General features: G+C 59.2%; 51 protein-coding genes (2 of these 51 cut by a window edge). 29 read left to right on the top strand and 22 right to left on the bottom strand.

From position 1 onward, the window contains the following. A protein-coding gene (locus Q1A91_RS11460; protein WP_299876988.1) for a YihY/virulence factor BrkB family protein crosses the window boundary here: on the top strand, positions 1–301 show its 3' end. Its footprint begins 575 nt before the window's first position; the window shows 301 of its 876 coding nt (coding positions 576–876); its start codon lies off the left edge, out of view; the stop codon is at positions 299–301. A gap of 52 nt (positions 302–353) precedes the next feature. Here Q1A91_RS11460 and Q1A91_RS11455 read toward each other — a convergent pair whose 3' ends face one another. After that, positions 354–1,163, bottom strand: coding sequence for a response regulator (locus tag Q1A91_RS11455; RefSeq protein WP_299876985.1), 810 nt, complete (start codon positions 1,161–1,163; stop codon positions 354–356). Between the two features lie 79 nt (positions 1,164–1,242). Here Q1A91_RS11455 and Q1A91_RS11450 point away from each other — a divergent pair, with 79 nt between their 5' ends. From Q1A91_RS11450 to Q1A91_RS11440, 3 genes are read left to right on the top strand one after another with little or no spacing between them, the layout of a single operon-like run. Continuing rightward, on the top strand, positions 1,243–1,431 hold the full coding sequence (locus Q1A91_RS11450; RefSeq protein WP_367278669.1) for a NepR family anti-sigma factor: 189 nt from the start codon (positions 1,243–1,245) through the stop codon (positions 1,429–1,431). Further along, complete coding sequence (locus tag Q1A91_RS11445; protein ID WP_299876982.1) at positions 1,428–1,985, top strand: RNA polymerase sigma factor; 558 nt, start codon at positions 1,428–1,430, stop codon at positions 1,983–1,985. Before Q1A91_RS11450 ends, Q1A91_RS11445 begins: the two co-directional genes overlap by 4 nt. Positions 1,986–1,988: 3 nt before the next feature. Continuing rightward, positions 1,989–3,710 (top strand): sensor histidine kinase, encoded by a 1,722-nt coding sequence (locus Q1A91_RS11440; RefSeq protein WP_299876979.1) that lies wholly within the window; start codon positions 1,989–1,991, stop codon positions 3,708–3,710. A 323-nt stretch (positions 3,711–4,033) separates the two neighbouring features. Here Q1A91_RS11440 and Q1A91_RS11435 read toward each other — a convergent pair whose 3' ends face one another. Continuing rightward, the gene (locus Q1A91_RS11435; RefSeq protein ID WP_299876976.1) at positions 4,034–4,585 is read right to left on the bottom strand and encodes a cupin domain-containing protein; all 552 of its coding nucleotides are present in this window, start codon (positions 4,583–4,585) and stop codon (positions 4,034–4,036) included. Between the two features lie 196 nt (positions 4,586–4,781). Here Q1A91_RS11435 and gabT point away from each other — a divergent pair, with 196 nt between their 5' ends. Then, positions 4,782–6,185: a 4-aminobutyrate--2-oxoglutarate transaminase gene (gene gabT, locus Q1A91_RS11430; RefSeq protein ID WP_299876973.1), complete on the top strand. Its 1,404-nt coding sequence runs from the start codon at positions 4,782–4,784 to the stop codon at positions 6,183–6,185. Positions 6,186–6,297: 112 nt separating this feature from the next. Here gabT and Q1A91_RS11425 read toward each other — a convergent pair whose 3' ends face one another. After that, complete coding sequence (locus tag Q1A91_RS11425; protein ID WP_299876970.1) at positions 6,298–7,914, bottom strand: FMN-binding glutamate synthase family protein; 1,617 nt, start codon at positions 7,912–7,914, stop codon at positions 6,298–6,300. A 403-nt stretch (positions 7,915–8,317) separates the two neighbouring features. On the opposite strand from Q1A91_RS11425, the gene Q1A91_RS11420 reads away from it, so the two are divergent. The 11 genes from Q1A91_RS11420 (at position 8,318) to Q1A91_RS11370 (ending at position 23,743) form a co-directional block, all read left to right on the top strand. Continuing rightward, the gene (locus Q1A91_RS11420; RefSeq protein ID WP_299876967.1) at positions 8,318–9,277 is read left to right on the top strand and encodes a TAXI family TRAP transporter solute-binding subunit; all 960 of its coding nucleotides are present in this window, start codon (positions 8,318–8,320) and stop codon (positions 9,275–9,277) included. Positions 9,278–9,391: 114 nt separating this feature from the next. After that, the gene (locus Q1A91_RS11415) at positions 9,392–12,142 is read left to right on the top strand and encodes a TRAP transporter permease (RefSeq protein ID WP_299876964.1); all 2,751 of its coding nucleotides are present in this window, start codon (positions 9,392–9,394) and stop codon (positions 12,140–12,142) included. Positions 12,143–12,287: 145 nt separating this feature from the next. Continuing rightward, positions 12,288–13,364, top strand: a complete 1,077-nt coding sequence (locus tag Q1A91_RS11410) for a carbon-nitrogen hydrolase family protein (RefSeq protein WP_299876961.1) — start codon at positions 12,288–12,290, stop codon at positions 13,362–13,364. Positions 13,365–13,439: 75 nt separating this feature from the next. Then, positions 13,440–16,169, top strand: a complete 2,730-nt coding sequence (locus Q1A91_RS11405; protein ID WP_299876958.1) for an aminotransferase class I/II-fold pyridoxal phosphate-dependent enzyme — start codon at positions 13,440–13,442, stop codon at positions 16,167–16,169. Positions 16,170–16,186: 17 nt separating this feature from the next. Continuing rightward, positions 16,187–17,644: a biotin carboxylase gene (locus Q1A91_RS11400; protein WP_299876955.1), complete on the top strand. Its 1,458-nt coding sequence runs from the start codon at positions 16,187–16,189 to the stop codon at positions 17,642–17,644. 61 nt (positions 17,645–17,705) lie between these two features. Then, positions 17,706–18,677 carry a C45 family peptidase gene (locus tag Q1A91_RS11395; protein WP_299876952.1) on the top strand — a complete coding sequence of 324 codons (972 nt, stop codon included), beginning with the start codon at positions 17,706–17,708 and terminating at the stop codon, positions 18,675–18,677. After that, positions 18,674–19,780 (top strand): CaiB/BaiF CoA-transferase family protein, encoded by a 1,107-nt coding sequence (locus Q1A91_RS11390; RefSeq protein WP_299876949.1) that lies wholly within the window; start codon positions 18,674–18,676, stop codon positions 19,778–19,780. The genes Q1A91_RS11395 and Q1A91_RS11390 overlap by 4 nt, the downstream gene beginning before the upstream one ends. A 56-nt stretch (positions 19,781–19,836) precedes the next feature. Beyond that, a complete protein-coding gene (locus Q1A91_RS11385; RefSeq protein ID WP_299876946.1) occupies positions 19,837–20,484 on the top strand; it encodes a paraquat-inducible protein A in 648 nt (215 codons plus the stop codon). Beyond that, positions 20,442–21,095 carry a paraquat-inducible protein A gene (locus Q1A91_RS11380; protein ID WP_299876942.1) on the top strand — a complete coding sequence of 218 codons (654 nt, stop codon included), beginning with the start codon at positions 20,442–20,444 and terminating at the stop codon, positions 21,093–21,095. The genes Q1A91_RS11385 and Q1A91_RS11380 overlap by 43 nt, the downstream gene beginning before the upstream one ends. After that, a complete protein-coding gene (locus Q1A91_RS11375; RefSeq protein ID WP_299876939.1) occupies positions 21,092–23,176 on the top strand; it encodes an MlaD family protein in 2,085 nt (694 codons plus the stop codon). The genes Q1A91_RS11380 and Q1A91_RS11375 overlap by 4 nt, the downstream gene beginning before the upstream one ends. After that, entirely contained in the window at positions 23,177–23,743 is a 567-nt protein-coding gene (locus Q1A91_RS11370) for a membrane integrity-associated transporter subunit PqiC (protein ID WP_299876936.1), read from the top strand. It begins immediately after the preceding gene. A 51-nt stretch (positions 23,744–23,794) separates the two neighbouring features. On the opposite strand, the gene gyrB is transcribed toward Q1A91_RS11370, so the two are convergent. The 6 genes from gyrB to Q1A91_RS11340 form a co-directional block, all read right to left on the bottom strand. After that, positions 23,795–26,209 (bottom strand): DNA topoisomerase (ATP-hydrolyzing) subunit B, encoded by a 2,415-nt coding sequence (gene gyrB, locus Q1A91_RS11365; RefSeq protein WP_299876933.1) that lies wholly within the window; start codon positions 26,207–26,209, stop codon positions 23,795–23,797. 93 nt (positions 26,210–26,302) lie between these two features. Next, on the bottom strand, positions 26,303–27,400 hold the full coding sequence (gene recF, locus Q1A91_RS11360; protein WP_299876930.1) for a DNA replication/repair protein RecF: 1,098 nt from the start codon (positions 27,398–27,400) through the stop codon (positions 26,303–26,305). Between the two features lie 147 nt (positions 27,401–27,547). Further along, on the bottom strand, positions 27,548–28,666 hold the full coding sequence (gene dnaN / locus Q1A91_RS11355; RefSeq protein WP_299876927.1) for a DNA polymerase III subunit beta: 1,119 nt from the start codon (positions 28,664–28,666) through the stop codon (positions 27,548–27,550). Between the two features lie 167 nt (positions 28,667–28,833). Next, positions 28,834–30,219, bottom strand: coding sequence for a chromosomal replication initiator protein DnaA (gene dnaA, locus Q1A91_RS11350; protein WP_299876924.1), 1,386 nt, complete (start codon positions 30,217–30,219; stop codon positions 28,834–28,836). Between the two features lie 517 nt (positions 30,220–30,736). Next, positions 30,737–31,000 carry a 30S ribosomal protein S20 gene (gene rpsT / locus Q1A91_RS11345; RefSeq protein WP_299876922.1) on the bottom strand — a complete coding sequence of 88 codons (264 nt, stop codon included), beginning with the start codon at positions 30,998–31,000 and terminating at the stop codon, positions 30,737–30,739. A gap of 353 nt (positions 31,001–31,353) precedes the next feature. Beyond that, on the bottom strand, positions 31,354–32,238 hold the full coding sequence (locus tag Q1A91_RS11340) for a LysR substrate-binding domain-containing protein (protein ID WP_299876919.1): 885 nt from the start codon (positions 32,236–32,238) through the stop codon (positions 31,354–31,356). Between the two features lie 215 nt (positions 32,239–32,453). On the opposite strand from Q1A91_RS11340, the gene Q1A91_RS11335 reads away from it, so the two are divergent. Genes Q1A91_RS11335 through Q1A91_RS11325 form a run of 3 tightly spaced genes read left to right on the top strand, consistent with a single transcriptional unit; the run spans position 32,454 to position 34,588 of the window. Continuing rightward, positions 32,454–33,536 carry a hypothetical protein gene (locus Q1A91_RS11335; protein ID WP_299876917.1) on the top strand — a complete coding sequence of 361 codons (1,083 nt, stop codon included), beginning with the start codon at positions 32,454–32,456 and terminating at the stop codon, positions 33,534–33,536. Next, positions 33,524–34,114 carry an HAD-IA family hydrolase gene (locus Q1A91_RS11330; RefSeq protein ID WP_299876914.1) on the top strand — a complete coding sequence of 197 codons (591 nt, stop codon included), beginning with the start codon at positions 33,524–33,526 and terminating at the stop codon, positions 34,112–34,114. Before Q1A91_RS11335 ends, Q1A91_RS11330 begins: the two co-directional genes overlap by 13 nt. A 36-nt stretch (positions 34,115–34,150) precedes the next feature. Beyond that, positions 34,151–34,588 (top strand): PaaI family thioesterase, encoded by a 438-nt coding sequence (locus Q1A91_RS11325; protein WP_299876911.1) that lies wholly within the window; start codon positions 34,151–34,153, stop codon positions 34,586–34,588. A 179-nt stretch (positions 34,589–34,767) separates the two neighbouring features. Here the strand turns inward: Q1A91_RS11325 and Q1A91_RS11320 are convergent, their stop codons facing one another. The 5 genes from Q1A91_RS11320 to Q1A91_RS11300 form a co-directional block, all read right to left on the bottom strand. Continuing rightward, positions 34,768–36,393, bottom strand: coding sequence for a hypothetical protein (locus Q1A91_RS11320; RefSeq protein ID WP_299876908.1), 1,626 nt, complete (start codon positions 36,391–36,393; stop codon positions 34,768–34,770). Between the two features lie 12 nt (positions 36,394–36,405). After that, positions 36,406–37,287 carry an isocitrate lyase/PEP mutase family protein gene (locus Q1A91_RS11315; RefSeq protein WP_299876905.1) on the bottom strand — a complete coding sequence of 294 codons (882 nt, stop codon included), beginning with the start codon at positions 37,285–37,287 and terminating at the stop codon, positions 36,406–36,408. Next, positions 37,284–37,805 carry a hypothetical protein gene (locus Q1A91_RS11310; protein ID WP_299876902.1) on the bottom strand — a complete coding sequence of 174 codons (522 nt, stop codon included), beginning with the start codon at positions 37,803–37,805 and terminating at the stop codon, positions 37,284–37,286. The genes Q1A91_RS11315 and Q1A91_RS11310 overlap by 4 nt, the downstream gene beginning before the upstream one ends. A 3-nt stretch (positions 37,806–37,808) precedes the next feature. After that, on the bottom strand, positions 37,809–39,071 hold the full coding sequence (locus Q1A91_RS11305; protein ID WP_299876899.1) for an aconitase family protein: 1,263 nt from the start codon (positions 39,069–39,071) through the stop codon (positions 37,809–37,811). 87 nt (positions 39,072–39,158) lie between these two features. Continuing rightward, positions 39,159–39,959 (bottom strand): IclR family transcriptional regulator, encoded by an 801-nt coding sequence (locus tag Q1A91_RS11300; RefSeq protein WP_299876896.1) that lies wholly within the window; start codon positions 39,957–39,959, stop codon positions 39,159–39,161. 101 nt (positions 39,960–40,060) lie between these two features. On the opposite strand from Q1A91_RS11300, the gene dctP reads away from it, so the two are divergent. From dctP to Q1A91_RS11280, 4 genes are all read left to right on the top strand, one after another. Further along, positions 40,061–41,140, top strand: a complete 1,080-nt coding sequence (gene dctP, locus Q1A91_RS11295) for a TRAP transporter substrate-binding protein DctP (RefSeq protein WP_299876893.1) — start codon at positions 40,061–40,063, stop codon at positions 41,138–41,140. Between the two features lie 74 nt (positions 41,141–41,214). Next, on the top strand, positions 41,215–41,709 hold the full coding sequence (locus Q1A91_RS11290) for a TRAP transporter small permease (protein WP_299876890.1): 495 nt from the start codon (positions 41,215–41,217) through the stop codon (positions 41,707–41,709). Between the two features lie 3 nt (positions 41,710–41,712). After that, on the top strand, positions 41,713–43,053 hold the full coding sequence (locus Q1A91_RS11285; RefSeq protein WP_299876887.1) for a TRAP transporter large permease: 1,341 nt from the start codon (positions 41,713–41,715) through the stop codon (positions 43,051–43,053). A 138-nt stretch (positions 43,054–43,191) separates the two neighbouring features. Beyond that, positions 43,192–43,353, top strand: coding sequence for a hypothetical protein (locus Q1A91_RS11280; protein WP_299876884.1), 162 nt, complete (start codon positions 43,192–43,194; stop codon positions 43,351–43,353). Positions 43,354–43,617: 264 nt separating this feature from the next. On the opposite strand, the gene Q1A91_RS11275 is transcribed toward Q1A91_RS11280, so the two are convergent. The 3 genes from Q1A91_RS11275 to Q1A91_RS11265 form a co-directional block, all read right to left on the bottom strand. Next, positions 43,618–44,394, bottom strand: a complete 777-nt coding sequence (locus tag Q1A91_RS11275; protein WP_299876881.1) for an enoyl-CoA hydratase — start codon at positions 44,392–44,394, stop codon at positions 43,618–43,620. Positions 44,395–44,457: 63 nt separating this feature from the next. After that, positions 44,458–45,309 (bottom strand): bifunctional DNA-formamidopyrimidine glycosylase/DNA-(apurinic or apyrimidinic site) lyase, encoded by an 852-nt coding sequence (mutM, locus tag Q1A91_RS11270; RefSeq protein ID WP_299876878.1) that lies wholly within the window; start codon positions 45,307–45,309, stop codon positions 44,458–44,460. Beyond that, on the bottom strand, positions 45,309–46,034 hold the full coding sequence (locus Q1A91_RS11265; RefSeq protein WP_299876875.1) for a hypothetical protein: 726 nt from the start codon (positions 46,032–46,034) through the stop codon (positions 45,309–45,311). The genes mutM and Q1A91_RS11265 overlap by 1 nt, the downstream gene beginning before the upstream one ends. A 41-nt stretch (positions 46,035–46,075) precedes the next feature. Here Q1A91_RS11265 and ubiE point away from each other — a divergent pair, with 41 nt between their 5' ends. Continuing rightward, positions 46,076–46,819, top strand: a complete 744-nt coding sequence (gene ubiE, locus Q1A91_RS11260) for a bifunctional demethylmenaquinone methyltransferase/2-methoxy-6-polyprenyl-1,4-benzoquinol methylase UbiE (protein WP_299876872.1) — start codon at positions 46,076–46,078, stop codon at positions 46,817–46,819. 64 nt (positions 46,820–46,883) lie between these two features. Beyond that, positions 46,884–48,413, top strand: coding sequence for a 2-polyprenylphenol 6-hydroxylase (gene ubiB / locus Q1A91_RS11255; RefSeq protein ID WP_299876869.1), 1,530 nt, complete (start codon positions 46,884–46,886; stop codon positions 48,411–48,413). A 91-nt stretch (positions 48,414–48,504) separates the two neighbouring features. On the opposite strand, the gene Q1A91_RS11250 is transcribed toward ubiB, so the two are convergent. The 3 genes from Q1A91_RS11250 to Q1A91_RS11240 all read right to left on the bottom strand — a co-directional run bounded on the left by Q1A91_RS11250 (position 48,505) and on the right by Q1A91_RS11240 (position 52,119). Then, complete coding sequence (locus Q1A91_RS11250) at positions 48,505–49,233, bottom strand: metallophosphoesterase family protein (RefSeq protein ID WP_299876866.1); 729 nt, start codon at positions 49,231–49,233, stop codon at positions 48,505–48,507. A 69-nt stretch (positions 49,234–49,302) separates the two neighbouring features. After that, entirely contained in the window at positions 49,303–50,898 is a 1,596-nt protein-coding gene (serA, locus tag Q1A91_RS11245; RefSeq protein WP_299876863.1) for a phosphoglycerate dehydrogenase, read from the bottom strand. An 81-nt stretch (positions 50,899–50,979) separates the two neighbouring features. After that, entirely contained in the window at positions 50,980–52,119 is a 1,140-nt protein-coding gene (locus Q1A91_RS11240; protein WP_299876860.1) for a phosphoserine transaminase, read from the bottom strand. A 168-nt stretch (positions 52,120–52,287) separates the two neighbouring features. Here Q1A91_RS11240 and serB point away from each other — a divergent pair, with 168 nt between their 5' ends. Continuing rightward, positions 52,288–53,166 carry a phosphoserine phosphatase SerB gene (gene serB, locus Q1A91_RS11235; protein WP_299876857.1) on the top strand — a complete coding sequence of 293 codons (879 nt, stop codon included), beginning with the start codon at positions 52,288–52,290 and terminating at the stop codon, positions 53,164–53,166. Between the two features lie 72 nt (positions 53,167–53,238). Beyond that, positions 53,239–53,553, top strand: a complete 315-nt coding sequence (locus tag Q1A91_RS11230; RefSeq protein WP_299876852.1) for a YciI family protein — start codon at positions 53,239–53,241, stop codon at positions 53,551–53,553. Position 53,554: 1 nt separating this feature from the next. Here Q1A91_RS11230 and Q1A91_RS11225 read toward each other — a convergent pair whose 3' ends face one another. Next, positions 53,555–54,535, bottom strand: a complete 981-nt coding sequence (locus tag Q1A91_RS11225) for an asparaginase (RefSeq protein ID WP_299876849.1) — start codon at positions 54,533–54,535, stop codon at positions 53,555–53,557. Between the two features lie 174 nt (positions 54,536–54,709). On the opposite strand from Q1A91_RS11225, the gene Q1A91_RS11220 reads away from it, so the two are divergent. Beyond that, on the top strand, positions 54,710–55,240 hold the full coding sequence (locus tag Q1A91_RS11220) for an invasion associated locus B family protein (protein WP_299876846.1): 531 nt from the start codon (positions 54,710–54,712) through the stop codon (positions 55,238–55,240). Positions 55,241–55,255: 15 nt separating this feature from the next. Here the strand turns inward: Q1A91_RS11220 and Q1A91_RS11215 are convergent, their stop codons facing one another. Then, positions 55,256–55,591 carry a hypothetical protein gene (locus Q1A91_RS11215; RefSeq protein WP_299876843.1) on the bottom strand — a complete coding sequence of 112 codons (336 nt, stop codon included), beginning with the start codon at positions 55,589–55,591 and terminating at the stop codon, positions 55,256–55,258. A gap of 239 nt (positions 55,592–55,830) precedes the next feature. On the opposite strand from Q1A91_RS11215, the gene rlmN reads away from it, so the two are divergent. Then, positions 55,831–56,843 carry the 5' portion of a 23S rRNA (adenine(2503)-C(2))-methyltransferase RlmN gene (gene rlmN, locus Q1A91_RS11210; RefSeq protein ID WP_299876839.1) on the top strand. It continues 175 nt past the right edge of the window, so the window shows 1,013 of its 1,188 coding nt (coding positions 1–1,013); its start codon is at positions 55,831–55,833; the stop codon falls past the right edge of the window.

Here is a 56,843-nt window from a genome sequence, read left to right as displayed (position 1 = left end):
GCTGGGCGCGACGGGGATGCTTTACCGCTACGGGGCGAACCGGCGGGGACAGGCGTTCCAATGGCTTTCGCCCGGTGCCCTTCTTGCGATTGGCCTTTGGGTCGTCGTCTCCATCGGGTTTTCTTATTACGTGGCCAACTTCGGCAATTACAACGAAGTCTATGGGTCCATCGGCGCAGTGATTGCGATGCTGATCTGGCTCTGGATCAGCAGCTTTCTCGTTCTGATCGGGGGGTCGCTGAACGCGCAGCTTGATCTGCAACGGTCAAAAGCGCGTTCTGCGCAAGACAATCAGCCATGAAATAGGGCTTCGGAAAATGCGCCGAAGCCCCTTGATAGAGCCTAAGTGAGTCTCAGGCGTTCAAGGTTTCGGTAGATGAAAAGAACATTGCCTGGGATACAGAGGACATCACCTGATCAACCGAATAGGGCTTGGAGATCAGGAATGCGGGTTCTGGTTTGTCCCCGGTCAGCAAACGTTCAGGGAAAGCGGTGATAAAGATCACGGGCCGCCCGCCGTGCTCTGACAGAATGTCGTTCACGGCATCAATGCCGGATGAATTGTCAGCCAGCTGAATGTCCGCCAGCACCAGATCCGGGACATCGGACCGCGCCAATTCGACCGCTTCTGCGCGGGTGCGCGCGACGCCGGTGATGCGATGACCCATCTCGGCCACGATGGATTCCAGATCCATTGCGATGATCGCTTCATCTTCGATGATAAGGACGGATCCGGCGGTGTTCTCGCTCATCTCGCGGCGGGCAACGGCCACCAGTTCTTCCGCTTCCGCTTGGGTGACGCCGATGATGGTTGCGATCTCGGTGAAGGAGAACCCTTCGACCGTGTGCAACAGCAGCGCTTCGCGGCTGTTGTTGGTCAGGCTCGCCAACCGACGCTGCGCTTTGGCGCGCGCGCCGCTTTCGCCCGCTTCAACAGGCGCACCGGCGCTCGCCCAGATCCCGTAGAGCACCTTGAAGAGCCCGGTTCGTGGATCAACCCCGTCCAGGACAGACCGATCCGCCAGGATCGCCTCAAGGGACGCCGCAGCGAAGGTGTCACCACTCTGCTGGCTTCCGGTCATTGCCCGCGCAAATCGGCGCAGATAGGGTATATTCTCTCCCAATGCGTCGCTGATATTATTGTGTTCAGAGCCGTCACTCATCAGAGGTGTCCTTTTTTTCTGATCTTGGGAACTAAACCCTGTGTGACAGCGTTTAGTTCCAAACCGTGCTCAATTATTTGTGCAGATCGACCTGACCTTAGAAGGTGAACTGGTGAAGAACGCAAACAAGATAAATCAGGATCGCGTGATCGAAGAGAACCTCAAGCGGGTCTTTGATGAAACGCTGGAAGAAGGCATTCCAGATCGGTTCAAGAGCCTTCTGAGCCAGCTCAAGCAACAGGATGCTGAGCAAGGCTCCTCCAAATGAGTGATCTGGATCCACGCGACGAACTGGTGGATCACCTGCCCGCCATGCGTGCCTTTGCCATCAGCCTGACCCGAAACGCTGCCACCGCTGACGATATGGTGCAGGACACACTTGTCAAAGCCTGGACGAATATCGAAAAGTTCGAGGTTGGGACAAACATGCGCGCGTGGCTGTTCACCATTCTGCGCAACACATATTATTCCTCACGCCGCAAATCCAAACGGGAAGTCGCTGACGTCGATGGCACCTTCACGGAGAATGTGGCGGAAAAACCGGCGCATGACGGGCACATGCAGATGGCCGATTTCCGAAAGGCGCTGGGCACCCTTCCCGATGAGCAGCGCGAGGCATTGCTGTTGGTTGGGGCTTCGGGCTTTTCTTATGAAGAAGCGGCACAGATGTGTGGCGTCGCCGTTGGCACGATCAAAAGCCGCACCAACCGGGCGCGGGCGCAACTTGCTGAACTGTTGGGGCACACGGATGACGACACGATGGAACTGACAGACGATGCAACGATGTCTGTCCTCTCTGCATCAAAAGTGGCGTCCTTCTGATTTATGACACGCGGTTTTTTCCCCGGCGCCTTGTTCCGTGGGCTGGCCCTGCGGGTCCTGTTTTTTCTGTCCTTGGCTTTGTTGCCCATCGGATTGATCGCAATTGTCCAGACGCAGCAGTTGTCCCAGCAGACCCAGACCAATGCCGAACTGTCGCTTTTGGCAGTGACGGAACAGGCTTCCTTTGCCGAGACAGAGATCTTGCAGGAGGCTTTTGGCGCGGCTGAGACCTTGGGCCCTGTGGTCAAACTGATGCACGACGACCCAGAGCGCTGTTCCGAGTTTCTGGGTGCCTACAAAGAAGCCTCCGCCATCTACAGCCTTGTCGGGTTCATTGCCGCCGACGGCATCATGACCTGTTCGTCTGCGGATGCGCCGTTTGATTTCTCATCTGATCCCGAATTCCTGGCGATGAAGGAAAACCCCCGGCGGCAGGCAAGCTCGACCAGCAATGGGTCGCTTTCCCGCCGCCCTGTCACCGTGGTCAGCTTGCCGGTTTTCAAGGCGCGGGAATTCGTCGGCGCGGTTTTCATCTCTATCCCGTTCACGGCATTCGACAATCTGGACAAGCCGGAACTGCCCCGCAATCCCGTGGCGCTGCTCACGTTCAATCAACGCGGAGAGATTCTGACATCCGATCATGCGCTGGACATCAACGAAGCCGAAGTGCCGCCTGACATTGCCTTGTCGCTGTTCACCGGGGATCAGCGGATCGTTTTTCGGGCAGCGAACAAGAACGGCATTGAGCGCGCTTACGCCATCCAGCCGATCGTGCGCGACGTGGCCTATGCGATGAGCGTCTGGCCAACGGACACGCCGTTTCTACAAACCGACCTCACCGCACGGGCCGCAGCGATGCTGCCGATTGTGATGTGGGCGGCCAGTCTGGTGGTGGCCTTTTGGGCGCTGAACCGTCTGGCGATCCGCCACATCCGCAAACTGGGCCGCCAGATGCGGCGCTTTGCCCTGAACCGGACCCTGCCGAGCAAGACACTGGGGTACGGCGTGCCAACCGAACTGGTTGATATGGAATCCGCCTTCATCGAGATGGGCGAATCCATCTTGCGCGATGAAGCAACGCTCGAAGACAGTTTGCGGGAAAAGAACATCCTGCTTAAGGAAGTGCATCACCGGGTGAAGAACAACCTGCAACTGATTTCATCCATCATGAACATGCAGATCAGACAGGCGAAAACAGCCGACGCCAGCTTTGTGTTGCGCCGTTTGCAGGACCGCATTCTCAGCCTCGCAACGGTGCACAAGAACCTCTACCAGAACGACAACCTTGAACGGGTTGAGGCAAAGGCCCTGCTACAGGAAATTGTCGGGCAATTGCTGTCAGTGGGGCTCGCACCCGGCTCTAACGTGGCCATTTCGCAGGATTATGCCACGGTCAGCCTGGACGCGGATGACGCCGCCCCGCTGACGCTTCTGGTGTCTGAGGCGCTGACAAATGCGTTGAAGTACATTCCGCAGAATCCCGAAACGCCCAAGAAGATTTCGATCCAACTGACATCAAGTGCCCCGGAACTGGCTGAACTGACAATCGTCAACACCGTTGGTGGCGCGCCGGTGGAAGAGGGAACCGGACTTGGCTCAAAGCTGATCCTTGCCTTTGCCCGCCAGTTGAACGGACAGGTCGATGTCAATGACGACGGAGAGCTTTACACCCTGCGCATCGTCTTTCCCGTGCCACTGCAACGCAAGCAAATCCTCGATTATTGATGCGGCACTATGGCGTCGGTGCCGCACCTTCAGATTTATTCGAATTTTTTTGATGTCACGTGGAACTGACAGGTTGTTGCGTGTGTTGACACATTGAATGGCGACAACGAAAGGACGCCCCATGCCCGTCGAAATCTTTCTTGGGGGCTTGGCCAGTCTGACCTTGGCAGCGATACTCATCGTTGTCTTGACGTCCTCGCGGCGGGAGAGCTTTCCCGAAAGTCGCGGTACGAAAAAGGACAGTGCGTCAAAACGCAAAAGGTCGGATCGCTAGGTCCACCCCGATACAGCCTGATCCTGAAACGGGTCAGGCTGTTTCATTTTCAGAAGGTCGGCGGGGTGCAGGCGCTCACCACCACACAGGTTTCGTCAGAAGTGTTGCGAAACCGATGGGGCAGGCGGCTGTCAAAAAGGTAGCCGTCCCCGGCATTCAGGGTAGAGGTTTGCCCATCCACGGTCACATCGATTGCGCCGCGCACGACAATACCGGCTTCCTCGCCCTCATGGCTGATGGCTTCGGGGCCGGTGTCTGCACCGGGGGGATAGGTTTCATGCAGCACCTGTAGCGCATGATGTTCGGCTTTGCCCAATTGCCGAAGGGATACCGCGCCATCCCCGCCTGGGGTGATTTCAGTGAATTCATGGGCCTTGTAAAAGACCTTGGGTGTTTCCGTGTCTTCAAACGTTGAAAAGAACTCAGCCATGCTGATCGGAATCGCATCCAGCAAGGATTTCAACGAAGCGACAGAGGGGCTTGTGCGGTTCGCCTCAATCAGGGAGATGGTGCCGTTGGTCAAACCGGCCTTCGCAGCCAGTTCACGCTGCGACAATCCACGTTCCTTGCGGATGGATTTCAGCTTCGCTCCGATATCCAAGTCCTTACTCCCGCCAAAAACCGCGTTCTTCCGTATCTGTGATCCCGTTGAAGGAAAAAGACAATCCTGATGGCGTAACGCTGTGTTTCGCTTACAACGCAAAATCGCAATTGACAATTATATTAAACGCCATGATAGGATTTTAAACGCGCCCTTTGTGCGCCCTTATCGCATTGGTCTTAAAGGAACCCCTCAGATGTCCAATACCGTGAAAAAACCGCGCCGCAAGGCCGCCCCGAAGAAAACCGCTGCCAAAACGCAGGCGGCTGTCGAAACGCTCGCCTCTGTTGCCGCCACCGCTGCGGATCAAACCAACGCACAACTGATCGCCCGCCGGGAGGCCGCCGTGCCCCGCGGTGTCGCTTCTGCTGCACCGATCTATGCCAAATACGCCGAAAACGCTGAGATGTGGGATGTCGAAGGCAACCGCTACATCGATTTCTGCGGCGGCATCGGCGTGCTGAACACCGGCCACCGTCACCCCAAGGTGATCGAAGCGGCCAAGGCGCAGGAAGATCACTACACCCACACCTCCTTTCAGGTTGTGCCCTATGCGCCCTACATCGAGCTGGCTGAGCGCCTGAATGCGCTGGCCCCCGGTGATGCGGCCAAAAAGACGCTGCTGGTGACAACCGGTGCCGAAGCGGTGGAAAACGCGGTGAAGATCGCCCGCGCCGCCACCGGCCGCCCTGGTGTGATCGCCTTCACAGGCGGCTATCACGGCCGGACGCTGCTGACGCTGGGCATGACGGGCAAGGTTTCTCCCTACAAGAAGGGCGTTGGCCCCTTCCCGGCGGATGTCTTCCGTGCGCCGTTCCCCTCCACCCGCGATGGGATCACTGTGGAGGACGCGATCACCGGCCTGAAGAACCTGTTCCTGACGGATGCCGAACCCTCCCGCATCGCCTGCATGATTATTGAACCCGTGCTGGGCGAGGGTGGCTACACCCCTGTGCCATTCGAGATGATGCAGCAATTGCGCGCCATCTGTGATGAACACGGCATTCTGTTGATTGCGGATGAAGTGCAGGCAGGTTTTGGCCGCACCGGCAAGTGGTTCGCGGTTGAACACTCCGGCGTGGTGCCGGACCTGATTACCGTGGCGAAGTCCATGGCGGGCGGCTACCCCCTCGCTGGCGTGATTGGCCGCGCGGATGTGATGGACGCGATGGACCCCGGCGGTCTGGGCGGCACCTATGGCGGCAATCCCGTTGCTTGCGCCGCAGCGCTCGCTGCCATCGACGCGATTGAAGACGAAGCCTTGCTGGCCCGTTCCACCGCAATGGGGGAGATGCTGAAAACGCGCTTCGCTGAGATTGGCGCACGGTCCGCCCCGTTCCGCTTCTGGGACATTCGCGGTCTGGGTGCGATGGTCGCGGTTGAGTTTGTGACCGACTTTGACAGCGCCACGCCCGATGCGGCGTTTACCAAGCGGGTGATTGCCAATGCGCTCAAGCGCGGTCTGTTGCTGCTGAGCTGTGGCATGCACGGCAACGCGCTGCGGGTGATGGTGCCGCTGACCGCGTCGGACGCGATTGTCGAAGAGGGCATGGCCATTTTCGAGGCCGCCGTGGTGGAGGCTGTTGCCGAAGGCGCGTAAGCGTTCCACCCACAAAGACAGGAAAAAGGGCGCGCCAATCTTGGTGCGCCCTTTCTTTTTGCTCGTTTTCTTTCAAAGAAAACGGTCGGAAACTTTCAAAGTTTCCGAGACTTTAATCCACGCGGTCAAACGTCTCTGCCCGCGCGCGCTCCCAACGCAACTTGTTCCCGCGATGATCCCCTGCCTTCGGGTCCAGCAGATACCCCTCCGGCAGATACTCATAGACGTCGTTCCCCTCCGCCATCGACTTGTCGCCCTGCCGCAGCATCAGGTGATAGGGCAGGAACCCATTCGGGTGATCCAGACCTGCCGCTCCGGTCATCTCTCCCAAAGCCTCCATCGTGTTCTTGTGGAACCGCGCCACCCGCTGGCTTTTGTGGTCCGGATCCAGCGCGCGCATGCGCAGCGGGTCCTGCGTGGCCACGCCCACTGGGCAATGGTTGGTATGGCAGGCCTGCGCCTGAATGCAGCCAATGGCAAACATGAACCCGCGCGCCGAATTGCACCAATCCGCGCCCAGCGCCAGCGCCCGCGCGATGTCAAAGGCCGACACGATCTTGCCCGCTGCCCCCACTTTCACTTCATCGCGCAGCCCAGCGCCGCGCAGGGTGTTGTGCACGAAGGTCAGCCCTTCGATCATCGGCATGCCGACGTGGTTGGAGAACTCCACCGGTGCCGCACCCGTGCCCCCTTCGGCGCCGTCCACCACGATGAAATCGGGGGTGATACCGGTCTCCAACATGGCTTTGACCATGCACATGAACTCCCGCCGGTGGCCGATGCACAGCTTGAACCCCACCGGTTTGCCGCCAGACAATTCCCGCAGCTGGCCGATGAATTGCATCATCTCGATCGGCGTGGAAAATGCCGGATGTGCCGCGGGAGAGACGCAATCAATCCCCATCGGAACGCCGCGCGCTTCTGCAATCTCCGGCGTGATCTTCGACGCAGGCAGCATCCCCCCATGCCCCGGCTTCGCGCCCTGCGACAGCTTCAGCTCAATCATCTTCACCTGATCCAGTGTCGCGGTTGCCTTGAACTTTTCCGGATCAAATGACCCATCCGCCGCCCTTGCGCCGAAATAGCCCGAGGCCAGCTGATAAATCAGATCCCCGCCGCCCGCCTTGTGGTACCGGCTGACAGACCCTTCGCCGGTGTCATGGGCAAAACCGCCCAGCTTGGCCCCGGTGTTCAGGGCTAGAATGGCGTTGGCCGACAGCGACCCAAAGCTCATCGCAGAGATGTTGTACAACGATGCGGAATAGGGCTGCTTGCAGGCCGAGCCGCCAATCGTGGTGCGAAAATCGCAATCCTCGATATGCACGGGCCGCACCGAATGCGTGACCCAGGAATATCCCGCATCATAGACCCGCGCCCGCGTCCCGAAAGGCCGCGCGTCTTCCTGCCCCTTGGCGCGCTGGTAGACGAGCGACCGATGATCGCGGCTGAACGGTTCTTCGTCCTGATCCGATTCGATCAGGTATTGCCGGATTTCGGGCCGGATGCCTTCAAAGAAAAACCGCATGTGCCCCAGCACCGGATAATTGCGCAAGATCGAATGGTGGGTCTGTGTGACATCATAGACCCCCATCCCGGTCAGCACGGCAAAAACAGCCAAAGGTATCACGAACCACCACGACCAGACGAGCATCAACACGAAACTGACCAGTGTCAGAACAGCCACCCCCGCAAAGGTGGTGAATCGGGTCAGTTCATTCAGATCGCGCATGGGCGTCTCCATTGGGTCAGGCGTGACAAAAACATCGCTCCAGTTTGACTTTATTCGCGCCCCACGCAAGCACTAGCATTGACCGGAACGTGCCTGTTCACCATCAATTGAAAGTTGAAAATGGGACCATCCGTCTCACTGAGGCGGGCGAGAAAGTATCCGTGTTTCAGGGATTTAGCCGCTCAAACACAACTCCAAAGTGTTTGGTTGTACAACGCTGGAAAACCTGCCTAACCTGTTGAGGATTCCCCGACGTCTGGGCCTGCCAAGGTCTCATACCTGAGGGGAAGAGGGTGGCGCGGATACCATTCGAAGTCCTTTGGGTGATCCCCCTCGCCCCCGAACGACAATGAGCCTTGGCTTGGGAAAAGCCGGGGTTCGTTCATAAAAAGGGAGAAACCTAATGAAGATATTCAAGACACTTGCACTTGCAGGCGCCCTGACAGCGGGCACCATGGCAACGGCGCAGGAAAAGTTCATCACAATCGGCACAGGCGGTCAGACCGGTGTTTACTTCGTCGTCGGTCAGTCCATCTGCCGTCTGGTCAATCGTGGCTCTGCCGATCACGGGTTGAAGTGCACGGCACCGTCCACCGGTGGATCCATTGCAAACATCAATGCGATCAAAGCGGGTGACATGGACATGGGCGTGGCCCAGTCCGACTGGCAGTTCCACGCCTTCAACGGCACCTCCAAGTTCGAAGGTGCACAATTTGACAACCTGCGTGCCGTTTTCTCTGTCCATGGGGAGCCGTTCAACGTGATTGCCCGCAAGGATAGCGGCATCAAGTCCTTTGACGATCTCAAGGGCAAGCGCGTCAACATCGGCAACCCCGGCTCCGGGCAACGTGCCACGATGGAAGTCGTGATGGACGCCAAGGGCTGGACACTGGACGACTTCGCACTGGCGTCAGAGCTGAAACCAGCAGAGCAAGCCGCCGCATTGGGTGACAACAAAGTCGATGCGATCATCTATACTGTCGGCCACCCCAACGGTTCCATCCAGGAAGCCGTGTCGACCATTGACGCGGAGCTTGTGCCTGTCACCGGTGACGCCATCGACGGTCTGATCAACGACAACCCCTACTACGCAGCCGCAACCATTCCGGGCGGCATGTACAAGGGCACGGATGCTGACGTGAACACCTTCGGTGTTAAAGCAACGTTCGTGACATCCGCAGATGTGGACGAAGATACGATCTATCAGGTGGTGAAAGCTGTCTTTGACAACTTTGACCGTTTCAAGCGCCTGCACCCCGCGTTCGAGAACCTGACCGAGGAAGAGATGATCTCCGGCGGTCTGTCAGCGCCTCTGCATGCAGGTGCCGCGAAGTACTACAAAGAGCGTGGCTGGATCGAATAAGGCTGCCACGGTCTGAGACATTGATGGGGGCGGCACCAATCCGCCCCCACGACCAAGGCCGCAAAAGCGGTTCTGACGCACCTGCGCAAACGCGGGGCCACAGGGGGACAAACCATGACGAACAAAGATCAACAGCAAGCTGCTGCCGTTGAAGCCGAAGCGGCTGGACGTGGCGGATTGGATCAGGCGGAACTCGACGAACTGGTTGCGTCCTCTGATACGGGCGGACGCGATGTAGGCGGGCCGGTCGGGCTTCTGCTGATGCTGACCGCGCTGGCTTGGTCATTGTTCCAGCTCTATATCGCGTCGCCCTTTGGTCTGTTCAATGACACGCTGGCGCGCTCCATTCACCTTGGCTTTGCGGTCTTCCTCGGCATCCTCGCCTTCCCTGCCGCGCGCACAACTTTCCAACTGGCGCTGGGCGTCATTGTCCCGCTGGCGCTGGCCGGATTGTTCATGGTTGCTGCGAAAGACGGTGTGGCCATCTGGTGGATCCCCTTACCCGCCATTGCGGTGGCGGCCACCGTGATCCTTGGCTCTCCCAAGGACCGCATACCGATCTGGGAATGGGTATTGGCCATCGGCGGCTCCCTTGCTGCCCTCTATCTGTTTTTCTTCTACCGGGACATCGCGGATCGGGTCGGCGCGCCGATCATGCAGGACTTTGTAGTGGCCGTGATCGGTATCATGATCCTGCTGGAAGCAACCCGCCGCGCGCTGGGGCCCGCCCTGATGATCGTGGCGTCCGTCTTCCTGCTCTACACCGTGCTGGGGCCAAACATGCCCAGCATCATCGCGCACAAAGGCAACTCCCTGTCAGAGATCGTGAACCACCAGTGGATCACGACTGAGGGCGTCTTTGGCATCGCACTGGGCGTGTCGACCTCATTCGTGTTCCTCTTCGTCTTGTTTGGATCGCTTCTGGATCGGGCGGGGGCCGGGAACTACTTCATTCAGGTCGCGTTCAGCCTGATGGGGCATATGAAAGGCGGGCCTGCGAAGGCGGCGGTTGTGTCCTCGGCTATGACCGGCCTGATCTCCGGTTCCTCAATCGCGAACGTGGTGACGACGGGCACCTTTACCATTCCGCTGATGAAGAAGGTGGGTTTCAATTCTGAAAAGGCCGGCGCGGTCGAAGTTGCGTCATCGGTGAACGGCCAGATCATGCCACCCGTGATGGGTGCAGCGGCCTTCCTGATGGTGGAATATGTCGGCATTCCCTATCCGGAGGTGGTCAAACACGCCTTCCTGCCTGCAACGATTTCCTACATCGCGCTTGTCTACATCGTGCACCTCGAAGCGTTGAAAGCCGGCATGGAAGGCCTGCCCCGCCCGGTGGAACCCAAGCCATGGGTCGCCTGGCTGATGAGCCTGGCCTTCACAGTCGCAGCCATTTGCGCGCTGAGCTATGCGGTGAGTTTCTTCATGGGCTGGATCAGACCTGCCTTCCCCGAGACGGCAGGATACATCATCTTCGTCTTCCTGACGGCGGTTTATTTCGGATTGCTCTTCATCGCTTCGCGTGAGCCGCCGCTGAAACTGGATGATCCCAATGCGCCGGTCACGCGGTTGCCCATTCCGGGGCCAACCATCCGCTCCGGCCTGCATTTCATCCTGCCGATTGTGGTGCTGGTCTGGGCGCTGATGGTGGATCGTCTGTCCCCCGGCCTCTCGGCCTTCTGGGCGACTGCTTACATGATCTTCATCCTTGTCACCCAACGTCCGCTGATGGCGATCTTCCGGGGTGAAAGCAAACTGGGATCGGACATCAAAGACGGGTTCATGGACCTGATCGATGGTCTGGTTACGGGTGCGCGCAACATGATCGGGATCGGGATCGCCACGGCGACCGCCGGTATCATCGTGGGCGCGGTCAGCCAGACGGGTGTCGGCGCGGCACTTGCCGATGTGGTTGAGGTCATGTCTGGGGGTAACATCCTCGCCATTCTGGTCCTGACGGCGATCCTGTCGCTGATCCTTGGGATGGGCCTGCCGACCACGGCAAACTACATCGTGGTGTCTGCCCTGCTCGCGCCAGTGATCGTTACGCTTGGCCAGCAGAACGGATTGATCGTACCGCTGATCGCGGTGCACCTGTTTGTCTTCTACTTCGGCATCATGGCCGATGTGACGCCGCCTGTGGGTCTGGCCAGCTTTGCTGCCGCCGCCGTGTCTGGTGGTGATCCGATCAAGACGGGTGTGGTTGCGTTCTTCTACAGCCTGCGCACCGCAGCATTGCCGTTCCTGTTCATCTTCAACACCGAACTGCTGTTGATCGGCGTCGGATGGGGGCAGGGGATATTTGTCTTCATTGTCTCTACCATCGCGATGCTGCTGTTTGCGGCTGCGACGCAGGGCTGGTTCTTTGCCAAGAACCGCATCTTCGAATCGATCGCTCTGCTGCTGATCGCTTTCACGCTGTTCCGTCCGGGGTTCTGGATGGACATGGTCTCCCCTCCTTACGATGAGGTGCCACCGGCTGAGATCGTGCAAGCGGCTGACGCGACGCCGACAGGCGAATACCTGCGCCTGCGTGTGTCTGGCCTCAATGATCTGGGTGATCCGATCTCCTTTGTCGCGATCCTGCCGATTGGTGAGGGCGCGACCGGTGAGGAAAAACTGGAGAACGCAGGTCTTCTGTTCCGGGGGGATGGCGACAAGATGATCATCGACGACGTGTCCTTTGACAGCCCCGCGCAGGAGGCCGGTCTGGATTGGGATCAGGAGGTGGTGCGTGTCCTTCAGCCCGTGCCACAGCCCAGCAAATACCTGATGTTCATTCCGGCATTGCTGATACTTGGACTGATCATTTTCATGCAAAGGGGGCGTGCCGGACGGATGACCCCCCAGAAAGCGGCGGCATAGGGATCATCTTTCGTCAGATGGCATATCGACGGTACGTCGCGACCTTAAACACCGGTTCCCCTTCCGGTGCCAAAGGCGTAGGGAACGCTCAAATTTGTGCGCTGGGCGGCCGTCGCCCCATGCGCTCTGTCTGGAGTGACCTGTGATGACCCCTTTTGCGATTGCCGGCGTGCAGATGTACGTCAATGCCCTGCAACCCAACGTCGATGGTATGATCCAGCGACTTGATATCCTGATGGCGCGGTTTCCCTGGACCCAGATGGTGCTGTTCTCTGAACTGGCGGCCTACGGTCCGCTGGATCGTTTTGCCCTGCCGCCGGAAAATGAAGCGATTGAGAAGTTTCAGGCTGCCGCCGCCAAGCACCGCGTCTGGCTGATCCCCGGTTCGATGTTCCTCAAAGACCCGCAGGATGGCCGCGTCTACAACACCGCCATCGTGATCAACCCCGAAGGGGAAGTGATCCGCCGCTATGCCAAGATGTTCCCCTTCCGGCCCTATGAAACCGGGATCGCCGCAGGTACGGAATTCTGCGTCTTTGACGTGCCGGATGTGGGCCGCTTTGGCCTGTCGATCTGCTATGACATGTGGTTCCCCGAAACCACGCGGCAGCTGACCAGCCAAGGGGTGGAGGTGCTGCTGCATCCCGTTCTCACAGGCACCACTGACCGCGATGCGGAACTGGCCATTGCCCGCGCAACCGCCGCGCAATTCCAGTGCTACATCTTTGACGTCAACGGTCTGGGTGCGGGCGGTGTGGGCAAGTCCTGCGTCGTTGATCCCACCTCGATGGTGCTGCACCAATCCGCAGGGCAGGAGGACATGTTCCCCATCGAAGTGGACCTTTCCGTCGTCCGCCGTCAGCGGGAGACAGGCATGAAAGGTCTCGGGCAGGTGCTGAAATCCTTCCGCGACCGTTCCACCGATTTCCCTGTCTATGACCGTGCCAGCGGTACGGATGCCTATCTGCACACCCTCGGCCCGCTCGAAATCCCCCAGCAGGGCACACGTGCCGGTTTGCATGTCGATGTCCCCGCCCAGCGCGTGCCGGATGCACCCACTTTCAAAGGGCAGGAAGAACATCCTGCCATGTCCCATACACCGGGCGGCTTCCCGCCTGAACCGATGCCAAACCCGACCGCAGGAACCGCCGCAGGGGGTGCGACACCAATGCCCCCCAAACCCGGCGTTCTGACCGGAACAAAAAACCCATCCAGCGGTTAACGCCCTGCAGACCTCAAGAGGCCGAGCTGGCCCCTACCGGAATGCAGACGTGACACCGCCCAACGGAGGAACACAATGCATTCCATGAACGAATATTCGTCAGCGATCCAATTGCGGTCTGACAGATGGAGTGCCCTGCGCGAAGCCACTGCCGCCCTGAACCGCGATCCTGTTGCCCGCGAACAGAAAGCGCTGATCAAGAAGATCGATGCCCTGCTGCAATCGCTGTCGATCATTGAACCCTATTGGGCCTTCCCCGGCATGGCAGCCTTTGACCACATGCGCCGCCAGATGGACCACGGCAGCTTTGAGGATCTGGCCTTTGCCGTGGGCCGCGTCACGCGCGCGCTGACCACAGGGGCCTACCGCCGCCGCCACATCCCGCTGGAACGCGACAGTATCGACCATGAAGAAGACGATGAGGCGATGCTGTCCCCCGAAGCGCGGGCATTGTCCAAGCCGTACTTCGAAGTGCTGATCGTCGACAATGTCAACGAACAGCAAGACCGCTGGCTGCGCACCAACATGACCCGTATGCGGCGGTCCGAAGATCCGTTTGTCTATGAACCCGTCGTCGTACCCAGCATAGAAGACGCGCTGATCGCGGTGCTGTTCAACCACAACATTCAGGCCATCGTTGTGCGCCCTGGCCTGACGCTGAAGTCCAAAACCGATCAGGACATCCTGACGCGCTATCTGGCGCGCGCCGGCGGTCGGGATGAGATCGACGCCCTCTCTCCAGAAACCTATGGGCCTGAACTGTGCCGGATGGTTGCCAAGGTCCGCCCGGAACTGGACGCCTATCTGATCACTGAACGGTCGGTTGAGGACATCGCAGGCCATGATCTGGGGATCTGCCGGAGGGTTTTCTACAATCAGGAAGACTTTCTTGAGTTGCACCTCAACATCCTGCGCGGCGTACAGGCGCGCAATAAAACGCCGTTTTTCAACGCGCTGGTCGAATACTCCAAACAGCCCACGGGCGTCTTCCACGCGATGCCGATCAGCCGGGGCAAATCCATCTCCCGCTCGCATTGGATTCAGGACATGGGCGCGTTTTATGGCCCGAACATATTCCTTGCAGAAACCTCTGCCACGTCGGGCGGCCTCGACAGTTTGTTGGAACCTCATGGCCCGATCAAAGAGGCGCAGGAACTTGCTGCACGTGCCTTCGGGGCGAAGCAAACCTTCTTCGCGACCAACGGCACATCGACCTGTAACAAGATCGTGGTGCAGGCGCTGATCAAACCCGGTGACATCGTGCTGGTCGACCGCGATTGCCACAAATCGCATCACTACGGCATGGTGCTGGCGGGCGCACAGGTCAGCTACCTCGACAGCTATCCGCTGAATGAATATTCGATGTATGGTGCCGTGCCCCTGCGGGAGATCAAGAAACAACTGCTGGATCTGAAAGCGGCGGGCAAGCTGGATCAGGTGCGGATGCTTTTGCTGACCAACTGCACCTTCGATGGCCTCGTCTACAACGTCGAACGGGTGATGGAGGAATGCCTGGCCATCAAGCCTGATCTGATCTTCCTGTGGGATGAAGCATGGTTTGCCTTTGCCCGCTTCAGCCCCACCTACCGCCAGCGTACCGCGATGAACGCGGCCAATGTGTTGCGGGCGCGCCTGAAGTCAGAACCCCACGCGCGGATGTACGATGCCCAGCAAAGCCTGCTCAAGGACGCGGATGAAGAGACGTTGCTGAACACCCGCCTGATCCCACCGCCATCGGCGCGCGTGCGGGTCTACGGCACGCAATCCACGCATAAAACGCTGACGTCATTGCGGCAGGGGTCGATGATCCACGTGCATGATCAGGATTTCAAAGGTGAGGTCGAGCAGAGCTTTCACGAAGCCTATATGACCCACACCTCCACCTCGCCCAATTACCAGATCATCGCATCATTGGATGTCGGCCGCAGGCAAGTCGAATTGGAAGGGTTCGAATTTGTCCAGCGGCAGGTTGAAGCCGCGATGTCGATGCGGCGTGCGATTTCGGATCATCCGCTGTTGCAGAAGTATTTCAAGGTGCTGACCGCAGGCGACATGATTCCCGAAGAACACCGCGAAAGCGGGCTGACCAGCTACTACGACACCGAACAGGGCTGGACGGACATGTGGGACTGTTATGAGCAGGATGAATTCGCGCTCGACCCCACGCGTGTGACCTTGTCGGTGGGTGGCACGGGTTGGGATGGCGATACGTTCAAGACCGAAATCCTGATGGATAAATACGGCATCCAGATCAACAAGACCTCCCGCAATACGGTGCTGTTCATGACAAACATCGGCACCACGCGGTCTTCGGTTGCCTATCTGATCGAAGTGCTGGTGGAGATCGCCAAATCGTTGGACGAACGCCTTGACGATGCCAGCCGGATGGAGCGTCTGGGGTTTGAAAAGCGCGTCACCAACCTGATGGAAAACTACCCGCCGTTGCCTGATTTCAGCCGCTTCCACGATGCGTTCAAAGCGCATGATACGCCCGACGGTGACATTCGCACGGCCTATTACCTCAGCTATGACGACGACAATTGCGACTATCTGGAATTGAACGGATCGCTGAAAGACGCGATGGATGCCGGGGAAACGCTGGTCTCGGCCAGCTTCATCATCCCTTACCCTCCCGGCTTTCCGATCCTGGTGCCGGGGCAGGTGATCAGTACCGAAATCCTCGAGTTCATGCGCGCGCTGGATGTCAGCGAAATCCACGGCTACCGCCCCGATCTGGGGTTGCGGGTGTTCACGCAAGAGGCCCTTGATAGGGTCATTGCCGACAAGACCAAAGAAAAGACCTAACAGGAAGGACCACGACCATGGCTACAATTCTCAAGAATATCTCGGAAATCCGCCGGTTCTTTCATCGAAACGAAGACCCGGTCTATTTCATCTCTGCCACCAATTTTAACCTGTTGGGGCTGGATGAATGGGTGAAGAATTTCAAGTATATCTGCTACATTGACTGCTACGGCGGCAAGCACCCGAACGTGTTCTGCCCCTCTGAACAGCCCCATGCCGAATTCCAGTCCATCGAGGACATCAACAACTACCTGTTGCAGCATAAGGAAGTCATCGACTTCATCAAGCGGCGCGGGGGCAAGCCGAAGTTTGTCTTCCTAATGTTCGATGAGGAGACCGAACGGTTGTCCAAGGAATTGGGCGCGAGCGTGTGGTTCCCCAAGGCGAAGCTGCGCACGGCAATGGACAACAAGATCGAAACCGTGCGCATCGGCAACAAGGCTGGCGTCCCATCGGTGCCGAATGCGCTGTCAGTGGTCAAGGACTACGACCACCTGCGAAAGGTCTGTGAGAAGAACGATCTGGGCCATGATCTGGTGCTGCAATCTGCCTTTGGCGATAGCGGCCACACCACGTTCTTCATCAAGAACGAAGCCGACTTCCGCCGCCACGAGAGCGAGATCGTCGGTGAGGGTGAGATCAAGATCATGAAGCGCATCAATTGCCGGGGTGCGGCGATTGAAGCCTGTGCCACCAAGGAAGGGACGATTGTCGGGCCTTTGATGACCGAACTGGTGGGCTTCAAAGAATTGACCCCCTATCGCGGCGGTTGGTGCGGGAATGAGATCCTTGCCACGGCCTTCCCGCCCAAGGTCCGCCAAAAGGCGCGTGATCTGACGTTCCAATTTGGCGAACAGCTGCGCAAGGAGGGATATCGTGGGTATTTTGAGCTGGATTTCCTGATCGACAAAAAGACGGGTGATCTGTGGCTGGGGGAATTGAACCCGCGCATCACGGGCGCGTCTTCGATGACCAACCACGCGGCGTTCGCCCATGCGGATGCGCCCTTGTTCCTGTTCCACTTGCTGGAGTTTTCCAAGAAGAAGTTCGATCTGGATGTGGATGAGCTGAACGCGCGCTGGGCGGACCCTGCCAACATCGACAGCTGGAGCCAGATGGTGATCAAACATACCGACGACAGCGTCGATATCTGTACGAACTGTCCTGAGACGGGCATCTATCGGATGCTGGAGGATGGCTCGGTTGTCTATGACCGGTTCGACTATCACCGCCGCGCGGTAGAGAGCGAGAACGAAGCGTTCTTCCTGCGCATCCTTCAGCCGGGGGATTACCGGTATGAAGGGGCCGACATTGGCATTCTGGTAACACGCGGGCGGTCAATGACCAAAGGGTTCAAGCTGAACGACCGGGCGCAGAAGTGGATCCATGGGATCAAGCAAGCGGTGGAAGGTCAGCCGTTGCCAACAGCGACGGCGGGACCTGAATTGGCGGATCCGGCGTTCAAGATCCTGTAGTTCTTGAACTCCAGCCCGGCGCGCGTTGTGCGGATGGAAACTTTAGGCGATAAGCAACGACATGTACTGGCGCGCCCTCCAAGAAGAGACGCCCGGACCGAAATGGGCCGGGCTTTTCGCTGAATACTGGCCTGACTACCGCATATGGTGGCTCAAGGAAGGCGAGGCCGCGCGCCCGACCTATGCCCAGGGTCTGCGTGCGCTCAAAGACCACATGCCCGAACTGCTCCCGCTCTACGAAGAACTCTGCGCCCTTGCAGGGGGTGGCGATCTGGCGGCACGGTTCCTCAGTTTCTACAACCCGCCTCCCTATCTTTCAGGCTGTAGCCAGGCGATCTGGGCCGGCAAGGAACCCGTCATGGTACGCAACTATGACTACAACCCAAACGCTTTTGACCAACTCGTGCTGCACACCGGCTGGCAAGGGCGGCAGGTGTTGGGCACCTCTGACGGCCTTTGGGGCTTGGTGGACGGGGTGAACGACGCGGGCCTTGCGATCTCGCTCACCTTTGGCGGGCGGCGTGTGGTGGGGCAGGGGTTCGGCGTGCCGCTGATCCTGCGCTATGTCCTGCAAACCTGTGAAACGGTGGACCAAGCCACCGCCGTGCTGGCGCGTGTGCCGACGCATATGAGCTATAACGTCACCGTGCTCGACCGCAAACGCAGCTATGCCACGGCGATGATGGGGCCGGACCGCACAACGCAGATCACCCATGCCGCCGTCGCCACGAACCATCAGGAAAACGTCGAATGGGTCAGCCACGCGCGCTTCACGGCCACGGTTGAGCGCGAACGCTATCTGCTGCAACGCCTGCGCCTGCACCGCGACCCGGAGGAGAAATTCATCAACGCCTTCCTGAAGCCCCCGCTCTACTCCACCGCGTTTTCCCAAGGGTTTGGAACGCTTTACACCGCTGTCTATCGACCCCGAAAGCGCGAGATGGAGCTGCGGTGGCCGGGGACCATCTGGCCGCTGTCCATCGACAATTTCGTTGAAGGCGCACGTGAAGTGCTGGTGCCGGGGGCCGCATGAGCAAGGGACCGTTGAGCAGCCTGAAAGTGGTGGAATTTGCCGGATTGGGCCCTGCGCCATTGGCCGGGCAATTGTTGGCCGATCTGGGCGCGGAAGTGGTGGTGATCGACCGCAAAGCGGGACCAGCGGACAAGACGGATGTGAATGGGCGGGGCAAACGCTCCATCGTTTTGAACCTGAAATCCGAGGCTGGATTGCACGCCGCACGCAAGGTGATTGCCACCAGCGACGTGCTGATCGAAGGCTTCCGGCCCGGCGTGATGGAGCGGCTGGGGTTGGGACCCGATACCTGCCCTGAAAGGCTGATCTACGCCCGGATGACCGGCTGGGGGCAGGAGGGGCCATGGTCCCATACGGCAGGACATGACATCAATTATCTGGCACTGACCGGTGCGCTGCATGCGATGGGCGCGGGGGATCAACCGCCTCTGCCGCCGCTGAACCTTGTCGCGGATTACGGCGGGGGTACGATGTTTCTGCTGTTTGGGATATTGGCGGCGGTGTTTGAGCGGGGCGTGTCCGGCAAAGGCCAAGTGGTGGACGCCGCGATGGTGGATGGTGTGCCTGCGATGATGGGCCTGATCCATGGGATGCTGGCGCGGGGCGACTGGCGCCAGACGCGGGCAAGCAATTGGCTGGACGGCGCGTCCCCCTTCTATCGCTGCTACACCTGCGCGGATGGCAAATTCATCGCTGTCGGCGCGTTGGAACCGCAGTTCTATGCGCTGCTGCTGGAGAAGCTGGATCTGCCCGATGACTACCGCGCCGATCAGCATGATCCGCAGACATGGCCCGCGCGCATCGCGGAATTTGAGCGGGTTTTTGCCAGCCGGACGCGGGATGACTGGGCTGCTCACTTCGAAGGGTCGGACGCCTGCGTGGCCCCCGTGCTGAGCTTTGCCGAAGCAGCGACCCATCCGCATATGGCCGCGCGTGGCACGTTGCAAAACCCGGCAGACGTGGTGCAATCGGCCCCTGCCCCCCGCTTTTCCCGCACCCCCGCCGCAGCCCTGCAACCCACCCGTGCAAAAGGCGCAGACACCGCGGAGATTTTGCGTGCCGCAGGCCTGTCAGACGCCGAAATCGCTGCGTTAGACACCTGATCACACTCATATCCAAGGGGATGCCTTCCCGCACGGTTTCGTCTATTTATGAGGGAATGCGAGATTTTCCGCCCGATAGACTGGCCTCTGGCCTCGATCACCTGATCATCTGCCCGCGTTGCGACGCGGCCTATCAGCTTGAGCGCCCGAAGAATGGCGAGCGCGCGGTGTGCCAGCGGTGCCATAAGACCCTGATCGCCCCACGGCGTAACGCGGGGCTGCGGATCATCGCTGTGGCTGTGGCGGTGCTGGTCCTGATCATGGGTGCTGCGGTGTTGCCGTTCCTGACAATCGACGCAGCGGGTAACAAGAACGCCGTTTCGATCCTTGACGCCGCACTGGCGTTCTCAGGCGGGCCAATGATCTTCCTCGCGCTTGTCACGGCAGCCCTGATCATCTTTATCCCGATGCTGCGGGTGATCCTGACCATCTATGTGTTGGTCCCCGTGGTGCTGGACCGCCCGCCCGCGCGCCATGCCATCCCTGCTTTCCGCCTGTCAGAGGCCCTGCGCCCCTGGTCGATGGCGGAGATTTTCGCCATCGGCTGTGCGGTTGCACTGGTGAAAGTGGCCGATCTGGCGCAGGTGGGTTTCGGACCGGCGTTCTGGATGTTCGGCGCGCTGGTCGTGCTGGTCGTGGCGCAGGACAGTTATATGTGTAAATGGTCAGTATGGAACTCACTGGAACATCCAAAGAAATCCTGAGCGCGCGGGAAAAGGGCATCGTTGCCTGCACCCGCTGCACCAAGGCCTGGCCCATGGGCACGCAGGTCTGCGGGCGCTGTGGTCACAAGCTGGATTCGCGCGATCTGCTGAGCCTGCAAAGGGTCTGGGCCTATTGGGTGCTGGGCGTGCTCTGCTACATCCCGGCGAACATTTATCCGATGCTCAAGACCAAGACGCTGTTTCAGTACGACGAGAGCACCATCATCGGTGGCGCGGTCGAGCTGGCACATCATGGCAACTTCGGCATTGCCGCGATCATTCTGTTCGCTTCGGTGGTGATCCCGCTGGGTAAATTCTGGGCCGTGGCGCTGCTGGCGATCAGCGTGCGCCATACCAGCAACCTGTCGAACAAACGGCGCCTGATCATGTTCGAAGTGGTTGAATACATCGGGCGCTGGTCAATGATCGACATCTTTGTTGTTGCGATTTTGTCGTCGCTGGTGCAACTCAGGACACTGGCAACGATCAATCCCGGCGCGGCTGCCATTTTCTTCGCGCTGTCGGTGATCTTTACGATGTTGTCGGCACAGGCGTTTGACCCCCGGTTGATCTGGGACAAGCGCGAGGGGCGGGGGCCTGAGAAAACATGAACGACGACCTGCCAAAGGTGTCTGTTTCGCCTGTTCGCAAGGCCTTTCTGAGTGGTGCCGCCATCATCTGGCTGGTGCCCCTGCTGGCACTTGTCGCGGCGCTTTTTGTTGCCTGGCAGAACTTCAACGACCGGGGCCCCTTGATTGTCGTTGAGTTCGAAAAGGGCGCAGGCATCACCGCAGGAGAGACCGAACTGCGCTACCGTGATGTAACTGTCGGTACGGTGGAGAAAGTGGGCTTCACCCAAAATCTGGGAAAGGTCACGGCGGAAATCCGATTGGACAAGGAAGTTGCCCCGTTTGTCGATACATCCGCCGTTTTCTGGGTGGTTGAGCCGGAAGTCAGCGCCCAGGGCATAACGGGCCTGTCGACGGTCTTGAGCGGTGTCTACATCGAAGGGTCCTGGGACGATCAGATAGGCTCACCTGCGACGCGCTTTCAGGGGGCGTCTGACACACCATTGATCCGGCCGGGCCAGGGCGGCCTTGAGATTGCCTTCCGTACGGTCGCCAACGGCCAACTGACAGACAATGCGCCGATCCTGTACAAAGGGATCGAAGTGGGTCGGGTGGGCCGCGCCAGCATTCCGCCCCGTGGTAATTTCGCCATCGTTGAAGCACTGATTTTTGATGAGCACCGGACACTGGTCAATGAAAGCACCCGCTTCTGGGATGCGTCCGGGTTCAGCGTGAACATCGGGCCTGCGGGTGCCGAAATCGATTTCTCCTCTCTTGCGACGCTTGTCGGTGGCGGGATCACGTTTGACACATTCATTTCCGGGGGACGCCCGGTTCCCGATGGCACTGTTTTTGAGATTTACCCCGACAAGGAATCCGCCCGCAATTCGCTGTTCAATGCGTCGGAAGTGGAACCACTGAAGCTGTCGGTGATCTTTGACGACAACATTTCCGGCCTGATCGTGGGTGCCCCGGTTGAATTGAGCGGCCTCAAGATCGGTGAGGTGGAAGCGCTGTCGGGCATTGTTGATTCCGATCAGTTCGGGGACAGCCGCGTGCGTCTGAATGTGAACCTGTCGATCCAGCCCGCGCGCCTTGGCTTGGCGGATGATGTGGATGCGGAGGCCGCGCTGGCGTTCCTGCAAGAGCGCGTCGAAAACGGCCTGCGGGCGCGGCTCGCATCGGCCAGTCTGCTGACGGGCGGGCTGAAGGTCGAACTCCTTGTGGTCGAAGATGCCCCGCCCGGACGTCTGCAAAGCATGGATGGCGGCCCACCGATCTTTCCCACAACCCGCAGCGAAACCTCTGACGCAGCAGCAACCGTTGAAGGGGTCTTTACCCGGATCAACAACTTGCCAATCGAAGAGCTTCTCAACAGTGCCATCAATTTCCTTGATAGCGCCGAGGCCTTTGTATCTGACGAAGACCTGCGTGAAACGCCGCAGGATTTGCGGCTGCTTCTGGGAGAGTTGCAGGGCTTGGTATCCTCTGAAGACATGCAGAACATTCCCGTTGCCCTGAACAACACGTTGGAGCGGGTCGAAGGGCTGGTGACCGAACTGGAAGAGAACCAGATCGCAGACAGGCTTCTGGCGGCGGTCGACAGCGCAGCCGAGGCCGCGGAATCGGTGAACTCGTCCGTGGCGGGTGTCCCGCAGTTGATTGAGCAGATCCAGGGCCTCGCCTCCAAGGCAGAAGCCCTGGCGTTTGATGAACTGCTGGCGGAGCTTACCGATCTGACACGTTCTGCGGATGCGGTGGTGGGCGCGCCCGAAGCGGCCGCCTTGCCCGGTTCGCTGAAACGCGCATTGGATGAGGTGAACTACACCCTTCAGGAACTGCGCGAGGGCGGCGCGATTGAGAACGTGAACCAGACGCTCGTATCGGCCCGCAATGCGGCTGACAGTATCGCTTTGTCATCCAAGGATCTGCCGCAGATCGTGGACCGGCTGACCCAGCTCTTTTCGCAGGCGAGCCGCACCATCGAAGGCTACAACAAGGGTGACGAGTTAAGCCGAACCGCGCAGGATACCCTGCGGGACATTCAAAAAGCGGCTGATGCACTGGCCTCCCTTGCGCGAACAATTGAACGTAACCCCAATTCGCTTTTGCTGGGACGATAGATGATGATGACACGGACACCTGCTCTGCTTCTTGGCCTTGGCCTGCTTCTGGCTGCATGTGGATCACCGGAACGATTTGCTGTCAGCGCGCCCGCGATCACCGAAAAGCAACGGATCAGTTTTGGCTCTGTTGAAGTGCGCGACGTCTCCCTGCCCAGCTATGCTGCGGCGGATGAGATTTCGATCCAGTCGGCAGATGGCACGCTTGTCAGCTCATCAGGCGTGCTTTGGGCAGACGCGCCGGAACGTGCGGTCGCACTGGAGTTAAGCCAGAACCTCGCACGATTGACGGACCGCCGTGTTGCATCGGAACCTTGGCCGTTTGAGGCGTTCCCCGATGCCCGGCTCGACGTGCGGTTTTCAGAGTTGGTTGCCCGCGACAGCGGCGTCTTTCGCGCATCAGGGCAGTACTTCGTGGCCGTCGAAGACGGGCGGCGGGAGCGGTCCGGGTTGTTTGATCTGGAGGTTCCATTTGACCCCGCAGGTGGGCCAAACGCCATTGCAGCCGCGCGCGGTCAGCTGATCCTTGATCTGTCGCGCTTCATTGCGCGCGAAGGGCTGCGGTAGGCACCCCGTCCGGCAGGAGTGCGGTGATCCAACCGGACCACCGCACATTCCCTAGAAATCCAGATTCTCCACACTCAGCGCGTTTTGCTGAATAAACTCGCGGCGCGGCTCAACCACATCGCCCATAAGCTTGGTAAAGAGGTCATCCGCCTCCGCCATATCCTCCACCTTGACCTGCAACAGCGTGCGCGCGTCTGGGTCCAGCGTGGTTTCCCACAGCTGATCGGGGTTCATCTCACCCAGACCCTTGTAACGCTGAAGCGACAGGCCCTTTTCCCCTTCGGCCAAAATGGCGTCCAGCAGGTCTATCGGTCCGTGGATCAATTGCGAGCGGTCCTTGCGCACCAGCGTCGCGGGCAGGCCATAGACGTCTTGCAGATGCTCGGTGAAAGTGCCGGATTTCTTCGCTTCGCCGGAGCGGAGCATCTTGCCATCCAGCGTGCGCACTTCTTCCACACCCCGCAGGATACGGGCCAGCTTGATGCCGTGGTCCTGCGTGATCCGTCCCTGCCAGCCGCGTTCGTATTCAAGCGCAATCAGGTCGAGCCGCTTGGCAACCTTGTCGGCCACACCCTGCAAGTCACGGTCCACCGCGCCAGCCACGAACGCACCCGCGATGGCGGCTTGTTCGAGGATGTGACGTGGGTAGAGCGTCGGAAAGGCGTCCAGCACGCGGCGCATCTGCCGGGCATGTTCAACGACGCGCACAAGGTCCTGGCCGCTGATTTCTTCACCATTGCCCTGGCGCAGAATTGCGCCGTCGATGCCCTGATTGATCAGATACTCCTCCATCGCGGCCTGGTCTTTGAGGTACACCTCGGACTTGCCGCGCGACACTTTGTAAAGCGGCGGCTGCGCGATGTAGAGATGGCCGTGCTCAATAAGCTGGGGCATTTGACGGTAGAAGAACGTCAGCAAGAGCGTCCGGATGTGCGCGCCATCCACGTCCGCGTCGGTCATGATGACGATCTTGTGGTAGCGGAGTTTTTCGATGTTGAATTCGTCGCGCCCGATCCCGGTGCCCAGTGCCATGACAAGGTTGCCGATTTCCTGAGAACCCAGCATCCGGTCAAAGCGCGCGCGTTCGACGTTGAGGATCTTACCTTTGAGCGGCAGGATCGCTTGCGTCTGACGGTCACGACCTGTCTGGGCGGAACCACCCGCTGAATCCCCCTCCACCAGAAAGACTTCGGTTTTGGACGGGTCTTTTTCAGAGCAATCCTTGAGCTTGCCGGCAAGGAAGTTCACATCCATTGCCGTTTTGCGCCGCGTCAGATCGCGCGCCTTGCGCGCCGCTTCGCGGGCGTGGGCGGCTTCGATGATCTTGCTCACCACGATCCGCGCCTCGGTCGGATTTTCCTCGAACCACTCGGCGAGTTTCTCGTTCATCAGGCCTTCAACGGCGGGGCGTACCTCGGAGGAGACCAGTTTGTCCTTGGTCTGGGAGGAGAACTTCGGATCGGGCACTTTCACGGACAGCACGCATGTCAGACCCTCGCGGGCGTCGTCACCGGTAAACGTCACCTTTTCCTTCTTCGCAATCCCGCTGGTCTGCGCGTAGTTGTTGATGGTCCGGGTCAGCGCGCCGCGAAAGCCCGCCATATGGGTGCCGCCGTCGCGTTGGGGGATGTTGTTGGTGAAGGGCAGGACGTTCTCGTGATAGCTGTCGTTCCACCACATCGCCACTTCGACGCCGATGTCGTCCTTTTCGCCCTGCACAAAAATCGGCTCAGGCATGACGGAGGATTTGTGCCGGTCGAGGTATTTGACGAATTCCTTCACCCCGCCTTCGTAGAAGAGTTCGGTGCGCAGATGTTCCACCGGGCGTTGGTCGGTCAGGATGATCCGCACGCCTGAGTTCAGGAACGCCAGTTCGCGCAGGCGTTTCTCCAGCGTCTCGAAAGAATATTCGAGGTTGGAGAAAGTATCGGTGGAGGCCATGAAGCGCACTTCGGTGCCGGTGCGGTCCGTGTCGCCAACGACTTCGAGGTGTTTGGTGGTAAAACCGCCCTCAAACCGGGCGACGTGTTCCTTGCCTTCGCGCCAGATGCGCAGTTCCAGCCAGTCGGAAAGCGCGTTCACAACCGATACGCCCACGCCGTGCAGACCGCCCGAGACCTTGTAGGAATTGCTGTCGAATTTACCGCCCGCGTGCAGTTGGGTCATGATGACCTCGGCGGCCGATACGCCCTCTTCCTCATGGATACCCACGGGAATGCCACGGCCGTTATCGCTCACGGAAATGGAGTGATCTTCGTGGATTGTGACGTTCACGGCGTCGGCGTGACCGGCCAGAGCCTCATCAATACCGTTGTCGACAACCTCATAGACCATGTGGTGCAGACCCGAGCCATCGTCGGTGTCACCGATGTACATGCCGGGGCGTTTGCGAACCGCCTCCAACCCCTTGAGAACCTTGATAGAATCAGCACCGTATTCTTCGGGCTTCTGCTCGTTTTCGGACATGTGGATAAACCTTGTTCTTTTGCCCGAAATATAGTCTTTTTACCGTGCGTTGTCACGCATTTGACACAAGATTTTGTGCCTTGGCCCAGCGGGTTAGGCGATCTGGGTGACCTGTGATTCTCCACCCGCCTCGGTGACCTCCAGCCGCTGTGCGCGATCGCCCAGAACGGCGAACATTTCGGGGCCGGTGCCAGTCATCCAGGCCTGTGCGCCAAGGGCGGTGATTTCGTCGTAAAGTGCCGCTTGCCGATCCGCATCGAGATGCGCGGCCACCTCATCCAGCAGCAGAAGCGGCGGCGCGCCGAAGTCTGCCGCCAGCGCGCGGGCATTGGCGAGGATGAGAGAGACAAGCAGCGCTTTCTGCTCTCCGGTTGAGCAATCCCTGGCAGGAACGTCCTTGTCTGCGTACACACCAAAGAGATCAGCGCGATGCGGACCGATCAGGGTACGCCCGGCCGCAAGATCGCGCATCCGATTGTCCGCCAATGCCGCGCGCAACCCTTCCGCATCCGCTGGCATTTCACACTGCAGTTCAAGCGTTGCGGCAGGGAATGCCGTTTCTGCCTGTGCCTGCGCCCCTGCGATGGCGCTGAGGGCGGTCAGGCGGTTGGCGTGAAGCGCAGCCCCCGCTTCGGCCATCTGCCCTTCCAGCGCGCCGTACCATGCGGGCTCACGCACCATGTCTTTCAGCAGGCGATTGCGTTCACGCATGGCTTTTTCATAAGCCAGCGCGTGTTCCGCATGATCCGGCACAAAGCTGAGCGTCATCCGGTCCAGAAACCGCCGCCGCCCTTCGGCGCCTTCGATCCACAGCCGATCCATTGCAGGGATCAACCACAACACCCGCGCGATGCGGCCCAACGCGGTCTGCGGGGCGGGTTTGCCATCGATGCGCACCTGACGGGCAGCGCCTTGTTCGGAAGTGATGTCAATTTCGTAGGTTTGATGCAGGGAGTGCAGCAACGCGGTGATCTTCCAGCCCAGCGCCTCCGGTCGCCGCGCCATGTCCTGTGCGCTGGAGCGTCTCAGCCCCCGGCCGGGAGAGAGGAGCGAGACCGCTTCGATGATGTTGGTTTTGCCCGCGCCATTGGGGCCAAATATGGCGATGGGCCGGGCATCACAGTCGATGACCGCGCGTTTGTGCGAGCGGAAATGGGACAGGGTGAGGGTGGAAAGGGAGAGACCGGGCATCACGGATGTTCGATTTTTTCGAAAAAATCGGATCGGACTTTCTGAAAAGTCCGGGGTCTCAGCGATGGGTTTAGGTCACATCGCCAGCGGGGAACGTCGTTTTCTTTGAAAGAAAACGGGCGGAAATTTTGAAAATTTCCGATCCCTTCAGACACGCATCGGCATGACGACATAGACCGCCGATTGATCATTCCCCTCACGCATCAGCGTCGGATCACCAGAGGAGTTGAACAGGAACACTGCATTCTCCCGATCAACCTGGCTGGCGATCTCCAGCAGATATTTCGCGTTGAAACCAATCTCCAGCTTGTCGTCGCCATAAGCCACGGCCAGCTCTTCTTCCGCCGCACCGCTATCTGGTGCGTTCACCGACAGGATCAGACGATCCTCGTCGAGTTGCAGCTTCACCGCGCGCGAGCGTTCGGAACTGACGGTCGCAACCCGGTCCACAGCTTTAGCGAAATCGGCGGCATCGACTTCCATCTTGCGGGTATTCCCTTGCGGGATCACGCGGGTGTAGTCGGGGAAGGTACCGTCAATCACCTTGGAGGTCAGCGTGATATCCGGCGTGGCAAAACGCACCTTCGTCTCCGACACAGAGACCGCGATCTTCATCTCGTCATCTTCCAAGAGTTTGCGCAGTTCCCCAACGGTTTTGCGCGGAACAATCACACCGGGCATGTCTGCGGCCCCCTCAGGCAGGTCCGCATCAATCCGCGCCAGCCGATGGCCATCAGTTGCCACACACCGCAGCACCTTGCCGCCTTCGGCCTCCGACACATGCATGTAGACACCGTTCAGATAATACCGTGTCTCTTCGGTTGAGATTGCAAATTTCGACTTATCAAACAGCCGCCGCAAGACCGGGGCGGGTGCGCTGAAGTTCGAGGCATATTCAGACGACGCCATCACCGGGAAATCTTCACGTGGCAAGGTGGCGAGGGAAAAGTTCGACCGTCCCGCCTCGACCGTCAACCGCCCCGCAGCGGTATCGGCGTTCAACACCACCTGCGCCCCATCCGGCAGTTTGCGCACAATCTCATGCAGCAGGGTCGCGGAAACCGTTGTCGCACCCGCGCGTTCAACCATTGCAGGCGCCTTGTCGACCACTTCAATATCCAGATCGGTTGCCCGGAAGGATACATCGCTGCCTTCGGCTTCGATCAACACGTTCGCAAGGATCGGAATGGTGTTGCGCCGCTCCACCACCGATTGGGCCTGACTGACCGCCTTGAGAAGGGCTGCGCGTTCGATGCTGATTTTCATGTGCCTTCTCCATGATAGGGGTGGGATGGGCACGTTACCCGACCTGCCCTCATGCACAAGACTTTTGTTGGTTTGTCCCTACGATTGCAAGAGGGGGCAGCGCCCCCTCTGATCCACATCCGGCATGTGGTCGGAAAGGCACGCTGCCGGTGCCCGTGAATATGAGCTTACTTGTCCAACGCCCGGCGCAGCAGACGCAGATCCTCGGCAATCTGCTCGTCAGATTGTTCAAGCTCTTCGATCCGGCGCACGCCGTGCATCACAGTCGTATGGTCGCGCCCGCCAAACCGCCGCCCAATCTCGGGGAGGGAGCGGCTGGTGAACTGCTTGCACAGATACATCGCCACCTGACGCGGCCGGGCAAAGCTGCGCAGACGCTTTGGCCCCAGCATATCGCTGAGACGGATGTTGTAATGCTCGCTCACGGTGCGCTGAATTTCCTCAACAGAGATCTTCCGCTCGGATTCGCGCAGCACGTCTGACAGGCAATCCATCGTCAGCGCCATGTCGATCTCACGCCCAACGAGGGAGGCAAAGGCAAAAAGCCGCGTCAGCGCGCCTTCCAGTACACGCACGTTGGCGGTGATCCGGTGGGCCAGAAATTCCAGCACCCCTTCACCCACATCGAGGCCAGGATAGGTCGCGCGCTGCACTTCCAGTTTGCTTTGCAGGATGCCAAGGCGCAGCTCGTAGTCGGTTGGGTGCATGTCAACAACCAGACCACATTGCAGTCGAGACTTCACACGGTCTTCAAGGTCCTTGATGTCACCGGGCGCACGATCCGCGGACAGGATGATCTGCTTGCGTTGATCCACCAGGGAATTGAACGTGTGAAAGAACTCTTCCTGGGTGCTGTCCTTGCCCGCGATGAACTGCACATCATCCACGATCAAAACATCAACGGAGCGGAAGATTTCCTTGAAATCCAGCATCTTGCGGTCCCGCAAGGCCTGGACAAAACGGTACATGAACTGCTCTGCCGACAGATAAAGCACGTTCATCTGCGGCTTGTTGCGTTGCAGCTCATGGGCGATGGCGTGCATCAGGTGGGTCTTACCAAGACCGACACCACCATAGAGGAACAGCGGATTGAACACGACAGGCCCGCCTTCGGCCACCCGGCGCGCAGCGGCATGGGCCAGCTCGTTGGGCTTGCCCACGACAAAAGTGTCGAAGGTGAACTTGGGATCAAGCGGCGCAGTATGCAGAACGTTTCCTCCAGCCGCTTTCTGCCCCGTTGCCGATCGGGATGCGCCGTCAGCGGACCCATTCTGCGGCTTTGTTTTCTGGACCTGCGGACGCATCGCCTGCCTGGGGGGCAGCGCAAAGGACAGCCGTGATGCCTCGATCCCTTCTGCGACGATCTCATGCAGGATCAGGTCGGCAAAGTTCTGGCTGACGTAATTGCCGAAAAAGTTCGTCGGTACATAGAGTGTTGCCAGACCGTCTTCGATGGGTCCCGGCACCAGCGGCTCTATCCATGTTGTGAAGTTGTTCTGCCCTACCGTTTTCAACAGCCGCTGGCTGATCTCAGCCCAGTCCGAATGGATCATGCTCTTTTTCGCCCCAGTTTTTTCTCGCCCGACCTCTCCCAAAAGGCCGGACATTGCCAACCCGCAGAAAGCAAATTCCTATTCCGGGACCAGCAGTGGCCCGGTTGCGTCCTGTGGACTTATAACAGAATGGTCTTCCCAATTTCCTGACGCGTCCCAAACTGCGTCAAGATCCGGTTAAACCGTCCTCGCTCTCACCTGACAGGTCACGCATGTTCCCATGCAGCCACTTTTGACCAGACGTCTTGGCGTCTGTTGCAGTGTCCCCAAAAGCAGACCGGACGTTGCGCCGTGCCCTGCATCCTGGGGCCTGTCCCCCCGTGCGACGTGAATCGCTAGAATTGATTAGCAAGCTGGAAGGGGGGGCATCAACATATCTTCATTCTTGACTCTGACATTTGCCGGCGAAGAATCCCAAGCGCATTTTTGAGACCCTGCCCCAAGAAAAAAGGCACCGCCGAGCAGTGCCTTTTTAATCAAGCCATTAGCCCGATTCGCTATAATTCATTGGGGCTGGTTACCCCAGCGACTTGACCCGTGACGCCAGACGCGACATTTTTCTGGAAGCGGTGTTCTTATGATACACCCCCTTGGTGACGCCGCGCATCAGCTCAGGCTGAGCGACTTTCAAAGCTGCCGTGGCGGCAGCCTGATCACCTGATTCAATCGCCTCTTCAACCTTGCGCAGGTAGGTGCGGATGCGCGAACGGCGCGCTTTGTTGAAGGCGAAGCGCTTTTCGTTCTGACGTGCGCGTTTCTTGGACTGTGGTGTGTTTGCCATGCTGATCGACCTTTGGGTTCATATAGATTTCTGGAGCGCGCGACACGCCAACCCAAGTCCCGTTCAAACGGGCGGTGATTCTAGCCTGAGCGGGCTGCACGCGCATGTATCGGGCGGCTATAGAAGGGTTTGGGGTGCGTTGTAAAGGGTGAGCGTCGCAGCTTGTATGGGCTTCGGTAGAAAGTTCATTTCTTGCGCGATCAGGAATGAGCGCGGCCATCAATCCATGCCCGGCCCGCAGGAGTGCGCAGACTTCTGGCTGGTTAGCGTCTCCAACCTAGATGGATACTGTCACACCACATGCTCCTTGGTCTTTACGAAACTGTCTCCACAGGCGAAACGCACACAGTTACTCAATCAGATGCCCGGAACTGATCCATGAGCCACTCTTCCACAGCGAGCAGGGCAGTTGTTGTTTCATGGTTTTTGGGTCGCACAAACCAATATGAGTGACTTGCGTCGAGCGATACAGAGAACGGCGCAATCAGACGCTCGGCCGCGATGTCATCTGCCACCAAAAGCGACCGCCCAAGTGCCACGCCCTGATGTTCTGAGGCCGCTTGCAGTATTGCGCCGTCATCCCCAAGACGTGGCCCCATAGGTGGCTTGATACCGCAATCGGCAGCTTCGAACCAAGAAAGCCAATCTTCGGGGATGTCACCATGGAGCAACGTCGCTCGGTTCAGATCGTCTGGCACCTTCAAGCCATGCTCCTTGGCGTATCTCGGTGAACAAACGGGCTGCACTGTTTCGTTCCCGAGTTTGACCATAGTCAGGTTGCCAGAAGGCGATGGACTGTAGCGAAGTGCTGCATCGACCCCTTCAGAGACAAAATCAACGAGATGTCGTGAAGCAGTGATGCGAAGGTCGATGTCCGGATTTGCTTTCAGAAAACTGCCAAGCCTGGGGGCAAACCAGCGGGTCGCGACTGAAGGTAGCATCGACAGAGTGACGACTTGATCGGATCGCTTTACATCTGCGACTGCTGACCAAGTGCGAGAAAAAGCATCAGCCAACTGGGCTGCCAAACGCTCACCCGCTGGGGTGACATGAAGCCTTGCGCCACGGCGAACAAACAAGGCGACACCTAATATACCCTCGAGATCTGAAACCTGTCGGGATACCCCGCTTTGCGTGATGCCAAGTTCCTCTCCGGCGGCCGTGAAACTTCCGCAGCGCACAGCTGCCTCGAACACTTGAAGCGACCGTAAGGGCGGTCTGATATGAGTAAGGCTCATCCTGAAGCCCATCTTTTCTCATTACGGCATGGCGATGACATGAAATAGCATGAGTTTGAGTCACGCAAAACACAAGGTTCAAAATGACAGATGCATCGGCCGCCGTCCCTACCAGTTCAACCCTGAGGCGCATTCTGCCAGATTGGCCCTTGGTTATCTGGATGTTTTTTCTGACTCTGGCTCTTGGCTTGCTAAGCGGGATGCAAGTCCCAGACATGATCCACGAATTCAATTCCGGGTTCGGGCGCGCTCTCGGCGAGTTTGCGTTGATTTTGTTACCCTCCTTCACGCTGGCTGCCACGCTGTCGCGACAGAACGTTACGTCTGAGGCCGCAGGCAGAACATCGGCGTTGGCGTCGCCCATTGCTGGCGCAGGTATGATTTGCCCTGACACCGCTTACGCAGCGATTTCTCCTGCAGCGGGACGTTATAAGCTGGATGCCGCCTTTGGGGCATATGCCGGTTTCAAGCTGCTCTATCCGGCGGGCCCCTTGATTGTGGCGACTGGCCTCGGTGCAACTGGAACGAATGGGGTCGAACCTGTCATGCTGCTTTTGTATGGCATCGCACTGATGGTGCCCGTCTGGGCAATTGGTGTGATCTGGGGACGTTTTTCACTGGGTGTCCGCCCGATCACTGATGCACCGGAAAGTGCAGGAGCAAGCGGTCATTTGCTCATCACCTTCGCCCCCTTTTTGCTCTTAGCAAGCTTGCTCACAATTGGAGGTGTCGTCGGGCATATTGGGGTTGTTGCATTAGACTTTCTCTTTACGCCCAAAGGAGCTCTGATCGCTGCTGCAACCCTTGCATTGCTCCAGACCCCTTCAGATGAGCGGCGGGGCTGTTTGGACAGCGCGGTTCGCCGGACAGGGTCGCTGCTGTTGCTTATCGGTGCCGCGAGCGCTTTTGGTGCAGTTTTGACGAGTCTGCTGGAACTGGATCGCTTTGTCCCGCAAGGAAACGGTGTACTGACCCTGATTGGCCTCTTCGGATTGACCGTTCTATTCAAGCTGGTTCAGGGCTCATCGATGGCAACCTTTGCGGCAATCGCACCAATAGCAGCACCCATTGTGATCGCTAGCGGCGTCGACACGGTAACCGCCGTCTTTGCAATCTGTCTTGGTTCCTTCGTCGCGATCTTACCCAATGACAGTTACTACTGGTTGGTACGCCAGGATTTACTGGAAGGAGCAAAAGGCGAGGGGCGCTTCTTACGCATCATTTCTTGCGGAGCGACACTACAGGGCCTGGCGGGTATGGCACTATTGTTAGCGTTCGTGATCCTATGGCAGGTTTAGTCGAACGGATCATTTTTGATAGTGATGGCGTTTTGATCGACAGTGAACGCATTGTCTGTTCCGTGGACGCCCAAGCGTTCTCAGCGGGATACCAAGTGACTTGCGAAGACATCATAGAATGCTGTGCGGGTGTTCCGTCAGAAACCATGTACGAAACATTGGAAGCGCAGCTTGATCACCCTCTTCCGGAAAACTTCGACATGCAGGTTGAGGAGTTCGTCATTGAGACGTATCGATCTGAGTTGAGCACAATCGATGGCGCTTCTGAGGTTATCTCTACGTTAGCAGTAAAGAAGTGCGTGGCATCAAGCTCGTCGCCTGCAAAACTGGCCCTCGGCCTGATTGAAGCTGGCCTCTTCGAACTCTTATCCCCACAAATCTTTTCGACATCATTGATGCCACGTGGGAAACCGCATCCCGACTTGTTTCTATTGTCTGCGAACATCACGGACGCCGAACCGTCCAAATGCGCTGTCGCAAAGGACTGCGTGGCCGGTGTTGGCGCGGCCCGCGCCGCAGGTATGCGACCTGTTGGTTTTGTCGGGGGTCACACTGCGGAGCAACACCACGAAATCTAAACGCACCACTCTGAACCTTATTGCTGGGGAGAAAACATGCCAGAATTTGAAGCTCCGAACCCAAACTTTGAGAAGAATGTGACGCAGGTTGTGGGTTCAATGCCAGCGGCCCGCTATATTGGCTTCGAGTTCGCCAAAGTTGAACCGGGGTTGGTGCAACTGAACCTCAGCTCCCGAGCGGAACTCCTCGAGCATCAGGGGAGCTTTCAAGGCGGTATCATCGGCGCATTGATTGATTTTGCCGGTGCTGCGGCCAATGGTACTTTGCTTCCACAAAATCATATGCTGGTGACACTCGATTACTCAGTGAAGCTCCACATACCGGCCAAAGCCGCAACTCTCATTGCAATTGGGCATGTTTTGAGCGCCGGTCGTTCAATCTCTACGGCTACGGTGTCCATCTGGAATGAAAGCGAAGATGGCTTGCTCTGCGCTTCCGGACTGGTTACAACCAAGAGTTCGAAAATCTCATGACCCGACTAACCTGATGCTATGCGAGGCCATCGGCAGCAGGTGCTATCCGTGTATCTTCGTGCGGATGTCTCCCGCACAGCGCAGCGAATTTTTTGACCTGAATTCTGGCGAACACTGACGTGACCGATGCGCAGTTCCGTTTTGAATGGCCGGTCTCACGAAATCGGCTGCAACACGACCTAATGGCTGCCGCAACAGTTGCCGCCCAGCACTGGTGCTTCAACACCACTGTGATTGCAGCAGCCGCCCTTCCACCAGTCGGCCCCGGGGCCATGGCAGTACTTGTTGTCCGCGCCTACCATTTTCATGAACATCGGGTGATAATTACGGCATATCTCCAGTTCGGATTTCACCCAATGGAGAGGGTCGCGCGCGTAATGGTCCCAATAGTTGCCATCCATGTTGATCCCCGGCACCGCCGGATTCCAGCTTTCATCGAGCCACATGTCCGGATCGCCATACTTGGCCGCGATCTTGCGGATTGCAGGATCATCCAGCGCACCCAGTCGGCCATTTTCGATGATAGTCTCGTTGTCTCCACCCATCTCGGCCTCGTAGGTGGGGAAGTAGAGATGCAGGTGCCAATGGCCGACCAGGTGCCCCATCCGCGCCGCTTCACGTTCGGCCATGGATGAGATGATCGTGCCAAAGCCCATGTGAATGACGCCGGATCGCACCCGCTCATAGAGGCAGTTCACAAAGCCCGCGGGGAAATCTTTGCGGGGGCGGTGGATATGCGGGTTGGTCCCGATAGAGGCTTCCCACCAGTGCATGATGCCCTTGTCGGGGAAGGTCGGATACTGGATGTCCTTGGTCCGCTCCATCACGTCGCGCAGCTTGTCGCCAAACGCGCCGCCTTCGCGGATTTCGGTGATCTTGGAGCGTTCGACGATCAGTTGGGTCCAGTCCACTGCCGCGATGTGGTTCGTCGTCCCGGCGATCACGCCTTCGCCATCCTCCTTGGTGGGGTGGAACATCCAGGGCCGTCCGGTCACGTGTCCGGGCAGATAGGTTTTGCCGAAATGCTCATTCCCCGTCCAGGTCGCTGCCGTCAGGTCCGGGTCGTAGAACTTGCGCTCACTGTCCCAGTATGCGTCGTGGTTGGTGAAACTGAGGTCCGTGCCTTCAGGGTCCGTAATGCGGCATCTCTTGGCTGCCCGGATACGTTCCCAGGTCCACATGTCCATCGCATTGAGCACCTCGATGGGCATGGCATGGGCGGGAGAGGCCAGGATTTCCGGTGTGATAAAGGGCATGCGCTGGATCTTGATGAGCCGCTCGGCAAGCACCGGCCCGCCGTAGCCCATCAGGATCTTGTCGTAGGCCTGGTTCTTTTCCTCTTCTTCCCACATGTCCATCCATTCGGCCAATTCCTTGGTCCGGAACAGATAGTATTCGACCTCATCCGCCCCGACCCACTGGGGGATCGGGCCCCGGTCGATGTACTTGATGTCGTATTTCACCTGATACTTTTCGAGTATCTTCTTGCAGGCTTCGATGGTCAGTTCGGAATGCCAATTGTCCACCCGCAGCATCACGCGCTCGCCCGGCTGAAGGTCCCAGCAGGCATTGAGCCCGTGGTTGTAGGGCCGTTGCGCCACGTGTTCGAGATAGGGCAACAGTTGATCGCTGTTCGTGATCTCGACGAAGGGAGGACAGCGCGGGGGGCGGGCAGATTGCAGGGGCGGCGTGTCAAAGCTGGGCAGGCCCTGCGGCCTGATCAATCCGCTGCGATCCACCTCGGGTGAGGTGGACATGTTGTTGGGCGACCGTTCTGACGCGATTCTGGTGAAATCCTCGGGCACGATGCTTCCTTCTCAGCTATTGAGGTCCGCCAGCATGAACTCTACCTGCTGTTCCTCGATTTCCTGAAAGCCAATGAATGTCTTGAAGTCCGCCATGCTCATCACCGGGTGAGGCAAGCGCGCCGTGCCCTTGTCAGACAGAAGTTTCGCATAGTTGTCCTGCATGGCCTGGGCCGCCGTCATCAGTCCGACCAGCGGGTAGCAGGCAACGCCTGCCACCTCGGCCATCTGCGCCTGCGTCAGGTCCTTTTCCAACCAGCCGAGGATCTGCAGTGACAGGGGAACCCCCACCGCCGCGCGCATCCGCTTGAGGCCATCGAAATCGGTGAAGGTCCGGCTGATCGGCTGGATCAGGTCCGCGCCCGCTTCGGCGTACATCTTGGCCCGGTCGATCGCCTCGTCCTGCGTCATGGCATCGGTGCGCGCGATGATCAGCGTGTCTGGATCGCGCCGCGCCTGCACCGCCGCACGGATCTTGCCCGCATGTTCGTAGGCCGAGATGATCTCCAGCTGGTTCGCCGCTGCCGCGCAGCGTTTGGGGGCCACCTGATCTTCGAAGATCATCGCGCAGACGCCCGCCTGCTCGAACTCGCGAACGGTGCGCATGACGTTCATAGCGTTGCCGTATCCGGTGTCCGTATCTGCCACCACCGGCACATCGACGGCATTCGCGATGTTACGCACCACGTTGAGGTTTTCAGTCATTGTATAGAGCTCGACATCGGGAAAGCCGAGGTGGCTGGCGGAAACGGCGAAACCCGAGGTCATGACCGCCTGAGCCCCGCCCTTGACCGCCATCATCGCCGACATAGCGTCATAGCACCCCGGTGCGATCTGCATCTCTCCGGCCCGCAGAGCGGCGGCGAAATCCTTTTTCTGTTGCTGGCTGATCATGCGATACGTTCCTCTTTATCGCGCGCGTGCAGATACCCTACCAATCCCCCCGCCTCGAGCATCAGGCGGTCACCGTCGCTCAGCGGTTCAACAGGCAGGGTCGCGCCGGTGGTGTGGTTGTGAAAGGTGCTGCTGGCCCAGTCGATCTCGATCTCGTCCCAACGGCTGACCGCCGCAAGAATCCCGGTGCATTCTACCTGTGGAAATCCCATCGCGATCTCGCCGCGCCAATACCCTGGCGAAAAACTTTCGGCGATGACACCACCGATGCCAAGCTGTCTCATGCCGATCATCGGCGGGTAATGCGGATGGCCATAGCCAAAATTATGGTTCCCGATCAGCAGATCGCCGGGGCGCACCTTGTCGGCGAATTCCGGATCCTCGGCGCGCATCGCCAGTTTTCCCAGCTCAACCGGGTCCTTGATCTTGATGTTCTTCACCCCGACGATCTGATCGACGTCGAAGTCTTCTTGCTCGAAAATCCAGGCGACACGGCCTTTGAGGTTGTCCAGCGCCATGGCTCAATCCTTCAGGTAGGGGCGCGGATCGGCGATGCGCCCTTCGATGGCCGAGGCAGCAACCGCAGCGGCATTGACGATGTAGATTTCGCTGTCGGGCGACCCCATGCGTCCGCGCACGTTCAATGTGCCGGTTGAAACGGCCCGCTGGCCTGCGCGCATGACGCCCATGCGACCGAAACAATAATCGCAGGAGGATGAGCTGATGAAGGCCCCGGCGTTGATCAGGCGCGTGATGATGCCCCGTTCGGCGGCGACTTCCATGATCTCCTTGCTGGTCGGAATGACATTGAGCTGAAAGCCGTCCTTGACCTTGTGGCCTTCCAGCACGTCCGCCGCGATTTCCAGATCCTCGACCCGGCCCGAAGCGCAGGAGCCGAGATATCCGACCTGCACTTCGGTGCCGGTGACTTCGCTCAGATTGCGGGTGTCAGCAGGGCTGGGCGGGACGACGACGATGGGTTCCAGCGCGCCCACGTCGATTTCGTGCCGGGCGGCATAGGTGCAATCGGGGTCCGAGAAAAGCGGCTCTATGTCGAGCCGCTGGCGCGGTTTCATATAGTCGAGCGCCTTTTGATCGGGGTTCATCAGCGCGGTGATCGCCCCGGTGAACATCGCAAGGCAGTTGATCGACTGGCGCCCTTCGAGGCTCATGTTGTCGATGGTATCGCCGCCCAGCTCCATCACCTGACCACGGCAGCCGCGCGGGCCCAGCACGCGGACGATATGGTGAAAGACGTCACGCGCCGTCACACCGCGTTGAAGCGTGCCGGTCAGGTCGATCCGCGTGGTTTCCGGCACCTTGAACTTGATGCGTTCCTTGACGAAAGCCTCCAGCAAGTGCCGGCGCACGCCGATGGCGAGCGTGCCGAAGGTGCCCAGTTGCGAGATATGCCCGTCGAAATGCACGACGAAAGCACCCGGCGTCGCATAGCCGAGTTCGGCCGCCACCTGATGGCCGATCCCCTTGCGCTCATAGACCGGGACCTTGTTCTTTTCGCCCCAGTCGCGGGTCAGCTGGTGCAGCTCTTCTTCCTGTGTGGTGGTGGCGGGCACCATATGGTCGATGAAAAGGGCATAGCGATCCGGCTCCGCCACCTTGTCGATGCCGAAATCCTCTTCCATCTGCTTGAAGATCACATCCGTATAGCCTGGGAAATCGTACGCAATGACGAAGTCGGGCTTGGCCAGAACCTCGTCACCCGCGCGCACGCCCGCCTTTTCGGAAACCCGCGCCAAGATTTTTTCGGCAAGTGTGTAGCCCATTGTCGTCCTCCCAACGCAACAGTTCTATCAAGCATTTGCCGAATCGAGATATTAGTCAACCAATAACTATAATTTCATATGATGAAATCACTCAATGAAACCGCGCAGTTTCTCGACCATCTCGGCCGAGGCTTTCGTCATCAGCTTTTGCATCTCGGACCGCTCGGCACCCTTGTACCTTGGGCTCAGTCCACCGGTGGATATGGCGCCAAGAACGTTTCCCTTGTGATCCAGCAGGGGCACGGCCATCGCGGAAAGTCCCGTCGCGATTTCGTCGTGCTTGACGATCACGCCAGTCTCACGGATTTCATCCAGTTCGGCTCTGAGATCCGCCACCTGCTCGGGCTTCAGCGCCAGGATATCCCGCATCACCGCTTCCCGGCGTTCCTCCGGTTGATAAGCCAGCAGCACGCGCGGGCCGGTGCCCTTGTTGAAGGCGCGATGCTCTCCCACCGCCCACCAGCGCACCTCGATCGCGCGTCCTCCGTTGTGGCGCGCGGTGCAAAGCACAGTGTCGCCACTCACCGTCGACAGATAGACCGTCGTCTGAGTATCCTCTGCCAGTTGTTTTATGCGATCCTCGACCAAGGAAGTCAGCGACAGGGATTCAGGGACCGCCCGGCTCAGTTCCAGCAGTCCGATAGAGGCGCTGTAAAGGCCGCTTGCCGTATCCTGCCGCACCAGCCCCTCGTCGCGCAGGGTCACGAGGAGGCGTCTGGTTGTGCCGGCGTCCAGACCGGTAATCTTGACGATTTCACCCAGTGCAAGGTTGGGCCGCCCGAGTGTAAAGGCCCGCAGGATCGACACGGCCCGTGTGACAGCCCTGACACGAGGCAGGCTGCTACCGTCGCGCACCGATGATTTCATTTCCACATTCTCAACCCTCATAATTTCACCTGTTGAAATGTAAATTACTTGTTGACAAAAAGCAACGCAATTGTGCGATAGTTGGGGCTCTGGACGTAGTTCCAGGCAAGGGAGGATTACCAATGAAAACGCTTATCAAGGGAATACTGCTGCCGGCACTGATGACGGCAGGCATCCTTACTTTCACCGCACCCACGAGCGCCGAGGCGCAGATGCGCGAGCTACGCTTTGCCGAGTTCGGCCCCAATCGCGGCACCCGTGCCGCCGCACTCGAATGGCTAAACGAGGAAATGCGCGAGCGCTCCGGCGGCACGCTGGGTCTCGACATCACTTGGGGCGGCGCTCTTCTGGGAGCCAAGACGGCTGCACAGGGTCTGTCAGACGGTGTCGCCGATATGGCTTCGATCGTTCCGGTTTACGCACCGGGCCAGCTGGTCGCCTATGAGGTAACCGATACGATCCAGTTCGGTGACGAATGGGTCGGTATGATGGCCGCCTACGATTTCATGACAACGAACGAAGCCGCTTTGGACGAACAGAAAAAGTCCAATATCAAGTACTTCGGCAACTACACGACAGGCCCCACGCAGTTGCTGACAAAGGATACCCCCGTCACCAGCGCGGCGGACCTTGAGGGCATGACAATCCGCGCGACGGGTGCTTTCGTACCCGCACTGGAGGCCAAGGGCGCCTCTACCGTGTCCGTGTCACAGCCGCAGGTCTATGAATCCCTGTCCGCAGGCGCTGTCGGCGGGTCGACGACTTACTACTATGTGGTCAAAGCCTACAAACAATACGAGGTCGCCAAGTACATCACCGAGCTTAACATGGGTCAGACCCTGGCCTTTGGCATCGGGATGAACATGAACACCTACATGAGCCTGTCTCCCGAACAGCAGACGCTGATCGACGATCTGGGTCTCGAATTCACCCAGTATGTCGCCGAGAAGATGTACGCTTCGCGCACCGAGGTGAGGGCAGAGCTTGAGGCAGGGATCGACGGCCACAAGATCGAGGTCGTGGAACCGACCGAAGAGCTGCGCACCTCCCTTGTTCAGATCGCGAATGACGATGTCGCCTCCTGGAAGTCGAAGGCATCGGACAAGGGCCTGGACGCCGATGGGGTCTATGGCGCTTTCGAAGAACTGGTCGCGAAATACACCGCTGAGCGGGACGACAAGGGATATCCTTGGGATCGTTGATCTGCCAAAGTTCTGATCCGCGCCTTTTTCAGGCGCGGATCGCCACCTGAACGGAACCTACTGGCAGGGCGACAATGCGACTGATCACCTACATCGAAAACTTGGCCCTCTGGATCGGCTGCGCGGCTTTGCTCTTGATGGGCCTGATTGTGACCGGCTCGGTGATCGGGCGGGGAATGTTCAACCACCCCGTCCCCGATGATCTGCTGCTCATCGGCTTGCTGATGGTCTGCGTTATCGTCCTGCCGCTGGCCTATGTGGAGCGTCAGAAGGGGCACATCGCAGTCACTGTTATCGCCAACCTTTTGCCCCTGCGCGTTCAGGCCATCCTCGCGGCTTTCGGAAATCTGCTCTTCGGTCTCTTTCTCGGGACGATGGGTGTTGTCGTGGCCAAGAAGGTGCCTTCCGAGATTGCCCAGAACCTCTATTACGACGGCCAGCTCGACGTGCCAACCTGGCCGATGAAGTGCATCTTCGCCTTCGGCGTCGCTGCCTTCCTGCTGAGGCTCACCATGAACACCTACGAAAGTCTGCGTGAGGCCTACCGCCCCGGCGGGCAGGACAACTAAGGCATGGATCCGCTCACAGTAGGTATCATCGGCCTCGTCGCCAGTCTCTTGCTGCTCGCCCTGCGGGTGCCGATCGCCGCATCCCTCGGTGTTGTGTCCTCCGTGGGGATCTTCATCATCTTCGCCTGGCGGCCCGGAGCGGAATTCGCCCCCCAATGGGCCTGGCAGCCGACCTTTTCATTGATGGCGAACAATCCTTACGCCTTCATCACCAGTTCGACGCTTTCGACCATCCCGCTTTTCATCTTCATGGGCCACCTCGCCTACGAGTCCGGCTTCACCACCGACATCTACCGCGCCGCCAGACTGTGGCTGGCCAAGCTGCCCGGTGGCGTGGCCATGGCATCCGTCATGGGCTGTGGCGGTTTCGCGGCGATCACAGGGTCGTCCGTGGCCTGCGCCGCCGCCATGGGCCGCATCGCCATCCCCGAGATGCTGAGCTTTGGCTATGCCAAATCATTGGCGGCAGGCTCGGTCGCCATCGGCGGCACGCTTGGGTCGCTGATACCGCCCAGCGTGCTTTTCATCCTTTACGGTATCTTCGCCGAGCAATCGATCGCCAAACTATTCATTGCCGCCATTATCCCCGGTCTGATCTCGCTCGCCGCCTATATGCTGGTCATCTACATCTGGGTGCGCATGCGTCCGCAGGATGCGCCCGTCCCGAACGAGGAAATCACCCGCCCGGCCCGCATGCGTGCGCTGCGCGATTGCTGGGCGATCATCGCGATCTTCGTTGTCGTGGTGGGCGGCATCTACATCGGACTTTTCACGCCGACAGAGGCCGCGGGCATCGGTGCTGCGGCAACTCTCTTTCTCGGGGTGATCCTAGGGCGCCTGAAACTGAACGGCATCTATGCCGCCCTGAAAGAAAGCGTCTTTCAATCCTCGATGATTTTTGTCATCGCGATTGGCGGCAAACTCTTTGTCAACTTTATCGCCCTCACCGGAATGGCCGCCGACATCACCGCATGGATCGAAACCTCCGGCGTTTCGCTCGTCATGGTGATGGCACTGATCGTATTGCTCTACATCTTCCTTGGCATGTTTCTCGATTCCATCGGTATCATTCTGCTGACCCTGCCCCTGACGATCCCTATCGTGGAATCGTTTGACCTCTCGCTGATCTGGTTCGGTGTCGTTGTAATCAAGCTGCTCGAAATCGGACTGGTGACACCGCCCATCGGGCTGAACGTCTTTGTGATCAAGTCCATCGTCAATGACCGCATATCGCTCGAAGCCATCTTCGGCGGTGTCTCCTGGTTCCTGTTGGCGGAAGTATTCGTCCTCGGTGCCATTCTGTTGATCCCAGCCCTGTCGCTGTACCTCACAACCTTTGTTTAAGAGGCGGGGCGACCGACGCAGGGGCATGCCAGAAACGCAGATTGTTGCGGTGAATTTCATGTCTTCGTCAGCAAACGCGCAATTGACCTGCACTGCCTTGATCTATCGCCTGCAGGGCAGAACTTGCAGGATTCGAGGATGAGCTCGGCAGTGATTGTTGATCCCGGCATTGCCCGCACGCTGATCGAGGACAGCCTGAGCGAGATCGCCATCCCGATGCTGCTGATCAACCTCCGCGAAGAAGGGACAATTACCGCCGATGTGTATGCGGGCAGTGCGGCATCCCCGGTTCCGCAGTAGCAATATGGTCTGGTTCCGGATGCCACGCATTTCAACTGACTGGCTGCGTGTAAGCCAGCCGGACCGCGTATCCGTGAGAATGAAGGAGAAATGGACCCGTTGTGTGAGGATGCAGGTGCACGCTCGCGCGCGACCTTTCACGCCAAGCTTTCGGATATGATCGTCAGCCATCTTCGTGATGAAGCTTCATCGACCAGCGGTCATCGGGAGGCATGCAACCAATGATCGTTTTGCCCCGCAAAGCACACGTCTCCGGCTGCAACCTCACCGATCCCGGAACTGCGCCTCACGCTTCTCCACAAAGGCCGACATGCCTTCTTTCTGGTCTTCCGTCGCGAACAGCGAATGGAATACCCGGCGTTCAAACAGCAGACCTTCGCGCAAAGGCACTTCATAGGCGCGGTTCACCGCCTCTTTCACCACCATCACCGTGATCATGGATTTCTCCGCGATCTTGCCTGCGGCACCCATCGCTTCATCCATCAGCTTTTTCACCGGCACCACGCGGGACACCAGCCCAGACTGCTCTGCCTCTTCAGCATCCATGAAACGGCCGGTCAGGTTCATATCCATCGCTTTGGATTTGCCGATCAGTCGCGTCAGGCGCTGCGTGCCGCCGATGCCGGCAACCACGCCCAGATTAATCTCGGGCTGGCCAAATTTCGCCGTCTCCGACGCAATGATAAAGTCGCACATCATTGCCAATTCGCACCCGCCACCCAGCGCATAGCCGGAGACCGCCGCGATGATCGGCTTGCGCACGCGCATGATCTGATCCGTCTCAGCCGTGAAAAGATCACCCGAGAAGACATCGACAAAGCTCTTGTCCTTCATCATCGCAATGTCGGCCCCGGCGGCGAAGGCCTTCTCCGAGCCGGTGATCACGATGCAGCGCACCTTGTCGTTTTCCTGGCACCCGTTCAGCGCATCCGCCAGCTCTCCCAACAACACATCGTTGAGCGCGTTCATCGCGTCGGGTCGGTTCAGGGTGATCAGGGCAATATGGTTGTCTACGTCAAGATTGATCGTTTCATAAGCCATCAAGAATGCTCTTTGGTTGTTGCTCAGACCATCGTGCATATCACGGGGGGGGCGTGGTTCAAGCTATCTTTGACAGGTTGGGCAATAGAAGGACGACCGGCCTGACTGCACAATCCGCCTGATGGGCTGGCTGCAATCGGGGGTGCGGCAGGGTGCACCTTCGCGGCCATAGACATCAAAGTTGTGTTGGAAATACCCCAGTTCCCCATCGGCTTGCCGGAAATCGCGCAGCGATGATCCGCCTGCCTCAATCGCCTCTGCCAGCACCTGCCGGATGATCGGCACCAGCGCCGCGATGCGGGGTTTTGAGATGCGCCCGGTTTTGCGCGCGGGGTGGATGCGTCCCCGGTAAAGCGCCTCGCAGACATAGATATTGCCCAGCCCGGCCACGATTTTCTGATCCAGCAGCGCCGATTTTACAGGCATCATGCGGCCTTTCAGAGCAGCAATCAGATGCGTTTCGTGAAAATCATTCCCCAGCGGTTCCGGCCCCAGCACGGCGAGCAGCTTGTGGCTGGCGGCGGTCGCCGTCTCCATCAGGTCCATCGCGCCAAAGCGGCGGGGGTCGTTGAAGGTGATCCGCGCGCCGTTGTCCATGTGCAACACAACATGGTCGTGTTTCTCCGGCGCGGGGTGGTTGTGCGCAAACTGCCCCAGCGGATCGCCTGACACCAGCATCCGCCCCGACATACCAAGATGGATCAGAAGCGATTCCCCCGACGCCAGATCCGCAAGGATGTATTTCGACCGACGGCGCAGTTGCAGGACCTTTTGCCCGCTTAGCCGCGCAGACATATCCACCGGGAACGGCCAGCGCAGATCGGGCCGGTTCACGTCCGCCTGCGCGATCACCGCACCCGTCATGGCGGGGGCCAGACCACGCATAACAGTCTCTACTTCGGGAAGTTCGGGCACTATTTCTGCGCCTCCATTTGGCGGGTGGCGAGGGTCATCATCAGGCGTAGCTTGGGATCCTCCACCGCGAGATGGTCAAGCAGTTGGCGGTATCCGGTCATGCGCGCCGGAATTTTGAGCCGCTGCCCGTCGTTGAAAGTCAGCGTGACCCCTCCGAGGATCGTCTTTGACAAAGGCGCAACCGACGTGAGGGTCGAAAGCGGCGCGGAGACGCGGCGGGCAAAAAGCCTTGTCCGTTCGATTCGGCCATCATAGATGCGGATGCGGTCAAACGAGCGGATAAAAAGGACAACTGCAAGCAGGGCGAAGACGGCGCTGATCGCAACGCTGGCCTTGTCCCTTAAGGTCAGCGGCGCGTTGCGGGTCGCCAGGAACAGCGCACCGCCGCCAAAAAACACAAAGGTCCAGACAGAAACCCAGAGCATCTTGGCAGGTTTCATCACCAGCACAGATGTGGTTCCCACTCCGGTTTCGTGTGTTTTGGTGCCCGCCTTGGCGTCGGTGGTCCATCCGGCGTAATTGTCGCGCGCCGCGCGGCGCATACCCTTGCCCAGCACACGCCATTTTAGCCAGATCAGAATCAGGCCAACGACAAAGATCGGAAAAAACACCTCTGGCGCGGTGCGCGCGGCCTCGACCACCGCCAATGCCTTTTGCCAAATCGCTTCGAATATCCACATCTGGTCTAACCGGCCTGCGTCAAAAGGAAGTTTGTATCTGCCCATCTGAGGCTATATCCCCGCTTTAGCAAGGCAGAGGCAAGACCATGACCGACAAAACCACCCATTTCGGTGCCCGTGAAGTCCCCGAGGACGAGAAGGCGGGCATGGTCCGCGACCTGTTCTCGGACGTGGCCAACAAATACGACATCATGAATGATGTGATGAGCGTGGGCATCCACCGCATCTGGAAAGAGGCGATGATGGATTGGCTGGCACCGCGCGCGGGGCAGAAGCTGCTGGATGTAGCGGGGGGTACGGGCGATGTGTCGTTCAAATTCCTCAAACGCGCGGGGCATGGGCATGCAACGGTCTGCGACCTGACCGAAGGGATGCTGATCGAAGGCCGCAAGAGGGCGGAAGCCGCTGCAATGGCGGACAGCCTTGATTGGGTGGTGGGCGATGCGATGGCATTGCCGTTCGAGGACAATACCTTTGACGTCTACACCATCAGTTTCGGCATCCGGAATGTGACCCGGCCCCAGGAAGCGCTGAATGAAGCGTTCCGTGTGCTGCGCCCCGGTGGCCGCCTGATGGTGCTGGAGTTCAGCCAACTGCCCAATCCGATGATGCAAAAGGCCTATGACCTCTACAGTTTCAACGTGATCCCGCGCATGGGACAGCTGATCGCCAATGACCGCGACAGCTATCAGTATCTGGTGGAATCGATCCGCAACTTCCCCGATCAGGAGACATTTCTGGACATGGTCCGCACCGCCGGGTTTGAGAACGCAAGCTATCGCAACCTGACAATGGGCATTGCAGCCCTGCATTCGGGGTGGAAAATCTGATGTTCTGTCAACTGGTTGTGGTTAACGCTGCATTAAGCACAACTGTCCCCGCGGGGACAGCCTGATGCGCGGTCCACACAACATCTGGCGGCTCATTCGCACCGGCGCCACGTTGGAGCGCACAGGCGCGATGAATGTGGTGCTCGATGCGTTTGAGGCGCCGCCCGCCCTGCGGTTTGTCGCCCGCGCGTTGGGTCTGCCGTTCAAGTTCCTCGGCCTGAAGGGGGATCCGACGATGCCGCCTGCGACCCGTGCGCTGACGGCGCTGGGCCCGGCCTACATCAAGTTCGGTCAGGTCTTGTCGACCCGGCCCGATGTGGTGGGGGATGAGCTGGCGGTGCAGCTGCGCGTGTTGCAGGACAAATTGCCGCCTTTCTCCATCGCGGAGGCCAAGGCAGAAGTGCAGCGGGAACTTGGTCTGCCGGTGGATGAGTTATTCTCGGAATTCAGCGAACCTGTGGCAGCGGCGTCGATTGCGCAGGTCCACAAGGCGCGGCTGGCGGACAACAGCGAAGAAGTAGCGGTCAAAGTGCTGCGGCCGGGGATCGAGAAGGCGTTTCGCAAGGATGTGGACGCCTTTTATCTGGCCGCCCGCATGGTAGAGATTTTCGCCCCCGGCGCACGTCGGCTGCGCCCGATGGAAGTGATCGAACATTTCGACGGCGTGGTACGGGGGGAGTTGGATCTGCGTCTGGAAAGTGCCGCTGCGTCCGAGTTTGCGGCGAATACGGAGAAAGACGACGGGTTCCAACTGCCTCAGATCAAGTGGAACCTGTCGGCCCGCCGGGTGATGACGCTTGGCTGGGCAGATGGCGCACCGATGGGCGACAATGACGCGATTGACGCCGCAGGCCATGACCGTGTGGCGCTGGGCAACCGGGTGTTGCAGTTGTTTTTGAACCACGCCCTGCGCGACGGGTATTTCCACGCGGACATGCACCAGGGCAACCTGAAGGTCGCGCCCAACGGGGACATCATCGCCTATGATTTCGGGATCATGGGCTATCTGGATGAGTATACGCGGCGGGTCTATGCAGAGATCCTCTATGGCTTTATCCGGCGCGATTACAAACGGGTGGCGAAGGTGCATTTTGAAGCGGGTTATGTGCCTGCGGACAAGGATGTTGATGAATTCGCCCGCGCCCTGCGCGCTGTGGGAGAGCCGATTTTCGGCATGGATGCCACGCGCATCTCCATGGCGCGACTGCTGACCTATCTGTTTGAAGTGACAGAGCGTTTCGGGATGGAGACACGGACCGAGCTGATCTTGTTGCAGCGCACCATGGTGGTTGTCGAAGGCGTTGCCCGGTCGTTGAACCCGCATATCAACATCTGGGAAGTCGCAAGTCCGATTGTCACCGATTACATCACCAAATCCATCGGGCCACGCGCGGCATTGAATGATCTGGCCAGCACGGCGATGGTGTTGGCGCGCTTTGGCCCCCGTTTGCCACAGCTGGTGGAGGATGCCTTGCTCCGCGCCAATGAAGAGACGCCGCCACGGCCGACGTTCTGGCGGTGGATTGTTTTGGCCGGGGCAGGCGGTCTGGTTGGTGGGGCCGTCGTGTTCTGGCTGTTGGATCGGGTCTTTTAGAGTCTTCTATGAGGGGCTCTGCCCCATCGGCCCGAAGGGGGCCGATTCCCCGGGTTTTTTGAACCATTTGGAAGGGGCGGTCGGCGTAGCGCTATGGGGTCAGGGCAATGCGGCCTTTGGGTGTGAGCGTCCAGCAGTCTTTGCCTTCAAAGACGGCGGTGGTCAGGGGTTTGCCGTAACCCGCGCCGCTGTCGAGATTGACCCGGTTGCCGTAGTGCTGTGCGCGTTCCACCGGCGTGTGGCCGTGCACGATGATCTTGGGATGGGGGTAGCGGACGGCGTGGAATTCCTTGCGGATCCACAGCAGGTCTTCGATGTCTTGCTCGTCCAGCGGCACACCGGGGCGGATGCCTGCGTGGGCGAAGAAGAGGTCATCGGTTTCATAAAAGGGCGTGAGGCTGTTGAGCAGATCGACGTGGGATTGCGGCACGGCAGCGCGTGCTTGGGCGTGTACGTCGAGTTGGCGGTTTCGTTCCGAGAAGTCAATGCCATAGGAGGCCAGAGTCGTGTCCCCGCCGAGCCGCGGGTGCAGCCAGTAGAGGTCGATGGGCAGATAGGCGTCGTGCAATGGGTATTCGTGCATGAACCAAGCAAACATCCGGTCGTGGTTGCCGCGCAGAAGGGTCCAGTTGCGGTCGTCCGCGCGGCCCTGCACCAGCAGATCGAGCACGCCTTTGCTGTCCGGACCGCGGTCGGTGTAATCGCCAAGGAAGACGACATGCGCGTCAGGCCCACCGTCGGCTTTGATGAGGTCGAGCGCGGCGTGCAGGGCGTCAAGCTGGCCGTGGATGTCGCCAATGGCGTAGAGCGGTGTTGTCATGGGCGCAGGCATAGGCTGCGTGGCAGCAGATGAAAAGGGCGGGCCTTGTGTGACCCGCCCTGTATCTGTTCAGGCGACGTCGAATTGCAGGGGTTTCACTTGCGTGAACATGCCGGTTGCTTCGAGCTTCCTGATCACCGGGGCGGGCACGGGTTCATCGACATAGAGAAGTGCGATCGCCTCGCCTTTCACCTCCGCCCGGCCAAGGGTAAAGTTCGCGATGTTCACGCCGTTTTCGCCCATGGTCTGACCCAGGGTGCCGATGATGCCCGGCACGTCTTCATTGGTGGTGTAGATCATATGCGCGCCGATTTCGGCATCGATCTGGATGCCTTTGATCTGGATGAAGCGCGGTTTGCCGTCGGAGAACACGGTGCCCGCAACGGAACGCTCGCGTTTGTCGGTGACGACAGTGACTTTGATATAGCCGTCGAAGACACCGGATTTGTCCTGATTGGTGGTGCTGATCTGGATACCCTTTTCACGCGCGACCACCGGGGCGGAGACCATGTTCACGTCCGGATTGGCGCGTTTCATGATGCCCGCGACGACGCCGCAGTTGAGCGCTTCGAGGTTCATTTCAGCAACGGAGCCATCATAAAGGATGTTGATGGCTTTGATCGGCTCGTCCGTCATCTGGCCGATGAAGGCACCAAGGTGACCGGCGAGGTTGATCCACGGGGTCATCACTTTGGCTTCTTCCGCCGTCACCGAGGGCATGTTCAGCGCGTTGGTTACGGCACCCGTGAGCAGATAGTCGGACATCTGTTCGGCCACTTGCAGGGCGACGTTTTCCTGCGCCTCGGTCGTCGCGGCACCGAGGTGTGGGGTGCAGACCACGTTGGGCAGGTTGAAGAGCGGGTTTTCGGTAGCGGGTTCGACCTTGAACACGTCAAAGGCCGCGCCTGCGACATGGCCGGATTTCAGCAGATCGGCCAGCGCCTCTTCATCCACCAGACCGCCACGGGCGCAGTTGATGATGCGCACGCCTTTCTTGGTTTTCTCAAGGTTCTCGCGGCTGAGGATATTCGCCGTCTGATCGGTGAAGGGTACGTGCAGGGTGATGAAGTCAGCGCGTTTGAGGAGTTCGTCCAGTTCGACTTTCTCGACGCCCATCTTTTCGGCCTTTTCTTCTCCGAGGAAGGGATCGTAGGCCACGACCTTCATCTTCAAACCGCGCGCGCGGTCGCAGACGATGCCGCCGATGTTGCCCGCACCGATGACGCCCAGCGTTTTGCCGGTCAGCTCCACACCCATGAACTTGGATTTCTCCCACTTGCCCGCGTGAGTGGAGGCGGAGGCTTCGGGAACTTGCCGCGCGACAGCGAACATCATCGCGATGGCGTGTTCGGCGGTGGTGATCATGTTGCCGAAAGGCGTGTTCATCACGATCACGCCTTTCTTGGAAGACGCGTCCTTGTCGATGTTGTCGGTGCCGATGCCCGCGCGGCCGATGACCTTGAGGTTGGGCGCATTGGCGAGGATTTTCTCGGTGACCTTGGTGGCGGAGCGAATGGCGAGGCCGTCATAATTGCCGATGACTTCGGCCAGTTTGTCCTTGTCCTTGCCCAGATCGGGCTGGAAATCGACGTCGATGCCGCGGTCGCGGAAGATTTGCACGGCGGCGTCGGAGAGTTTGTCGGAGATGAGTACTTTGGGGGCCATGGGAGCGGTCCTTTTGTTGAATGGGGTGCGCGTGGGTTTCACCCACCCTACCGGCGTAGGGTGGGTGAAACCCACCGTTGATTATGCGTTGATTTCGGCCTCGAAGGCCCAGGCGAGCCAGGGCAGCATCGCGGCGATGTCGGATGTTTCCACCGTGCCACCACACCAGATGCGCAGGCCCGGAGGGGCATCGCGGTAAGCGCCGATGTCGAGCGCGACGTTTTCATCCGCGAGACGCTTGGCGACAGCTTTTGCGAAGGCGGCACCATCGGTGATGCGGTCGTCGGTGAACTTCAGACACACCGAGGTGTTGGAGCGCGTCGCGGGGTCACTGGCGAGGAAGTCGATCCAGTCATGTGCGGCAACGAAATCCGCAATCGCGCCGGCATTGGCATCGGCGCGGGCGATCAAACCTTGCAGGCCGCCGACTGATTTCGCCCATGTTAGAGCCTGAATATAGTCCTCGACGCAGAGCATGGAGGGCGTGTTGATGGTCTCGCCCCGGAAGATGCCTTCGTTCAGCTTGCCGCCTTTGGTGAGGCGGAAGATTTTCGGCAGGGGCCATGGCGGTGTGTAAGACTCCAGCCGTTCCACCGCGCGGGGGGACAGGATCAGCATGCCGTGGGCGGCTTCACCGCCCAGCACCTTCTGCCAGGAGAAGGTGGTCACATCGAGCTTGTCCCACGGCAGGTCCATCGCGAAGGCAGCAGAGGTCGCGTCGCAAAGCGTTAGGCCCGCGCGGTCGGCCGGGATCACATCGCCGGATGCCACACGCACGCCGGAGGTGGTGCCATTCCACGTAAAGCAGACGTCATGGTCGTAGTTGAGCGCCGCCATATCAACGATCTCGCCATAGTCAGCCGTATGCGTGGTCGCTTCGATCTTGAGCTGCTTGACCACATCGGTGACCCAGCCTGCGCCGAAGCTTTCCCATGCGACCATTTCCGCAGGGCGCTGACCCAGCATGGTCCACATGGCCATCTCAAATGCGCCGGTGTCGGACGCAGGCACGATGCCGATCTTGTAGTCGGCAGGCACGCCGAGGATCTCGCGCGTGGTCTCGATCGCTTCCAGCAGCTTGGCCTTGCCGGGGGCCGCACGGTGGCTGCGGCCCAGCGGTGCGCCGGACAGCGATTGAAGCGTGAATGTCGGGGGTTTGGCACAGGGGCCGGATGAAAAACGCGGGTTTGCCGGCCGCGTGGCCGGTTGTTGAATAGTCATTCCTGTTATCCTCACAGATATGCGCCCTTCGTTGGGGAAGGGTGTCCCACGGACCGAATTACGGCGGGGTGGGCACTGGCACAAGGCGCTAAATCACGCTAGAGCGCCGGAAACAGACTATTTCTGCCCGCGAATGTCGCGGATCGGAAACTTTACCCGGAGAACCAGATGTTTACAGCTGTTCTGTTGACTGCGCCCAACCCCGTTGCACCGCTGGCACCTGAGATGGTGACCGCGTTGCGCAATGCCTGGGGGGGCAGTGATCTGCGGTGGTTGGCGCCGGGGGAGGCGGTCGAGTTTGATATGCCGGGGGCACCAGGCAACCGCTGGGATGTCTGGGCGGATGTGCAGGGGCAGGGTGTGGACCTGGTGGTGATACCGACCGCAGGGCGGCGCAAGAAGATGCTCCTGGCGGATATGGACAGCACCATGATCCAGCAGGAATGTATTGATGAACTGGCCGATGAAGCGGGCGTAGGCGCGCGGGTGAAGGACATCACTGCGCGGGCCATGAATGGCGAATTGGATTTCGACGGGGCGCTGCGGGAGCGGGTTGGGTTGTTGCGGGGGCTGAACGCGGCTGTGATTGATCAGGTTCTGGCGCAGCGCATCACCTACATGCCCGGCGGCAAGACCCTGCTGGCGACGATGAAGGCGCGGGGCGGGCATGCGGCGCTGGTATCGGGCGGGTTCACCGCCTTTACCTCTGCCGTTGCTGCGCATCTGGGGTTTGATGAGAATCGCGCCAATACGCTGCTGATTGAAGATGGGAAGCTGACCGGAGAAGTCGGGGTGCCGATCCTTGGGCGACAGGCCAAGGTCGATGCCTTGGAGCAGATCACCACGCGGTTGGGGATTGCCGAAGATGATGTGATTGCTGTGGGGGACGGGGCCAATGATCTGGGCATGCTGGACCGTGCCGGGCTGGGTGTGGCGCTGCACGCCAAGCCAAGCGTGGCGGCGGAATGCGAGGTCCGGATCAACCACGGGGATCTGACCGCGCTCCTGTATGTGCAGGGCTATGCGAAGGCGGATTTCGTCGGCTGAGCGCAGGGCGCGTCGCGAAAGAGGGCAAAATCTGATATACTCCCCCCTTCAACACCAAGGGGGAGAGAACAGATGCCTGATTTCATGCTGGCCTATCACGGTGGCAAGATGCCGGAGACTCCGGAAGAAGGAGCCAAGGCGATGGCGGCTTGGGAGGCCTGGTACAAGGACATCGGAGAGAACGTCGTGCATCCGGGCAATCCGGTGGGCATGTCCAAGACGATCAGTGCCACGGGTGTGGCGGACAACGGCGGTGCAAACCCGCTGTCGGGGTTCACGATCATCCGGGCGGACGACATTGACGCAGCCTGCAAAGTGGCTGCGGCCTGCCCAATGGTGGCGGATGGCAGCGGCACCGCCGAGGTCGCGCCAATTGTAGAGATGTAGATCAGATCAGGCCGGGTGCTGCTTTCATGGTTCCGGTTCTGATCCCGCGCCAGTTTTCAATCGGCGCGTTCATCCGTTTGATCGCGGCAGGGTGGTTGGCGTCCAGCACCCCCAGCCGCACCAGCAGCGCGGCGATCCCACATTCTGCCGCCCGCGTTGTGCCGCAGGCCGCTTTGAGCGCGATGCCCATGTGTTGTTCCGGCAGAATGGCGATGAAGTAGCCTTCGGCACCCGTCTTCAACGCGACCTTGCCGTCCGTTGCGCGCATCAACTCCGTGCAGGCGCGCCCCTCTCCTGCGACCAGTTCGGGATGCAGGCGCATGGCTTGGTGCAGGCGCGCTTCGGCAGATCCATCGGGGGCCGCAGCAAAATGGGCCATGGCACGGGCCATTCCTGTCATGGTGCAGGCAAAGTTCGGGGCCGAACACCCGTCGATCCCGTATCCGGGCGAGGATTCATCGGTCACACGCTCAAAGGCTTCAAGGCAGGCCTGTTGGACGGGATGGTCAATCTCGACGTACTCCGGGCCTGCGCCCAGATGCTGTGTCAGCGTCAGAAATCCTGCGTGTTTGCCGGAGCAATTGTTGTGACACTGGCAAGGGGCCTCATCAGCGCGGATCAACGCGTCCCGCGCGGTTTTGTCCGCGGGGGTTTGCGGTCCGCACCGCAGCGCATCATCGGTCAGATCACGCGCCGCAAGCCATGCGTTCACAAGATCCGTATGGATCGCAGCCCCCTGATGGGAGGCGCAGGCAACGGCAAGGTGCCGTGTGGTCAGACCCGCCGCCTCAGCCGCGCCGGATTGGATCAGCGGCAGGGCCTGGATCATCTTGGACGAGGACCGTGGCAGCATCATCGCATCCGGATCGCCCCAGCTTTCCACGACCTGACCCTTGTCACCGCAGATCACCGCATGCCCTGAATGGACGCTTTCAAGGAAATCACCACGCCAGATTTCCGCGAATGGCGCTGGGTTGCTCATGAATTTGTGTCCTTTTTCTTGGCAAAAAGCCGCCAATGGGCTCTTTCGCCTGTCGCCTCTTTTACGTTAGTATGTTTGATGAACAAAAGAGAACAGTCCCGTGATGGAGAGCGGCGCAAAACCCGCCAAAGGGTCTGCATGTATTGAGGTTTGGGAAGTCTGGAGGCTGAACAGATGAAATTTTTGAAGACGATTGCCGTGGGTGCGGGTCTGGCCTGTGTGCTGACAACGGGTGCATTTGCACAGGACCAAAGCACCAACCGTGTCGCTGCCAAGACCGACTGGAGCGTGTTTGTTGAGGACAACCCGACAGAGTGCTGGGGCGTGTCCACACCGAAGGAGACAGTGAATTCCCGCGATGGCCGCGTTGTGGCGGTGAACCGGGGTCAGACCTTGCTGATGGTCTTTTATCGTCCGTCCGCAGGTGCCAAGGGTCAGGTGGCTTTCACGGGCGGTTATCCTTTTGCGGATGGATCCACGGTGAACCTGAACATCTCTGGCAACGCGTTTGAATTGTTCACCGAAGGGGAGTGGGCATGGCCGGCCACCACAGAGGATGACGCGCGGATCATCACGGCGATGAAACGCGGTGCGGATGCGGTTGTCACGGGTGTGTCCGGGCGTGGGACCAACACCAAGGACACGTTTTCCCTGCTGGGCTTTACCGCAGCGGTCGAGGATGCGGCAAAGCGCTGCGGCGGGTAAACCGCAGCGCTGGTATCAGGCAACCCGCATCATCAGGACCATCGCCAGCAGGGCAAAGCCGATCCCTGCGATCTCACGCGGATAAAGCACCTCTCCGAAATATGCGACACCGATGGCGCAGAGCGCGAGAAGCGTCAGCATGGAATAGGCCACACCTGCTTGCGACAGCGTGACGTGATGCAGGGCGTAGAACCACATCAGGGCGGATACGGCGTATAGAATGCATCCCGACATCACCAGTCCCGACATAACGCCGTGACCCCGGTCTGCTGCAATCTTGATCAGGTAGTCGCCGAAAATCACCAGTGCGGCGGTGCAAAATGTAAAAATCAAACCTAGAGTGATAGGCATAATCGTCTTCCTCTCTATAGCATTGCGCATTGCCCCTTTGAGTTTGCCTGTCATCCCAAAAATTTGGACAACCGGCGAAGGGCGCTGCTTTTTAAAAATTGGTCTTAAGAATGGGGAACACTCTGGCCTTTGCACCTTTGAAGCGCAAGTAGGGCATCCCTTACCTTGCAGTCCCTTTTTGCAAATCCCGCGCGACCCTATATATCAGGCGCTTCACCCCTAACCCGTGAGTCGTCCCCATGTCAGCCACCGCACCGATCACTCAAGACGTTCATACCATCCCGCGCAAACTGCCCGAAGGGCCGCAGAACCTTGTGGGTCTGACGCGCGCGGCCATGCGCGATGTGCTGATTGCCAATGGCACGCCGGAAAAGCAGGCGAAGATGCGGGTGGGGCAGATCTGGCAGTGGATCTATCAGTGGGGCGTGCGCGATTTTGCGGAGATGACGAACCTTGCCAAAGCCTACCGGGCGGAACTGGCAGAGAAGTTCGTGATCGAGGTACCAGAGGTGGTCACCAAGCAGGTCAGCGAAGACGGCACGCGCAAGTATCTGGTGCGCATCGCCGGCGGGCATGAAGTTGAGGTTGTCTATATCCCGGAAGAGGGGCGCGGCACGCTTTGTGTGTCCTCTCAGGTCGGGTGCACGTTGACCTGTTCGTTCTGCCATACTGGCACCCAGAAGCTGGTGCGCAACCTGACAGCGGCAGAGATCATAGGGCAGGTGATGGTCGCCCGCGATGATCTGGGCGAATGGCCGGAGATCGGCGCGCCGAAGGATGAGACGCGATTGCTCAGCAATATTGTGCTGATGGGCATGGGTGAACCGCTTTACAACTTCGAGAACGTGCGCGACGCGATGAAAATCGCGATGGATGAAGAGGGCATTCAACTGTCCCGCCGTCGCATCACCCTGTCCACCTCCGGCGTGGTGCCGGAGATTGAGCGGACGGCGGATGAGATCGGCTGCCAACTGGCGGTCAGTTTCCATGCGACCACGGATGAAGTGCGCAACACGCTCGTGCCAATCAACAAGCGCTGGAACATTGAGGAGCTGCTGGCCTCCCTGCGCACCTATCCGCGCGGCCGCAACTCAGAGCGGATTACGTTTGAATACGTGATGCTGGACGGGGTGAACGACAGTGACGAAGACGCGCACCGCCTGATCAAACTGATCGAAGGCATCCCGGCCAAGATCAACCTGATCCCCTTCAACGAATGGCCCGGTGCACCCTACAAGCGGTCGTCCAACAA

It is taken from the genome of uncultured Sulfitobacter sp. (assembly GCF_947500075.1).
GTDB lineage: Bacteria > Pseudomonadota > Alphaproteobacteria > Rhodobacterales > Rhodobacteraceae > Sulfitobacter.
The sequence above is the reverse complement of the archived record's forward strand: the minus strand, read 5'-3'. Positions and strand labels throughout refer to the sequence as shown.

What these genes read in the sequence shown, in the direction of transcription:
- rpsT (WP_299876922.1), bottom strand. Translation starts at nt 31,000, where the DNA reads ATGGCAAACACACCACAGTCCAAGAAACGCGCACGTCAGAACGAAAAG.
- Q1A91_RS11335 (WP_299876917.1), top strand. Translation starts at nt 32,454, where the DNA reads ATGATCCACGAATTCAATTCCGGGTTCGGGCGCGCTCTCGGCGAGTTT.
- Q1A91_RS11420 (WP_299876967.1), top strand. Translation starts at nt 8,318, where the DNA reads ATGAAGATATTCAAGACACTTGCACTTGCAGGCGCCCTGACAGCGGGC.
- Q1A91_RS11225 (WP_299876849.1), bottom strand. Translation starts at nt 54,535, where the DNA reads ATGAGCAACCCAGCGCCATTCGCGGAAATCTGGCGTGGTGATTTCCTT.
- Q1A91_RS11285 (WP_299876887.1), top strand. Translation starts at nt 41,713, where the DNA reads ATGGATCCGCTCACAGTAGGTATCATCGGCCTCGTCGCCAGTCTCTTG.
- Q1A91_RS11405 (WP_299876958.1), top strand. Translation starts at nt 13,440, where the DNA reads ATGCATTCCATGAACGAATATTCGTCAGCGATCCAATTGCGGTCTGAC.
- Q1A91_RS11280 (WP_299876884.1), top strand. Translation starts at nt 43,192, where the DNA reads ATGAGCTCGGCAGTGATTGTTGATCCCGGCATTGCCCGCACGCTGATC.
- Q1A91_RS11395 (WP_299876952.1), top strand. Translation starts at nt 17,706, where the DNA reads ATGTACTGGCGCGCCCTCCAAGAAGAGACGCCCGGACCGAAATGGGCC.
- Q1A91_RS11240 (WP_299876860.1), bottom strand. Translation starts at nt 52,119, where the DNA reads ATGACTATTCAACAACCGGCCACGCGGCCGGCAAACCCGCGTTTTTCA.
- Q1A91_RS11220 (WP_299876846.1), top strand. Translation starts at nt 54,710, where the DNA reads ATGAAATTTTTGAAGACGATTGCCGTGGGTGCGGGTCTGGCCTGTGTG.
- Q1A91_RS11390 (WP_299876949.1), top strand. Translation starts at nt 18,674, where the DNA reads ATGAGCAAGGGACCGTTGAGCAGCCTGAAAGTGGTGGAATTTGCCGGA.
- Q1A91_RS11415 (WP_299876964.1), top strand. Translation starts at nt 9,392, where the DNA reads ATGACGAACAAAGATCAACAGCAAGCTGCTGCCGTTGAAGCCGAAGCG.
- Q1A91_RS11455 (WP_299876985.1), bottom strand. Translation starts at nt 1,163, where the DNA reads ATGAGTGACGGCTCTGAACACAATAATATCAGCGACGCATTGGGAGAG.
- Q1A91_RS11305 (WP_299876899.1), bottom strand. Translation starts at nt 39,071, where the DNA reads ATGGGCTACACACTTGCCGAAAAAATCTTGGCGCGGGTTTCCGAAAAG.
- Q1A91_RS11380 (WP_299876942.1), top strand. Translation starts at nt 20,442, where the DNA reads ATGGTCAGTATGGAACTCACTGGAACATCCAAAGAAATCCTGAGCGCG.
- Q1A91_RS11385 (WP_299876946.1), top strand. Translation starts at nt 19,837, where the DNA reads ATGCGAGATTTTCCGCCCGATAGACTGGCCTCTGGCCTCGATCACCTG.
- Q1A91_RS11300 (WP_299876896.1), bottom strand. Translation starts at nt 39,959, where the DNA reads ATGAGGGTTGAGAATGTGGAAATGAAATCATCGGTGCGCGACGGTAGC.
- gabT (WP_299876973.1), top strand. Translation starts at nt 4,782, where the DNA reads ATGTCCAATACCGTGAAAAAACCGCGCCGCAAGGCCGCCCCGAAGAAA.
- Q1A91_RS11215 (WP_299876843.1), bottom strand. Translation starts at nt 55,591, where the DNA reads ATGCCTATCACTCTAGGTTTGATTTTTACATTTTGCACCGCCGCACTG.
- ubiB (WP_299876869.1), top strand. Translation starts at nt 46,884, where the DNA reads ATGCGCGGTCCACACAACATCTGGCGGCTCATTCGCACCGGCGCCACG.
- dctP (WP_299876893.1), top strand. Translation starts at nt 40,061, where the DNA reads ATGAAAACGCTTATCAAGGGAATACTGCTGCCGGCACTGATGACGGCA.
- Q1A91_RS11410 (WP_299876961.1), top strand. Translation starts at nt 12,288, where the DNA reads ATGACCCCTTTTGCGATTGCCGGCGTGCAGATGTACGTCAATGCCCTG.
- Q1A91_RS11315 (WP_299876905.1), bottom strand. Translation starts at nt 37,287, where the DNA reads ATGATCAGCCAGCAACAGAAAAAGGATTTCGCCGCCGCTCTGCGGGCC.
- Q1A91_RS11310 (WP_299876902.1), bottom strand. Translation starts at nt 37,805, where the DNA reads ATGGCGCTGGACAACCTCAAAGGCCGTGTCGCCTGGATTTTCGAGCAA.
- dnaN (WP_299876927.1), bottom strand. Translation starts at nt 28,666, where the DNA reads ATGAAAATCAGCATCGAACGCGCAGCCCTTCTCAAGGCGGTCAGTCAG.
- Q1A91_RS11290 (WP_299876890.1), top strand. Translation starts at nt 41,215, where the DNA reads ATGCGACTGATCACCTACATCGAAAACTTGGCCCTCTGGATCGGCTGC.
- Q1A91_RS11230 (WP_299876852.1), top strand. Translation starts at nt 53,239, where the DNA reads ATGCCTGATTTCATGCTGGCCTATCACGGTGGCAAGATGCCGGAGACT.
- Q1A91_RS11275 (WP_299876881.1), bottom strand. Translation starts at nt 44,394, where the DNA reads ATGGCTTATGAAACGATCAATCTTGACGTAGACAACCATATTGCCCTG.
- recF (WP_299876930.1), bottom strand. Translation starts at nt 27,400, where the DNA reads ATGCCCGGTCTCTCCCTTTCCACCCTCACCCTGTCCCATTTCCGCTCG.
- Q1A91_RS11370 (WP_299876936.1), top strand. Translation starts at nt 23,177, where the DNA reads ATGATGATGACACGGACACCTGCTCTGCTTCTTGGCCTTGGCCTGCTT.
- Q1A91_RS11375 (WP_299876939.1), top strand. Translation starts at nt 21,092, where the DNA reads ATGAACGACGACCTGCCAAAGGTGTCTGTTTCGCCTGTTCGCAAGGCC.
- Q1A91_RS11330 (WP_299876914.1), top strand. Translation starts at nt 33,524, where the DNA reads ATGGCAGGTTTAGTCGAACGGATCATTTTTGATAGTGATGGCGTTTTG.
- Q1A91_RS11340 (WP_299876919.1), bottom strand. Translation starts at nt 32,238, where the DNA reads ATGAGCCTTACTCATATCAGACCGCCCTTACGGTCGCTTCAAGTGTTC.
- Q1A91_RS11445 (WP_299876982.1), top strand. Translation starts at nt 1,428, where the DNA reads ATGAGTGATCTGGATCCACGCGACGAACTGGTGGATCACCTGCCCGCC.
- ubiE (WP_299876872.1), top strand. Translation starts at nt 46,076, where the DNA reads ATGACCGACAAAACCACCCATTTCGGTGCCCGTGAAGTCCCCGAGGAC.
- Q1A91_RS11250 (WP_299876866.1), bottom strand. Translation starts at nt 49,233, where the DNA reads ATGACAACACCGCTCTACGCCATTGGCGACATCCACGGCCAGCTTGAC.
- serA (WP_299876863.1), bottom strand. Translation starts at nt 50,898, where the DNA reads ATGGCCCCCAAAGTACTCATCTCCGACAAACTCTCCGACGCCGCCGTG.
- Q1A91_RS11265 (WP_299876875.1), bottom strand. Translation starts at nt 46,034, where the DNA reads ATGGGCAGATACAAACTTCCTTTTGACGCAGGCCGGTTAGACCAGATG.
- dnaA (WP_299876924.1), bottom strand. Translation starts at nt 30,219, where the DNA reads ATGATCCATTCGGACTGGGCTGAGATCAGCCAGCGGCTGTTGAAAACG.
- Q1A91_RS11400 (WP_299876955.1), top strand. Translation starts at nt 16,187, where the DNA reads ATGGCTACAATTCTCAAGAATATCTCGGAAATCCGCCGGTTCTTTCAT.
- Q1A91_RS11425 (WP_299876970.1), bottom strand. Translation starts at nt 7,914, where the DNA reads ATGCGCGATCTGAATGAACTGACCCGATTCACCACCTTTGCGGGGGTG.
- serB (WP_299876857.1), top strand. Translation starts at nt 52,288, where the DNA reads ATGTTTACAGCTGTTCTGTTGACTGCGCCCAACCCCGTTGCACCGCTG.
- gyrB (WP_299876933.1), bottom strand. Translation starts at nt 26,209, where the DNA reads ATGTCCGAAAACGAGCAGAAGCCCGAAGAATACGGTGCTGATTCTATC.
- Q1A91_RS11440 (WP_299876979.1), top strand. Translation starts at nt 1,989, where the DNA reads ATGACACGCGGTTTTTTCCCCGGCGCCTTGTTCCGTGGGCTGGCCCTG.
- Q1A91_RS11325 (WP_299876911.1), top strand. Translation starts at nt 34,151, where the DNA reads ATGCCAGAATTTGAAGCTCCGAACCCAAACTTTGAGAAGAATGTGACG.